Raw genomic sequence first — 54,829 nt, forward strand, 5'->3', positions numbered from 1 at the left:
AAGTACGTTGACGACGCGCTGTTCATCATGATCACGCACGACGTCAACCCGCGGGCGATGAGCCCCAAGGTGAAGGGCTTCGTCCAGGCGCAGAACTGGTTCCAGGACTTCTCGAAGATCACCATCGCGACGGCGGGGCGGTAGCGCCGCATTGTCCCTCCCCCGCGGCGGGGGAAGGTGCCGAGCGGAGCGAGGCGGGAGAGGGGCAGCGCGACGATTCAGAATGGGGCGCCTGTCGCGACTCGTCCGGCACCGTCGCTCCCCTCTCCCGACCCCTGCTGAGGCAGGGGCCACCCTCCCCCGCAGAGGGGGAGGGGGATTTCCGGCCACGACAAGGCAAGTGATGCTGCTCTACACCCTCAAGCGACTGGTCTACGCGACGCCCGTGGCGTTCGGGGTCAGCATCGTGTGCTTCCTCCTCGTCCACCTCGCGCCGGGCGATCCCCTGAGCGCGATCCTGCCGGCCGACGCCACCCAGGCGACCATCGACGAGATGCGCGCCGCCTACGGCTTCGATAAGCCGCTGCCAGTCCAGTACCTGATCTGGCTCTGGCACGTGCTGCACGGGGATCTCGGCATCTCGATCGCCACGGGGCGTCCGGTGCTCGGCGAGGTCAGCCGCGCGGTGGTGAACTCCCTGATCCTCGCCTCCGTGGCGACCGTGATCGGCTTCACCTTCGGCACGCTGTTCGGTTTCGTGGCGGGCTATCACCGCAATTCGCTGGCCGACCGGGCGGCCTCGGCGCTCTCGGTCTTCGGCGTCAGCGTGCCGCATTACTGGCTCGGCATGGTGCTGGTGATCGTCTTCTCGGCGACCCTCGGCTGGCTCCCACCGACCGGCGCTGGCCCGGACGGCTCCGGCAACTGGCGGCCGGACTTCGACCACCTGCGCTACCTGATCCTGCCGGCGGTCACGATGTCGGTGATCCCGATGGGGATCATCGCCCGTACCGTGCGCGCGCTCGTCGCCGACATCCTGTCTCAGGATTTCGTCGAGGCCCTGCGCGCCAAGGGCATGGACGAGCGCGGCGTGTTCCGGCACGTCGTGCGCAACGCCGCCCCGACCGCGCTCGCCATCATGGGCCTGCAGCTCGGCTACCTGCTCGGCGGCTCGATCCTGGTCGAGACCGTGTTCGCGTGGCCGGGCACCGGCTTCCTGCTCAACGCGGCGATCTTCCAGCGCGACCTGCCCCTGCTCCAGGGCTCGATCCTCGTGCTGGCGATGTTCTTCGTGCTCCTCAACCTCTTGGTGGACGTGATGCAGACCGCCCTCGATCCGCGCATCGAGCGCGCCTGAGCCGGAGCCTGACGATGACCGCTCCCATCACCGCGGCTTCCCTCGCCCTCGATGGCGGCGTGCTCGCCGCCGAGGACGCCGCGCCCGAGGTCGCCTTCGTCCCGTCGCGCGGCTTCTGGGGCCATGTCGGCCACCGGCTGGTGCGCGATCCCGTCGCGATGGCGGCCGGCGCCATGATCCTCATCGTGGTGCTGATCGCGCTGTTCGCGCCCTGGATCACCCCGATGGACCCCTACAAGGGCTCGATGCTGCGCCGCCTCCGCCATGTCGGCGACGCCACCTATTGGCTGGGCTCGGACGAGCTCGGCCGCGACATGATCAGCCGGTTGATGCTCGGTTCGCGCCTGTCGCTGTTCATCGGCGTCACGCCGGTGCTGATCGCCTTCGTGATCGGCTCCGGGATCGGGATCCTGGCCGGCTACGTCGGCGGCTGGACCAACACGATTCTGATGCGCACCATCGACGTTTTTTTTGCTTTTCCCTCCGTCCTCCTCGCCATCGCGCTGTCCGGAGCGCTCGGCGCCGGCATCTTCAACTCGATCGTGTCGCTGACCTGCGTGTTCGTCCCCCAGATCGCCCGGGTGGCCGAGAGCGTCACCACGGGCATCCGCCGCCGCGACTACATCGACGCCGCCAAGCTCTCGGGAGCCTCGGCACTGACGATCATGCGCGTGCAGGTGCTGGGCAACGTCGTCGGGCCGATTTTCGTCTACGCGACTAGCCTGATCTCGGTCTCGATGATCCTGGCCTCCGGTCTCTCGTTCCTCGGCCTCGGCGTGCGTCCGCCGGAGCCCGAATGGGGCCTGATGCTCAACACCCTGCGCACCGCGATCTACGTGAACCCGGTCGTCGCCGCGCTGCCGGGCGTGTGCATCTTCGTCGTCTCGATCGCCTTCAACCTGTTCTCGGACGGCCTGCGCGCCGCCATGGAGATCCGCCAGTGAGCGTCATCCCGGACGCCCCCGATCCGTTCGTCCACGACCGCGGCGGACCGGCCCAGCCGCTCCTGTCGGTCTCAGGGTTGATCAAGCACTTCCCGGTCCGCAAGGCCGGGGGCAAGAAACAGGTGGTCCGCGCCGTCGACGGTGTCGACTTCGACGTCCTGAAGGGCGAGACGCTCGGCATCGTCGGCGAATCGGGCTGCGGCAAGTCCACCACCGCCAAGCTGTTGATGGGCCTGATCGAGCGCGATTCCGGACAGATGCTCTACGATGGCCAGGCGATCGGCGAGCGGGCCATGCCGTGGCGGTCCTACCGCCGCCAGGTCCAGATGGTGTTCCAGGACAGCTACGCGTCGCTCAACCCGCGCATGACCGTCGAGCAGTCCATCGCCTTCGGCCCGAAGGTCAACGGCGTGCCGGGCCGCGAGGCGGTGGAGCGCGCTCGTGCTCTGCTCGCCCGGGTCGGCCTGGAGCCGAAGCGCTTCGCCGGCCGCTACCCGCACGAGATCTCGGGCGGCCAGCGCCAGCGGGTCAACATCGCCCGATCCCTCGCCCTGGAGCCGCGGCTGGTGCTCCTCGACGAGGCGGTCTCGGCGCTGGACAAGTCGGTCGAGGCGCAGGTGCTCAACCTCCTCCTCGATCTCAAGGCTGAGTTCGGCCTGACCTACATCTTCATCAGCCACGACCTGAACGTCGTCCGGTTCATCTCCGACCGCGTGATGGTGATGTATCTCGGCCGCGTCTCCGAGATCGGCCCGTCCGACACGGTGCTCGACGCGCCGGCCCATCCCTACACAGAGGCGCTGCTGGCCTCGATGCCGTCCCTCGACCCCGACAACCGCACCGAGGCTGCGCTGCTCGCGGGCGACCCGCCGAACCCGATCGACCCGCCCCCGGGCTGCCGCTTCCACCCGCGCTGCGCCCTCGCGGAGGGCGTGTGCGGCGAGACCGATCCGCCGCTCGACGCCATCCGGCCCTTGCACCGTGTCGCCTGCCTCGCCCGGCAGCCCGGTTCCGGCCATTCTGCGGCGCCCGGGGAGGCGCTGGCGGCATGAATGGCTTGAATCCCAACCCGTCCGCCGAACCCGCTGTCACGCTAAAGGACCTGCGCGTCGCCTTCGGCAAGGTGCAGGTCGTCGACGGTGTCGACCTGACCGTGGAGCGCGGGCAGGCGCTGGCGCTCATCGGCGAATCGGGTTCGGGCAAGAGCGTCACCCTGCGGGCGATCCTGCGCCTGTTCCCGGAAGGGCGCAGCCGGATCGAAGGCAAGATCCTGGCGGCCGGCAAGGACGTGAAGGCGCTCACCAAGCGCCAGCTCGCCGATTTCCGCGGCGGCGACGTCGCGATGATCTTTCAGGAGCCGCTGCTGGCCTTCGACCCGGTCTACACGGTCGGCCGGCAGATCACCGAGGCGATCCTGCGCCACGAGAAGATCTCCAAGGACGAGGCCCGCAGGCGGGCGCTGGCTCTGTTCGAGCGGGTGCGGATCCCGAGCCCGGAACGGCGGCTCGACAACTACCCGCACGAGATGTCGGGTGGTATGCGCCAGCGGGCGATGATCGCGCTCGCGCTCGCCTGCCGGCCGCAGGTTCTGCTCGCCGACGAGCCCACCACGGCGCTGGATGCCACGGTGCAGATCCAGGTTCTGCTGCTGCTCCGCGAGCTGCAGCGCGACCTCGGCCTGTCGATCGTGATCGTCACGCATGATCTGGGCGCCGCCGTCGAGGTCGCCGACCGGATCGCCGTGATGTACGCGGGCAGGATCGTGGAGACCGGCACGGCGCATCAGGTGGTGCTGAACCCGCACCATCCCTACACGATCGGCCTCCTGCGCAGCCGGGCCGAAGGGGCGCTCGCCAAGGGCTCCCGCCTCCAGACCATCCCGGGCAGCCCGCCGGATCTCGCCAACCGGCCGCCCGGCTGTCCCTTCGCGCCGCGCTGCTTCCTGGTCGAGGAGCGCTGCCGCCGGGAGATGCCTCCGGTTGTTGGAATCGCCGCCGGCCACCGCGTGGCCTGCTGGCGGACCGAGGAGGCCTCGGCCGCCTATCGCGCCGGCCCGACGCCGGTGCGCGCCCCGGAGCCGGCCCCGGCCTGACCTCGACGCCCCCGATGCCGCTCGTCCCCAAGGCGGGTCGGCAAAGGTCCGCGCCATCGAGCGGACCCGAACCGCATGCGCGAAGGATCGTGCGGCCTGTTCCCGCCGGGTGCGGGCGCTGGCCGGCGCGCACGTCGTTGAGGTGCGAAGCTCGCTCCAGCGGCAGCGCGATCGCGCCCTGAGACGACCCACACGCCGCGGCGGCCGACGAGGCGCTTCACCGGGTCTGACGCAACGTCTCCGCCATGCGGCGCACCGCTGATGCGATGGCCCGCTCCGGCACGGCGGCGTAGCCGAGCAGCAGCCCGGGCTCCGGCACGCCCGCGTGATAGGCCGAAAGCGCCACCGCGGAGATTCCGGCCCGGCCGAGCGCCGCTGCGGCGTCCGCGTCGGAGAGGGAGGCGGCCCAAGCCGGTCCCGGCCGGGCGATGAGGTGCATCCCGCCCTCCATCGGAACGACCGCGATCACGTCCGCGGCGAGGCCCGCGGCGGCCTCCACCAGCGCCGCCTGGCGCAGGGCGTAGAGGCGGCGGGTCCGACGCAGATGGCCGGCGAGGTGCCCATCCTCGATAAAGCGCGCGAGCGCCCACTGGCCGATCCCGGGCGGGGTGGGGCCGATCTCGGACAGGGCTTGATTCACCGGTGCCACGAGCCCGCGCGGCAGGACGAGGTAGCTGAGGCCGAGGGCCGGTAGCAGCAGCTTGGAGAAGCTGCCGACGTAGATGACCCGGCCGGCGCGGTCGAGGGCGCGCAGCGGCGCGAGCGGACGGCCGGCATAGCGGTAGGCGCCGTCGTAATCGTCCTCGACGATCCAGCCCGCGACCGCGTCCGCCCAGGCCAGGAGGTCGAGGCGGTTCTCCAGGCTCATCGTGTGCCCGAGCGGGTAGTGGTGGGCCGGGGTCACGACGGCGAGGCGTGCGCCGGGCGCCAGGGTGGCGGCGCGGGAGGCGGAGAGACCGCCCGGACCGATCGGAATCGGCACCGGCCGCAGGCCCGCGCTGGCCAGCGCCTGCGCGATTCCTGGGAAGCCCGGTTCCTCGACCAGGGCTGACTCCCCGGGGTCGAGCAGCAGCTCCGCGAGCAGCCGCAGGCTCTGCCGGATCCCGGCGGTGACGATGACGTCTTCGGCCGCGCAGGCGACGCCCCGCACCTGAGCCAGGTATGTCGTGATCGCGCTGCGGAGCGCCAGCGAGCCGCGTGGATCCGGCCGCTCCGCCGGCCCTTGTCGCCACTCAGCCTGGAGCAGGCGCGCCCAGACCGGGTACGGGAAGGCATCCGGCGCCGGTCGACCGAGCGCGAAGGCGTCCGGCGCAGTGGATCCCGCCGTGTACCGCAGCCGCGGCGTCTGGGTGAGGCTGGTACCCCAGCGCGACAGAGCCGGCATCCGCGCAGGCGATGCCCCCTCGGATCGGTCGGCCGCGGGCATGGAATCATCCGGCAGGGTCGCGGCGACGCGCGTGGACGAGCCGGGGCGGGCCGTGAGGTAGCCTTCGGCGACGAGCTGTTCGAGGGCGAGCACCACCGTGCCGCGGGCGCAGGCGAGGTCGGCGGCCAGAACGCGCGAGGCCGGAAGCCGCGCCCCGCGCGGCAGACGGCGATCGAGGATCGCCCGGCGCAGGGCTTCACGGAGCTGCACATGCAGCGGGAGGTGGCTCGTCGGATCGAGGCTGACGGGTAGCGGCGACAGGGCCCTGGCCATATCGAAAGTGGTCCAGTCAGAATTCGGAAACTGGACCTTCCATCTGGTCCACTGAGCGGTCAAGCAGCCTGGGCAATCCATGCGCAACCGCGCCGCCCGACAGGACGAGGCCCGTGTACCAGCCGCCGCACTTCAAGGAGGACGCCCGGGATGCCCAGCACGGGCTGATCCGCGCCTATCCGCTCGGCCTCCTGATCACCGCAGGGCCGGAGGGCCTCACCGCTAACCCGATCCCGTTCCTCCTCGACGCAGGCGGGGAGCACGGCATCCTGCGCGCCCACCTGGCGCGGGCCAATCCGCAGGGGCGGGATCTCTCGGCCGTCGCGGAATGCCTGGTGGTGTTCCAGGGACCGCAGGGCTACGTCACCCCGAGCTGGTACGCGAGCAAGCAGATCCATGGCCGCGTCGTCCCAACGTGGAACTACGCCACCGTCCATGCCTGGGGTCGACCGCGGGTGATCGAGGACGCCGCGTGGCTGCGGCGGCAGATCGCGGATCTCACCGCACTCCGGGAGGGGGCGCGGCCAGAGCCCTGGGCGGTGTCCGACGCGCCGGAGCCCTTCGTTGCGGCGCAGGTTCAGGCGCTGATCGGCGTCGAGATCCCGATCACACGCATCGAGGGGAAGTGGAAGATGAGTCAGAACCGGCCCGAGCCCGACCGGGCCGGCGTGATCGCGGGCTTCCGGGCCGCCGGCGAGGCGGGGCTCGCCGAACTGGTCGCCGAGCGAGGCCAGCCATGAGCGCACGGCTCAACGCATTCGGCCAGCCGATCGGACCGGCGCTGCCGCACTGGACCCCGCGGCCGTCTCCGCCGCGGACACCGATGGAGGGCCGCACCTGCCGGGTCGTGCCCCTGGACGCCGAGGCCCACGCGCCCGGCCTGTACGCGGCCTACAGCGCGGCCCCCGACCAGCGCGGTTGGACCTATCTCCCCGATGAGATGGCCGAGACCGAGGCGGTGTTTCGCGACCGTCTCGTAGCCCGGGCGGCGAGCCGGGATCCCCTGTTCCACGCGATCCTCGACCGCGGAAGCGGCGAACCCCTCGGCATCGCCTCGTATCTCCGGATCGATCCGGGCAACGGCGTGATCGAGGTCGGGCACCTGCATTTCGGGCCGCGCCTGCAGCGCAGGCCGGCCTCGACGGAAGCGATGGCGCTGATGATGGCCCGCGCCTTCGACGAGCTCGGCTACCGCCGCTACGAATGGAAATGCGACGCCCTCAACGCCCCGTCCCGGGCGGCGGCCCAGCGCCTGGGCTTCACCTTCGAGGGCATCTTCCGCAATGCCGTGGTGGTGAAGGGACGCTCGCGCGACACGGCATGGTTCTCGATCACCGACGCGGACTGGCCGCGGATCCGTGCCGGCTTCGAGGCGTGGCTCGATCCGGCGAATTTCGACGCGGAAGGCCGCCAGCGGAAGGCTCTGGTGGATTTGCGTACCAGGGGGACGTGAACGCCCCGGCCAGGGCGATCGGAGGCTGGGCCCGCGATGCTGGAGAAGTCACCAGGTCTGGGAGTGCTGCCGACGGTCTGTCGGCAGCGAGTCGGCTGCGACCGGGTATGACAGCTCCGGAACCGCGTTCGCGGGCTCGGCGTTCGGCAGGTCCAGGGCTGCCCGCATCCGCGCGTCCACCCGTTCCGCGCTGTTCATCGCCGCGATATAGGCCAGCCCGGCCGCAGCACAGGCCCGGTTCAGCCCCTCGTCCTCATGCAGCGCCAGGATCGCCTGCGCCAAGCCGGCCGGTGTATCCGCCACCAGCCCCGCCAGCGGCTCCGGCAGATCCAATCCCTCTGCGGCCACCGGCGTACACACGCAGGGTATTCCCGCGGCCAGGCTATCGAGGACTTTGCCCTTCACGCCCGCTCCGTAGGCCAACGGTGCCACGCTCAGCCGCACGCGGTCGAACAGCGTGGTGAGTTCGGGCACCCGGCCCAGGATCTCGACCCCCGGCCAGGCCGCCGCCTGAGCCGCCAAGCGATCCGGCATGCCGCTGCCGGCCAGCAGACAGGGAAGCTCGGCCGCCGATCCGCCCGCGCGGAGCGCCGCAAGGGCCGGCATCACCGACTCGATCAGGATGAGCGCCGCATCGACATTGGGCCGATGCCCGAATCCCCCGACGAAGGCCATCCCCCGCCGTGCGGCGAACGGCACGACGGTCGGGCACGGCGCAACCGCCCAGGGCACGACATGGATTCGCTCCCGCGGGATGTGCGCGGCCAGCATCTCGGCCTCGTGAGTCGAGTGGGTGATCACCGCGTCCGACACCCGCGCCGTACTCAGTTCCAGGACGCGCACGTGCTCGGCATAGGCCGCGAGGTCCGCACGGCCTTCGACCTTCGCTTGGCGGGCAGTGCGCAGGTGGTGCAGGTCGGCGACGCTGTAGACCAACCGCGCCCCCCGCTGCGTGTCGCGCACGAGCTGGGCATAGCGTCCGGCCGTATCGATCCGGTGCAGGTAAACCAATGCGAACGCCCCGCTGTGCCGGCGCAGCACTTCCTCCACCGTCGCGTACCAGGGCGACAGGCAGCAGCGCACGCCACCGGCCTCCAGCGCCGCGGCATCCCCGGCCATATCGACGGAGGCGAGGGTGACGGCGTAGCCGAGCCGCTGCAGGGAGCGGAGATGCGAGAGGATCGCGTTCGCGCCGGCGTCACGGGCGTCCACCGGCAGCGTGGCATCGATCACCAGGGCCCGCGGCCGGGCGCCGGGCTCGGGGGCGACGCCGGGATCGGCGGCCTCCGCCCGCCGCAGGCGCTGCGCCTCTTCCAGCAGGAAGGCGAGGCGCCGGCCGCGCTCGGCCGCGTCGACCGGCTCGGCGAGGATCAGGGACAGCCATTCCCGCAGATCGGCGTCGAACGTGGTGATTGGGTCGAGGGTCAGGGGCGAGCCGGGCACCGCCGCGCCGTCGCCCTCGCGACGCACGGAGACGGTGCAGGAGGCCAGAGCCGGGAGCGCTCCGTGGGGGAAAGCGAAGGTGAAGCCGTGCCGGCCGTGGCCTTCGCCCGCAGCGACGAGATCGTCCCGGGGCTGCTCGGCGAGGCAGCGGCCGACCGCGTGGCCGTCGACCACCACGACCAGGGCGACGGGACGGTCGGGCGCGGCAGCATCCCGCGCCCAACCGATCACTTGCCGGCGGGACAGGCGATCGACATACCCGCGCAGCGCCACCGCCGCGGCTCGACCCGTCGGATCAGGCCGCGAGTCCGATCGGCGCGGCCGGCCGCGCGGTGCCGAGCGTCGCCCCGTCGGCCGAGCGGCGGACCACCACCAAGGCCTCTTCTGAAATCCCCTGGAGCGTCAGCGTCACGTCGAAGCCGTGGCGACCGTCGCCGATGCCGGACGCAGCGAGGTCCACGCGGTACGCCTCGGCATAGGCCAGCCCGGCAACCGCGCCGTCCACCACCACGTCAAGGCACACCGGCCCATCCGGATGCGCCAGATCCCAGGCCCAGCCCGCCACGCGCAGGGTGCCCTCCGCGCCGACCTCGCACAGGTCGAGCTGTCCGCGCAGCGGCCCGAATACCCGCGCCGGCGCCACCGGCAGCCCAGCGCGCAACGCCAGCCGCCGCCGGATCGCCTCCAAGGCGAAGCCGTCCGTCACCCGCGGGGCGCAATAGGCCGCCTTGCCCGTCCAGGCCGTCGCGTGCGGGTACAGAGCGCGATGCTCGGCGGCGTTGTGGAAGATCGCCCGGCCGCCATCGTCGACGAAGCTCTCGGCCGGCGCGTCCTCGGCGAGCAGCACGTCGTGGCTGTCGAGTTCGACGTGCCAATAGGTGACGGCCTCGACGCGCTCGGCCTTCACGATGCTGGTGCCGTTGACCAGGCATTCGGCTGGCACGAGCACGCCGTCGAGAAAGAGGGCATGATCCGGGGAGACCCACAGGTCGCGGACGGGCACCGCGTCGACCAGCGCGCCGGCCTTGATGCAGACGGGCAGGACGGCGGGGTTGGTGTTGGCGAAACGGCCTCCGTAGCTGCGGGTGCCGATCCAGCGGATCTGGCGATTCGCGCCGGAGGCGGTGACGACCCTGTCGCCGATGGCCAGATCCTCGACCGCAACCAGTCCGCGGTCGGTCAGGATGCGCGTGCCGGTGCAGTAGCACGGGGCGTTGTTGGCCGGGGGGGTCGGGTTCGTGGTGACTGAGTTCGTGGTGACTGGGTTCGTGGGCCGAGCCGGAGCAGCGGCACTGATGTCTGATACCCGGAACACCACGCCGGTGTCGTTCGGGCCACCCTTTTGCGTCGTACCGTAGAAATGTCCGTGGCCATCCGCAGTTAAGTCAGTATTGGGGTGGCTGCCACTAGCATTGCCCTGGGAGGTGACGGGATCGAAGGAGAAAAGGGTCTGCTTGCTGTAGCCGTTCGACCCGTTGATGAGTTCGTACACCGTCCCGCTGCCGTTCGCACCACCAGAGTGCGTCGTGCCGTAGAGGTTGCCTTGGCTGTCGATATTGAGTTGGCCTGGAGCATAAAAGCCCCCGTTGTTGTGTCCGCTCGAGTCAAAGGAATACAGGATCTTATGGCTGTAGCTATGAGAATCGTTGACGAGTTCATAAATCGTCCCCGAACCGTTTGTGCCCCCCTTGCTTGTCGTCCCGTAGAGGTTGCCGTGGGCGTCGGCGATCAGACCGGAGTCGGGTGTGGCACCGGCGGTGCTAGAGTTGGGATTGTCGAAAGAGAACAGGGTCTTCTGGCTGTAGCCATTGGGCCCTTTGACCAGTTCATACGCAGCCCCGTAGCCGCTTCTACCCCCGAGCTGTGTCGTGCCGTAGAGGTTGCCCTGGGCGTCCGCGATCAGATTGCCTTTGGGACCGGAGCCGGTCGTGTTGCCGCTGTAGGCGCCGGATTCGAAGGAAAATAGGGTCTGCTGGCTGTAGCCGTTGGCGCCTTTCGTCAGTTCGTAAACCGCCCCGTTGCCGTTGGCTCCACCACTGAACGTCGTGCCGTAAAGATTGCCCTGGGCGTCGGCAGTCAAGCCTGACCGTGCAGAGATGAAGGTGGCGTTCGCGTTGGGGTCCGCGGCGAAGGAGTACAGGGTCTGCTGCGTGTAGCCGTTGGGACCCTTGACCAGTTCGAAGGCCGTCCCGCCATTGTTCGCGCCACCCTGGATCGTCGTACCGTAGAGGTTGCCCTGGGCGTCCGCCGTGAGGCCGGCAAAGGGTGTGATGCCAGTGGCGTTGCCGGTGCTGGTGTTGGCATCGAACGAGAATAGGGTTCGCTGCGTGTAGCCGTTGGCGCCCTTCACCAGCTCGTAGACCGCCCCGGTCTCGTTCGCCCCGCCCTGTTGTGTCGTACCGTAGAGGTTGCCCGCTGCGTCGGCGATCATGCCGGGAAGCGGATACGCGCCAGTAGCGTTTCCGCTCCGGGTGTTGGCGGCGAAAGAAAACAGGGTGTCGACGGTTGTCATGTCGCCATCTCGAATCGGCCACCCTCAATTCTGCTGAACGGGGTAACCTTGAACCTCCGCCCGGATCGACGATCCCGGCAGACCCGAGGCATCAAGATATCGATCCGAAAAACCCAGTCAATCGGATTGACGCCAAAGATCATGACGCGGTCACATCAAAAAAATGCGTTGCACGTCTGCGACACATGCCCGACACAACCGAAAGTAATCTGCCGGACCTTGAATTTTGACTTAAAAGCAATTATAGGACGCTGCGGAGCGCGACGCTCATAACTTTCCTGACGACGCTTTGACGGACGGAGCACCTGCGACATGGCTATGAGACCCCGAGCCCGGATCGTGGATGATCCGGCCGTGCGTGAGATCGTGGCCACGACCACGGTGACAGGCACGGTCTTCGAGGGCGCGCTGTTCGTGACGCTGGCGGCGCAGCGCGCGCTGCCGGAGACGACCGGGGTGCCGCCGAGCCAGCCCCCGAGCGCACATGTGACCGGGCGTCTCGTCCTGACGCCCACGGCCGCGGTGGAGCTGGTGAACACGCTGAGCGCGCTGCTGGCGACGATACCGGGGGTCAGCGCCCAACGCGGCGGTTCAGCTTGAGACGCCAATTTCTCATAGGCGCCCGACCGGACAATCCGCCTTGGCTCAGCTCCGGTCGCGGCAAGCCGTCCGGTAGGCTGCCTCTCGCGGCGTCCGCGTCACCGGGCGGAGCCGGCGGCGACGCGACGCCGAGACGGGTTTCCAAGCGCCAGGGTCGTCAAGCCCGCCCGGCCGGACCGGCCTCCAGGAACGCCTCCGCGCTCCGCAGACTCAGCGCCATGATGGTCAGCGCCGGATTTGCCGCGAGCGAACTCGGGAAGGTGGAGCCGTCGCAGATCCACAGGTTGTCGATGTTGAAGCTGCGGCCCACCGGGTCCACCACGGCGCTCGACCCGTCGCGTCCCATCCGGCAGGTGCCCAGCGTGTGGGCCACGCGCTCCAGCACCCAGATATCCTCGGCGCCGGCCTCTTCCCAGAGCCCGCGCATCACCTGCGTGGCGTGGGCGTTGAGCCGAGTCTCGTTCGTGCCGTAGCCGAAGTCGATCCGGGCCTTGCGCATCCCGCGCGCGTCGGTCTCGTCCGCGAGCGTGAGCACGTTGGCGTCGCAGGGCAGGGTCTCGCCGTTGATGCCGATGCCCGCGAGGGTATTGTAGCGGTCGAGATAGTCGAGGAGCGGCTTGCCCCACAGGCCGCGCCCGCGGGCCACCGCATTCCCGAAGGTCACCGGCACCACGCCGAGGCTCTGGATCAGGTAGCCGCCGGCGAAATCGGCGCCCGCGCGGATGAAGTCCTCGGTGATCAGCGAGGACGGATAACCGCGGTTCATCCGCACCTCGTGCGGGAAGGTGCCCCAAACCTGCGTCGCCACGTGGCCCATGTAGTTCCGGCCGACCTGATCGCTAGAATTGGCCAAGCCGCAATGCAGAAGCAGCCGCGGCGTCTCGACCGCACCGGCGCAGAGGAAGACATTCGCGCAGCGCTGGCGCCGGTCCTGGCCGTCCTGCCGGTAGACCACAGCGGTGATCCGCCCGGCGCTGCTGCGCTCCAGCCCGTGCACGAAGGCTTCGGCCCGGATCTCCGCGCCGCGGGCCAGGGCGAGCGGCAGGTAGGTGACGTCCATGCTGGCCTTGGCGCCATTGCGGCAGCCCTGGTGGCAGTAGCCGCAATTGATGCAGGCGCCGCGCAAGGGCCCCGCCTCGGACTGAAAATCCTGCGAGACGACCGCGGCGGGGGCGTCGGCCCAGCGGATGCCGCGGGCGTCGCAGGCCCGCGCCATGATCTGCGCGGGGCCGTTGCGCGGAACCGGAGGCAGGGGATACCGCCGATCCGCATCCCAGGGATAGCTCTGCGCCCCCGAGACGCCGAGGAAGCGCTCGACGCGCTCGTAGAACGGCCGCAGATCCGCGTAGGTGAGGGGCCAGTCGACGCCCGCGCCGGTCTCCGTCTGGAGCCGCAGGTCGCGGGCATCGGCCCGGGGCACGAAGGCGCCCCAGTGCAGCGTCGAGCCGCCGACGCCGGTTCCACTGTTGTTGCCGCCGAAGGCTTCCGGCGTCGAGCCGCCGCTGAGGCGCTCCTCGGTCCAGTAGATCTCGTAGGCGAGGGTCTCGTCGAAGGCGAAGCGCTCCGGCGGGAAGTTCGGTCCCGCCTCCAGAGCCACGACCTTCAGGCCCGCCGCGGCGAGACGGGCGAGGAGCGGCGCGCCGCCCGCCCCAGTGCCGACGATCACCGCGTCGACGACCTCGTCCTCGCGGTAAGTGCGCATCCCCGCGAGGTTCATCGTGCCAGCTCCCCGTGCGACGGACGTGGTTCCCAGGGCTCCGGCGTGTCGAGCCCGACCGCGTGGAAGCCGGGCAGGTCCCTGGCGATCTCACCCGGGCGGTCGCCGCCGGCCCCGATCCCCGAGAAGCCGAGCCGCGCCAGGGCCGCGGGATGGCCAAGCCAGAGCCGGGCCGCGTCGGCGCGCAGATCCTCGAACCAGAAGCGCATCCCGTCAGCGTCGAGCCGGCCGCCGAGGGCATCATGGACCTTAAGGTCACCGCGCTGGCAAAGGGTCAGCAACGCATCCTGGTTGTCGGCATCGAGCGGCCCGAATGGGCGTTCTCGCGCCGCGCGGGCCGCGGCGTCGAGGGTGCGCAGGGCGGCGCGGTAGGCGTCCGGGTCAGCCGGCAGGGCCGAGAAGCGCCAGCCATCGCCCTGTCCGGCGGAGAGGCGGCGATCAATCCGGGCGGCGGGATCGAGACCGGGCACGGGCAGCACCCGGGCGAGGACGGCACGGAGGATCGCGAGTTCCACCGGATCGAGGGCCTCCGGCCGGTAGGCGGGATCGTCCGGCTCGGCGCGCGCGTCGAGGGCTTCGCGCAGACGGCCGTTGACCCGCTCGGAGGCGATCAGGGCCGCGTAAGCGGGCGGAACCGCGGGTCGGCTGGGATCAGGGTTCGTCTGCCGATCGGCGACGTACTCGCGCAGCAATCCGGCCAGCAGGTCCGGGCGCTCCAGCGGCAGGAGATGGCCGACGCCGTCGACGGTCACGCGGCGATGCCGCGCGAGGTGAGGCGCCATCAGCGCCTGCTGAGCGTCGGGACCGAGATCGGCGTCTTTCGAGCCCGCAAGGACCAGGGCCGGCGTGCGCAGGACGCTGACGCGGCGGCACCAATCCTCTCGGGCGCCGGATTCGAGCCACGCTTTCCAGGCCGCGGGAGACGCCCGCAACACGTCGGCTACCGCCGCGGCCTCCGTGCCGGGGTCGAGATCCGCCCCGACATTGGCACGGATGAAGTTCAGGGCTTCCCGCCGGCGCGTCTCGGGATCCGCGTCGATCCAGGCGAGCATCTTGGCCCGACGCGCCTCGGGGATCGGTTCGGGGCTCGGCGGCGAACCGGAAATCAGGACGAGATGCGTCAGTCCTGCGAGACCCGGATCGCCGTCCTCGGCGCGGCGCGCCAGGGCGAGCGCCACCTTGGCGCCCATGCTGTGACCGGCGATCGCGAAGGCGGCGGGCGCGCGGGCGCGAATCGCCTCCGCCACATGATCGGCCATCGCGTCGAGCGAGAATCGGGTTCCGCCGGCTTCTTCCCCGAAGCCCGGCAAATCTATGGGCACGCAGGTCAACGCGCCGTCGAGCGCCGCGGCAAGCGGCGCCCAGCTACGGGCACTTCCGCCGAGAAAGTGCAGGCAGAACAGAAGTTCGGGTTCGGACATTGCGGAGACATCGCGCGGGCCGGGAAGGCTTCAAGCGTACGCGACGCCGCACGGCCGCACTCTTGGCCGGGCAGGCGTTGGCGGCATTCCCGCGGCGTGCGATCACCGCCCCAGGAGGATGCCATGATTGGGGATCTCGACCTCGCTTGGCGGGTGGAGGAGGCCTGCCTCAACGCCTGGCCGAGCCCGCGCCAGATCCTGGTGGAGGGCTATCTGCTGCGCGCCGCGGGCGGGCGGTCGAAGCGGCAGAACTCGGTCAATCCGATGCGGCGGAGCGGCGACCCCGAGCCCGCCATCGCGGCGGCCCGCACGCTCTACCGGAGCCTCGGCCAGCGCCCGATCTTCCGGATCCCGGCCATTGCACCGCAGATGGAGCGGTCGCTCGCGTCAGCCGACTTTGCGGTCGCCGACGAGACCTGCACCCTGTTCCACCCCCTCGACGGCGTGTCGGCGGAGCCCGATCCGTCCGTCACCGTCGCGACGGCGCCCGGCGCGGACTGGCTGGCGCTCCGCGACGCCGTGAACCGCGCCGACGCGGCGGCCGCCCGGGTTTTTCGCGATACGGTCGCCGCCCTGATGCTGCCGCGGGCTTTTTCGAGCGCGACGGCGGAGGGCGGCATCGGCGCCATCGCGTTCGGCGTCCTCGACCGCGGGTTGCTGGTGATCGAGTCGGTGGCGACACCCGAGCCCTTGCGCGGGCGCGGCCATGCCCGGCGCGCCGTGGAGGCGCTGCTGCGGTGGAGCCGGTCACAGGGCGCGCAGGCCGCCTGCCTGCAGGTCGTCGCGGAGAATACGCCGGCCCGTGCGCTCTATCGCGGGCTCGGGTTCGAGCGCGAATTGTACCGCTATCATTACCGCGTCGGGCCGGAGCCCGAGTGAAGAGCCGCCGTCTTTAAGAGCGCCGCGAAGCAATCCAGTGACGCGCCATACCGTCCGCGCTCGCGCGGCCCCGGGTCACGTCCGTCGCTCGTCCCGGCAAAGACCATCGCAACGACCGACGGCTTCGAGCGGAAAGGCGTTCAGGCATCGAACAGGGAGCGCTGCCCCGCCGGTGCGGCCGGCTTGGCGCTGCGCCGCTCCGCCGGGCGGCCGGAAGCCGAGGACGGCCGCAGGCCACCCTGGCGCCCGGTTCTGGTGGTCGGGGAAGGATCGAGCCCTCCCTCCGGCACAGCCGCGACGGTCCCATCGGAGAATTGCAGGCTGAGGCGGGCAGCGGCGGCGGCCTCGGAGGCGCGGCGCACCGGCAGGCCGGCGGCGTCGCGCACCAGCACGTAGCCGCGTTCGAGAACGGCGTGGTAGCTGAGCGAGCCCAGCAGCCCGGCCAATCCGGCGAGGCGGTCGTACCGCCGCTCGATCCCGCGGGCGCCGGCCTGGGCCAGGCGGTCGGACAGGGCGAGCAGCCGGTCGGTTCGGCGCGCCTGCAGGGCCCGGGCCCGCTCCAGGCTCGCCTCGCGGGCGACGACGAGGCGGCGCCCGAGCTGGACCAGGGCCTCACCCTTGCGCTGCACGTCGTTGCGCAGGGCGTGGAGCGGCCGGTGATCGATCCGCCCCAGCCGCGCGCGGGCATTGGCCAGCGCCACGTCGGGCGAGCGCCGCGCCATCCGGTCGAGGAGCAGTTGCAGCCGCGCCCGGTGGCGGCTGGCGCCTGCGGCGAGCGCCGGGGCGAGGCGGGCCTCGGCGAGGTCGAGCCGCTGGCGCTTGGCCGCCAGCAGGGCATCGGCGCCGGGCATCGCCCGTCCCAGCGCCCGCAGATCCGCCCGGTCGCGCTCGATCCGCCGCCCGACCGCGCCGATCGTCCGGGCCGAGAGATCCGCCACGGTGGCGATCAGGTCGGCGCGGACCGGCACCGCCATCTCGGCGGCGCCCGTGGGGGTCGGGGCGCGGCGGTCGGAGACGTAGTCGATCAAAGTGGTATCGGTCTCGTGCCCCACCGCCGAGATCAGCGGGATCGCGCTCTCGAAGGCGGCCCGGACCACGCATTCCTCGTTGAACGCCCAGAGATCTTCGATCGAGCCGCCGCCGCGGGCGACGATCAGCACGTCCGGCCGCGGGATCGGGCCACCGGGCCTCAGGGCGTTGAAGCCGCGGATCGCGGCGGCGACTTCCTCCGCCGCGCCATCCCCCTGAACCCGCACCGGCCAGACCAGAACGGGACGCGGGAACCGATCCTCCAGCCGGTGCAGGATGTCGCGGATCACCGCCCCGGTGGGCGAGGTGACGACGCCGACGACCCGCGGCAGGTAGGGGATCGACCGCTTGTGCTCGGGGGCGAACAGCCCCTCGGCGGCCAGTTGCTTCTTGCGCTCGTCGAGCAGAGCCATCCAGGCGCCGAGGCCCGCCGGCTCCAGGCTCTCGACCACGATCTGGTACGAGGACTTGCCCGCGAAGGTGGTGATGCGGCCGGTGGCGATCACCTCCAGCCCCTCCTGGGGCCGCTGGCGCAGGCGCCCGAACACGCCCTTCCAGACCACCGCGTCGATGCGTGCCTGCCCGTCCTTCAGGGAGAAGTAGGCGTGGCCCGAGCCGTGCTGGCCGCGATAGCCCGAGATCTCGCCGCGCAGACGCACATGGCCGAACGCGTCCTCCAGGGTGCGCTTCAGCGCGCCCGCAAGGTCGCCCACCGTCCATTCCGGCTGGTTGGCGGTCAGCACGCTGGTCGGCGGGATGTCCGCCGCTGGCGGGGCGGCGGGGCGCGGGGGCGGAACGAGGGGCATGGCCGGAGGCTAAAGCATGAGGTCGTTCCGCGGAAGCAGCTACCGCAGCATCCTATTCTACCGCGAGTTCGCGCGGCCCCTCCGAAATCGCCACGCGCGGCACGAGCAGCGACAGGAGCAGCGTCAGCAGGGCCACCGCGAACACCGTCCAGAAGGTGCCGTGGAGCGCGTGCTGAAGCCCGGCCCGGATCGCATCGCCGCCGGCGCCGAGGCTCGCCGGATCGTCGAGCAGGCGCCGGAGCTCGTCGGAACTGACCGTGGGCCCGCTCGACGGGTGGGCCAGCCGATAGTTCAGCACGGCGCCGAGCGCGGTGGCGCCCAGCGTCGAGCCGAGATTGCGCGAAAAGATGTTCGAGGCGGTGGCCGCCCCGCGCTGGGCCCAGGCGACGCTGTCCTGGATGATCACGATGGCGGCGGTCGACAGGAAGCCCATGCCGAGGCCCATCACGATCGAGCCGACGGCCGCCACGGCGGGCGAGGTCGACGGCCCCAGGGCCACGAAGGCGGTGGCGCCGAGCGGCAGCAGGATCGCGCCGACCAGCAGGATCGGGCGCAGCCCGAAGCGGACGAAAGTGCGCGCCGCCGTAGTGGCGCCGATCGGCCAGCCGAGCACCATCAGGGTCAGAGTCAGACCGGCGATCAGCGGCGATTGCTGCAGCACGCCCTGGACGTACATCGGCAGGAAGGCCGTGAGCCCGATCACCGTCATGCCGGACAGCAGCGTCGCGGTGTTGGCGGTGGCGATCGGGCGCTGCATCCACAGGCGGATGTCGAGCATCGGGTCGGGCGCGCGGCGCTCCTGCAGCACGAACAGAACCGTGGCGATCAAGAAGGCCATGCCGGGCCAGAGCGCCGCCGCGGCCGAGTCCCCGGCTTCCGTCAGCGCGATCATCAGCGCCGCGATGGCCGCGGTGAACAGGGCCGCGCCGATCACGTCGATCCGCCGGCTGCGACGCTCCACGCCCTCGTTCAGGTACCGGAAGAACAAGCCGGCCGCGACGACGCCGATCGGCAGGTTGATCCAGAAGATCCAGGGCCAGCTCAGATGGCCGATGATCAGGCCGCCGACCAGCGGGCCGGCCACCGACGAGATGCCCCAGACGCTGGCGAGATAGCCCTGGACCCGGCCGCGCTCCCGGGCCGAATAGAGGTCTCCGACCACCGTCAGGCTCACCGGCTGGATCGCCCCGGCGCCGATACCCTGCACGAGGCGGAACAGGACGAGCGAGGGCATCGACCACGCGAGGCCGCAGAGCAGCGAGCCGAGCAGGAACACCGCGATACCGAACAGAAGCACCGGCCGCCGCCCGTAGAGGTCGGACAGCTTGCCGAACACCACCGTGGTGGCGGTCTGCGTCAGCAGGAAGGACGCGAACACCCAGGCGTAAAGGTGAAGATCGCCGAGCTGCCCGGCGATCTGCGGCATCGCGGTCGAGACGATCGTCGCCTCGATGGCGATCATGAACATCGCCGCCATCACCGCGGCGAGGACCAGCGGGCGGCGCGTCGTATCGGGGTTCGGCATGGAGTCGATCTAGGCCGCGCGGAGGCCGCGACATAGCGGTGCGGAACGGACTGAAGACCCCCACCGCGAGGTCCGTGCGCGAGCGCACATCGGCAGCAGGCTCGACCCGCCTCGGACGCATGGTGCGCCCATAGCGTTGCTTGGCCCGCATGGGTCGGCACAGGGGCTTCGACCTTCAGGCTTCGCTGTTCGCGTCGAGGTCGCGCCCGCGGGTCTCCGGCAGCAGGAAGGCCGCCACCGTCCCGACCAGGCTGAAGGCCGCGAGGTAGTAGGCGGGCGCGAGCCGGTCGCCGGTCTCGGCGATCAGCCAGTTCACCACGTAGTTGGTGCTGCCGCCGAACACCGAGACGGCGACCGCGTAGACGATCGACAGGCCGGCGCTGCGCACCGCCCGGGGCAGCGCCTCCGGGATGCCGACGATCACCGCGGCCGCGTTGATCGACGACAGCGCCGAGAGCAGGAAGGTCACCGCGTAGACGCTTGCCGCGCTCGGCGCCTTCACCACCCAGGCGAAGGCCGGGACCGCCAGGATCAGGATCAGCGCCCGCGGCCAGATCATCACGGGGCGCCGCCCGACCCGGTCGGCCACCCAGCCGCCGAGCAGCGGGAAGACCACCGAGGCGAGGCCCAGCGCGATCGGCACCGCGGTCGCGGCGGTCTCGCTGAGGCCGAGCGTGGCGCCGGCATAGACCGGCATGTTGGTGCCGACCGCGTTCGAGACGGTCGAGGCGGAGATCACCAGGAAGGTCAGGCCCAGCAGCCGGCCATGCTCGCGCAGGAGCCGGCCCACCACGGCGAGGGTGGAGCCCGCGGCATTCGGATCTTCCTCGGCGCCGGCCGTCTCGGGCAGGTGGCTTCGGATGATGAGACCCATCGGCACGACGCCGAGGCCGAGCAGGAACATCAGCCGCCAGCCCCACGCATTCATCGCCTGATCGCCGACGACGAGCGCCAGGGTTGTGGCCACGATCCCGGCGAACAGGGCCGCGCAGCCCTGGCTGGCGATCTGCCAGCTTGTGACGAATCCACGCCGGTCCGGAGGCGCAGCCTCCAGCAGGTAGGCGGTGGACGGGCCGACCTCGCCGCCGAGCGCCAGCCCCTGGATGAGCCGCCCGGCGATGACGATCACCTGCGCCCAGCCGCCGATCGCCGCGTAGGGCGGGCAGACGGCCAGCATCAGCATGCCCAGCGCCATGAGCCCGATCGTGATCAGCATCGCGGGCTTGCGCCCGGCCCGGTCCGCGAAAGCGCCGATCAGGACGCCGCCGATCGGCCGCATCACGTAGCCGATGCCGAACAGCGCCAGCGAGGCAAGCAGGCTGTGGGTCGGGTCGGTGGCTGGGAAGAACGCCGCGCCGATCGGCTTCGCGAAGAAGGCGTAGACCGTGAAATCGTAGAACTCGAGGGCGTTGCCCAGCACGACGGCGCCGACCGCCTTGCGGTTCAGGGCCGGATTCGCGGCTGCGCCGGCGTGGGCTCCGGTCCGGGCGTCCATCAGCGCGCCCCGTCGACCGGGTGCTGGGCGATGCCGCCGGTGACGGGCTCGGCACCGTCCGCCACCGCAGCATCGTAGCCGGCGAGCCAGAGCACCCGGGCCTGCGTGCCCTCGGCATAGGGGCAGGCCTCGCGGGCGAGGCCTTTTCCGGGCGCGGCATGGCCGAGCGCTTGGGCGTCGAGGTCGTTCGGGGGTGAGTCCATCGTGGCGCAGATCCTGATCGCTCGCGTTCGCCGCGATGTAGGGCGCGTCCCGGGACGCGCCGCACTCAATGGAGCATCGTATCGTCGGGTGTCGGCGTCGCGACGGCTTCGCTGAACGGGAATTCCAGCACCACCTCGCCCGCCGCATCGGCAACGATCAGGCAGGCTGTCATGAGGTGACCCCGATCCAGGCTTTCGCGCAGGGCATCACGGATCGTTTGACGCGCCTTATCCCAGGCCTCGTCCGGATCACGAAGCTCCGTTCCGGTCGGGTCGCCGATCAGGTCGTCGCCGATCTGTGTGTGGAAGAAATAGCGCGGCATGATCGCGTCACCTCCGAGAACCGGCCCCCGAGGGGACACCGCACTCAGATGGTGATCCAGTCGAGCCGGCACACGCCCGGGGCGGCTCAGCCGTTGGCCGACCGCACCTCCGAGGGCGTCGGGACCGGGCGGAGGGTGCGCACCTGGGCGGACCCGGCGCCGGCGCGATGATGCTTCTCCATCGTCATCAGCGGCCGCAATTCGGGCTCCGCGAAATCGAGCAATCGGGCGTTGCGCCAGCGCGGCTTTCCGGCGCCGCGGCCGAACCACCGGGGGCGCTCTTCCTCGACCAGCAGCACGAGCCGGCCCGTCCAGGATTTCCGAAACCAGAAGCGCCCGGTCAGCGACATGTTCCAGTCCCCTCGCTCAAAGCGCGCGCGGCACCGGCCAATAGCGGTCATCGCCACAGCGTGTCCGTTCAATACCGGATTTGACCGAGGAAGTCTTGGAGGATCGGCATGATGTGCGAGCGGGCGGTCGGTTTCCACAGGCCCGTGCCGCAGATCTGCGCGGCGGTCGTCCGGCCATCCTACCGCACGAAATGGCGGGCGATGAACAGCATCACCACGATCCAGACCAGACCCGAGACGCCGTACACGAACCCGCGCAGGAGCGCGAATTCCAGGGCGGCATGCACGGAGGCGCGATCGTCTCGCGGCAGGGGGCGCTCCGCCGGCGACGGGCGCGCGGATGGGATCGCGGCGAGCAGGCGCGTCAGGCTTTCCGGGAGCGGTCGTTCATCGGTCTGCACAGCGCGGCAAAGTCTACAGGGCCCGCAGCGCAGGCGACAAGGCCGCCGGTGATCACGGGGCTGTCAGACGCCGAAAGCCCGGCATCCCCGAGCCGTTGCGCTGCGATCGACCCGCCGTCTCGGCGCCCGGCTTCCAAGTGCCGCAGGGAGCCAACACCTTGACGGTGGGTTGTGGCTTACGCGGCGGCGAGCCTCGCGAGGCTGGGCCGTTGCGCCCTGGCTGTAAATTCAATTAGACCTATTCCAGGCAGGCGCATTCTGCCGACAGTGCTGCCGCCGCGGCGGCCAATAGGAGGAAATCCATGCGTTCACTCGTTCTCGGCGCCGTCCTTGCCGCCCTGATCCCGCTCTCGGCGCAGGCCCAGGAGGCCGGAGACGCGGCCGCAGGCGAGAAGGCGTTCGCCCCCTGCAAGGCTTGCCACAACTTCCAAAAGAACGGCGTCGGCCCGGACCTGAAGGGCGTCGTCGGCCGCAAGGCCGGCACCTACGAGGGCTACAACTATTCGGCAGCGATGAAGAATTCCGGCATCACCTGGGATGAGGCCAACCTGCACGAGTGGCTGAAGAACCCGAAGGCGAAGGTGCCGGGCACCAAGATGATCTTCCAGGGCTACCCGGACGACAAGAAGGTCAGCGACGTGATCGCCTACCTCAAGACGCAGTCCTGAGTTTCCCGCGGAGCAAGCAAATCCCGGGGGTGGCCCAAGGGCTGCCTCCGGCCCCGTCCCGAAGCAGCCTATTCCGCGATGAGGCCGGCCTGCAGGCCCATCCGCAGCGTCACGAGGTCGTGGAGCAGGGTTTTCCGGCTCTCGACATCCAGGCCGGTCAGGTCGCCGGCATCGTCCGGGACGCAGGCGAGGACATCGCGCAGCTTCCCGCCCGCCGGCGTGAGAAAGATGCTGACCTGGCGCTCATCGACCCGATCCCGGGCCCGCCGCACGCGTCCCGACGCTTCCAGGCGCTTCAGCAGGGGCGTCAGCGTGCCGGAATCGAGGAAGAGGCGGTTGCCGATCTCCTTGACCGAGAGGCCGTCCTGCTCCCAGAGCACCAGCAGCACGAGATATTGCGGGTAGGTCAGTTCGTAACGGCCGAGCAGATTGCGGTACGCGCGCCCGAACGCATGCGCTGCGGCATAAACCGCGAAGCACAATTGATTGTCGAGACGCTGCCCGTCCTGCTGCTTCGGTAGGTCGGCGGCCGCGTGGTTCGCCTCATTCGGCGCAGCGCCGCTCTGCAGAGCAGTCGGGCCTGGCATGGGATGATCTCTCTCTGGAAGAAGCGGACTCGCGTATCGGTATGGTGATCGGTCACATTTAGGCAGTTCGGCATACAAGAACAATCGTCGCGAACGGCAGAGCACAAACCACGGCGCTTCGGCTTGGCGTCACAGCCTGCCCAAAACGCCCGACGCGCCGTCGCCACCGCCTCGTAGGCGGTGGCGGCCGGTCGTCCTGCAAGAGACCCTCAACCGTCCATCAAGGGGTGCAGATCCCGTACCATCGCCTTCAGGCGCTCATCGAGCACGTGGGTGTAGATCTGCGTGGTCGAGATGTCGGCGTGGCCGAGCAAGACCTGAACGATGCGCAGATCGGCTCCGTTCTGCAGCAGATGACTGGCGAAGGCATGGCGCAGCACGTGGGGGCTCACCCTGTCCGGCCGCAACCCGGCCTCCAGCGCCACGGCCTTCAGGTCGCGGGCGAAGGCCTGCCGCGTCAGGTGGCCACTCTCGCTCTCGGCCGGGAACAGCCACGCGCTCTCCTCCGGAACCGCGGCGAGATGCGCCGCCATGGCGGCCCGGGCCGCCTCGGTCAGCGGCACGAGGCGCTCGCGCCCGCCCTTGCCCTTGACGAACAGGTATCGTTCCCGGGTGGCGCCCGCGGCCCGGGGAAGGGCGACGAGTTCCGACACGCGCAGGCCCGTCGCGTAGAGGAGTTCGAGCAGGCAGATCATGCGACGCGCCCGCCGGGCCGGTCCCGGCGCCTGCTCGGCGCCGGCCGCCGCCTGCGCGACGGCCAGCAGGCGGTCGACCTCCGCCACCGACAGGATCTTGGGCAGCACCCGGCCCCGGCGCGGCCCCGAGACCGCCACGCTCGGATCGGCCTCGGCGAGGCCCTCGGCGTAGAGGAACTTGTGGAAGCCGCGCACGCAGGACAGCCGCCGCGCCGCCGAGGAGGCCTTCAGACCGCGCGTCTCCAGATCGGCCAGGAAGGCGCGCAGCGTCCCGGCCTCCACATCATCGAGGGCGAGGCCGGCACGGGCGAGATAGGCGCGGTAATCGTCGAGGTCGCGCCGGTAGGCGGCCAGGGTATTGGCGCCGGCCCCGCGTTCGGCGGCCAGCATGTCGAGATAGTCGGCGACGTCCGTGTCGGCCCCCCGAGAGCTGTCGTCGCCCGCCGTCACGCTCAACGGCTGCCGGGCTGCAGCTTCGAGGCGGGGATGGTCACGCTCATCTCCCGCGGCACCGGCTGGACGAAATTCGCCAGCGCGAACATCGCCGCGAAGACGAGACCCGCCAGGATCGCGAGGATGGCGAAGAAACGGAACAGGGTCGGCACGTCGGTCGAACCTCGGGCGGACGGTACGGGCGTCGGGGAGGGTAGCAGGCGGCGGCTTTCACCCAACCGACGCGGGTGCGCGGTTTCGATCACGCGAACAAGGCGCTGACAAGGCCCGCAACGACACAGCGATGCGTTTCGCTGGCCGCTTGAATCGCGCTAAGAGCCTGCCGCAGGATGGAAGAACGCCCGGCGCCGTGCGCCCGGCGCGGCGGCGCGATCGTCGAGGGCGCCGGATGGATGCGGTTCACGGGGCGATGCAGGGTTCGTTGAGCGAGGCCGAAGGTAGCGAACCGATCGAGGCGCGGCTGCGCCGGGCGCTCGGCCTGCGCTCGATCGTGCTCGTGGGGCTGATGGGCGCCGGCAAGAGCACCGTGGGCCGGCGCCTGGCGAGCCGTCTCGGGCTGATCTTCAAGGACGCCGACATCGAGATCGAGGCGGCGGCCGGCCTGACGATCCCCGACATCTTCGCGATCTACGGCGAGTCGAGTTTTCGCGATGGCGAGGAGCGCGTGATCTCGCGCCTGCTGCGGGCCGGCCCCCTGGTGCTGGCCACCGGCGGCGGCGCCTACCTGCGCGAGGCCACGCGCCAGCGCATCGCGGAATCCGCGATCTCGGTCTGGCTGAAGGCGGATCTCGACGTCCTGATGCGGCGGGTGCGCAAGCGCGGCAACCGGCCGCTGCTCCAGACCGACGACCCCGAGGCGACGATGCGCGACCTGATGGCGCTGCGCCATCCGGTCTACGCCGCCGCCGACGTGATGGTGATCTCCCGGGAGGTCTCGCACGATCGGGTCGTGCAGGACGTGCTGGAGGCGCTGGACGCCCATCTCAACGGCGAGCGGCCCATCTCGGTCGCCGCGCAGTAGACATCGAATGAGCCCGTCCGTGACCGAACCGCTGACCGTCCATGTCCCCCTCGACGGCGGCCGTGCCTACGACATCCGGATCGGACGCGGCCTGATCGACGGGGCGGGCGCGGCGGTGGCCGCGCTCGGCGGCCGCCGGGCCGCGATCGTCACGGACGAGACCGTCGGGGCGCTCTATGCCGATCGCCTGAAGGCAAGCCTGGAACGGGCCGGCCTGCAATCGGGCGTGGTGACGGTGGCGCCCGGCGAGGGCTCGAAATCCTACGCGGGCTACGCCGCGGTCTGCGACGGGCTGCTCGGCCTCAAGGTCGAGCGCGGGGATCTCGTCGTGGCGCTCGGCGGCGGCGTGGTCGGGGACCTCGCGGGCTTCGCGGCCGCGACCCTGCGGCGCGGTGTGCGCTTCGTGCAGGTGCCGACCAGCCTGCTCGCGCAGGTCGATTCCTCGGTCGGCGGCAAGACCGGCATCAACGCGCCGCTCGGCAAGAACCTGATCGGTGCCTTCCATCAGCCCCGCCTCGTCCTGGCCGATACCGCAGCCCTCGACACGCTGTCCGAGCGCGAGATGCGCGCCGGCTACGCCGAGGTCGCCAAGTACGGGCTGATCGCCGATGCCGGATTCTTCGACTGGTGCGAGGCCCACTGGCGTGGGATCTTTTCCGGCGGTCCGGAGCGCGAGGCGGCGGTGGCGTCCTGCTGCCGGGCCAAGGCGGCGGTCGTGACTCGCGACGAGCGGGAGGATGGCGAGCGGGCGCTCCTCAACCTCGGCCACACCTTCGGCCACGCCCTGGAACGCCTGACGGGCTACAACCCGGCACGGCTGGTCCACGGGGAGGGCGTGGCGATCGGCCTCGCGCTGGCGTTCCGCTTCTCGGCGCGGCTCGGCCTGTGCGCGGGCCAGGAGGCGGGCCGCGTGGCCAACCATCTGGCGCTTGCCGGCCTGCCGACCCGCCTGCAGGCGGTCCCGGGCGGATGCGGCGGCGCAGAGGCGATCGTGGATGCGATGGCCCAGGACAAGAAGGTCCGCGACGGCGCGTTGACCTTCATCCTCGCCCGAGGGATCGGCCAGAGCTTCATCGCGCCGGGCGTGGATCGGGACGCGGTCGCGGCCTTCCTGCGCGACGAACTGGCGTCCGACGCGTCCGTCTGACGCCGATCGGCCCCGGCTTCGGCCTTGCCTAAAACGGGTCGGACCGCTAAGAGCCTGCCACGTCCGACGCGGCCGATCTGCGCCGGGCATGGCCCTCATCGGGGCCCGGGCCGCAATAGCTCAGCTGGTAGAGCACCTCATTCGTAATGAGGGGGTCGGGGGTTCGAATCCCTCTTGCGGCACCACTTCGTCCACCGCACGCCACTCCGCCCGGATACGCCGCCCCTCCGCGATGCGGAGCGTGAGGCCCTGCCCGTCGAAGAATTCGAGCAGCGGCATCGTCAGGTTGCGCCGGATGCCGGCCGCCACGCGGAACCGCCCCACCGTGAGCAGACCCTCTGGATGCTCCGCCGCCACTGCCCGGGCGATTCCGGCGAGATCGGCAAGGATCGCAGGCGGGACGTAATAGCTCTTCGAGATCCGGTGCAGCCAGCCGATGCGGCCGACCTTGTCGAGGAGCGGGCGCAACGCCTCCGGATCGCGCCCGAGGTGCTCGGCGAGGAGGGCGAGGCGCGGCTGGTCGCGCCCGGCCGCCTCCAGCACGGCGCGGATCGCGGCGTAGAGCGCGGCGTCGGCCGCGCACAGACGGGCGACATGGCCGGGCCGATGGAAGAGGCGGCCGCTGCGCACGACCATGCCGTCCTGATGGAGCCGGTCCAAGACGGCGGGTAGGACCGGGCGGTCCCGCTCTGGGATCAGCGCCGCGATCTCCTCGGATAGCAGCCCGGGATTGTCGGGCGCGTCGGCATGCGCCCGGTCGAGGTCGGCCAGCACCCGCCCGGTCAGCGCCGCGACGCGAGCCCCCGCGAAGGCTTGGCGCCCCACGACAATGACCGCCCCGAGATCCGCTGCCAGGGTTTCGACATCCTCTGTCGGGAGACTACGAAGGCGGGCGAAGCGCGGGAGATCGATGCCTGCCTCCGAGACAGCCAGCAGACGATCCAGCGCGCGACGATCGTCCGGCGTGTCGAGGGCGTCGAGGACGGCCCGGCGTCCCGGAGCCCAGGCGCCGCGGCGGGGGCCGTCGATGTCGACGACCCGGCCGCCGCCGAGCGTCCGCGTCGCCGAGATGTCGCGCAGGATGAAGCGGTCGCCCGCCAGGGCGCCGAGCCCGGCATCCAGGGCGAGGATCGCGGGGGCGGACGCGCCGGGCGGCAGCGCGCCGTTCGCGTCCAGCAGCACCCGGCCCGTCACCGTGGCGGCGCCGAGATGCACCTGGACCGGCGTACGGTGCCGCAGAGGCCGCGCCTCGCCGGGCAGGAGACGCAGCGCGACGTCGAGGCGGTCCGTGGCCCCATGGAGATCCGGCGCCAGGATCCAATCCCCCCGACCGACCGCCTCCGTCGTGATCCGCGGACCTGTGAGGTTGAGGGCGCAGCGTTCCCCGGCCCGCGCCACGTCGGCGGCGGCATCGTGGACGCGGATGGCGCGGACCCGCGCCTCCTGCCCCCCGGGGGAGACCAGCAGCCGGTCGCCCGGCCGCACCGTGCCGGCATGCACGGCGCCGGTCACCACGAGGCCCGCCCCCGGAACCGTGAACCGGCGATCGACCGCGAGGCGGAACAAGCGGGCCGGGGCCGGAGGCACCACTTCCCGGCCGAGGGCTTCGAGATGGCGAGCGAGGTCGGGGATCCCGGCGCCCGTCAGGGCCGAGCAGGGGAGAATCGGCGCAGCGGCGAGTCCGGTGCCGGCCAGCAACGCACCGATCTCCGCGGTGACGGCGGCGATGCGCGCGGGATCGGCCCGGTCGGCCTTGGTGATCGCCACGATGCCCTGGGCGAGTCCGAGGAGGTCGAGAATCGCGACATGCTCGCGGGTCTGCGGCATGACGCCATCGTCGGCCGCTACCGCGAGCAGCGCGCAGGCGACGCCGGTGACGCCCGCCACCATGGTACGCACCAGCCGCTCGTGACCCGGTACGTCGACGAAACCGAATGGCCCCTCGAGCAGGCCGCCCGCCGGCGCGTAGGCGAAGCCGAGGTCGAGGGTGATGCCCCGGGCCTTCTCCTCCGGCAGCCGGTCGGCGTCGATCCCGGTCAGCGCCTTCACCAGCGCGGTCTTGCCGTGGTCGATATGGCCCGCTGTGGCGACGATCATGCGGTCGATGCTACCCTGGGACCGGCGCGGATCACTCCGCGCCGGCCGGTTGCGGCCTCAGCCCTTGATGCGGGTCTCGGCCAATTCCGACATACAGGTGTCGTAGGGCGTGAACGCCACCCGGTCGGACACCGCGAACAGCGTGAACGGCGAATACAGGAACAGGGCCTTGGACCTGTCCTGGATGTACCGCTCCACCTCACGGACGACCGCTTCCGTCTGCGGCTCGGGCGTGTGCAGGAGCTTGTCGTAGAGGGCGTCGAACTCCGGATCCTCCGGACCCTGGCGCAGGGTCGCGTCCTTGCCGAAGAACTCCCGGTGCACGCAGGCCACCGGGTATTGCGGCGTCCAGTCGAAGTACCATTCGAGCTTGATGTCGAAGTCCTCCGGCGGGTCGCCGCGGTCGCTGACGAAGCGGGCCGAGAGGCCGATCCTCGACAGGCACTGACCGATCGCCGCGACCACACCCTGCCAGCTCGGCGAGGCGACGATCACGACTTCCCGACCGCCGAGACCCGCCCTCTCCAGCACCGCGCGGGCGGCCTCCGGATCATGCGGGAGCGGGCTCATGCCAGGATCGGCCCCGTAGCGGCCGGGCTGGATGAAGGCGGGGATCACCGTGCCGTAGCCGTGCGCGCCCTGGTCGAGCACGAAGTGGCGGTCGACCGCGAGGTTGAGCGCCCGCCGCACGGCTGGATCGCGCCAGACCGAATCGGGCTTGTTCTCGTTGAAGACGCCCGTGAGGATCGTCTTGGCCTTCTTCGTCTGGATCTTGCCCTTGTCGCTCTGCGGAAAGGCCTTCGCCTCCGCGGGCGTCAGGTCGAACACCACGTCCACGCGGCCGTCACCGGACGCCACGGACTCGATGCCCGCGTCCTTGCCGATGACGTTGTCGTAGACGATCCGGACCGTCGGCTTGCGGGCCGGGTTCCAGTAGGTCGCGTTGGGCTCCATCACGACACGGTCGGAGCGGGAGTCGATCAGCGAGACACCCTCGGTGAGCACGAACGGGCCGGTCCCCCACGGACCGGGCGCGTCGATGACTCACCAATGGCCTTCGGCCGATCCCGTCTTCGGGTCGACAAAACCCCACTCGTTCCAGAAGCGCGTCGACGGCAGGTGCATGCCGCGCAGCTTCATCAAGGCCGCGGAATCGCCGCCCGGGAAGCGCATGCGGATGGTGCGCTCATCCACCGCCTCGCAGGTGACGTCGCGGGCGAAGTTCAGAAACGCGCCCGGCGGGTGCGGGTTGGTCCATTCCTGGACCTTGTCGAATCCTAGCTTGAACATCGCGGCGTCGAACGGCTCGCCATCCTGATAGACGGCGTCCCGCATCTTGAGCTCGAGGGTCTCGCCGTCGAGCCACTGCCACGATTCCGCGAGGCTCGGCTGGCCGATCCCGTCGTGGTCGACGCGGTTGGCCTCCTCCATCGTGTTCCAGGTGATCGACAGCCAGTTGACCGGCGACGGATCGACCACCGTCACCGTGTTGTGGGGCCCCCAGGCTTTGCCGCCTCCGGGATCCCCGGTCGCTTGCGCGTCCATGTCTCCTCCTTGATCTGCCGTCCGCTGAGGTGCGGACGCCGTCCGGCTCCGGTTGAGCCGGATGTGGAGAAAGCTAGTGCGCTATGGCATCGCCCTCAATCGAACTCGCCTCGGCAATTGGGCGGGGGTGATCACAGTGTGTCGACGGATCGACACGGAGGCCGATTGGGCGGGAGCAACTTGGCCGTTCACACCATCGCCAGGACCGCCGCGATGACCGCCACGCCGACGGCGAGCCATGCCGCGTAGTCGCCGATCAGTCCGCTGTGCAGGATCTCCAGCGCGCGCGTCGGCGCCGATTGGGTCACGTGGACCGGACGGACCAAGACGGGCGGCAGTCGCTTCCGGAACAGCCCGTAGCCGGCGCCCGCCAGAGCGGCCGCCACGGAGAACCACGGCAGCCAGCCCGGCCCCTCCCCGAGGGGACCGGTTTCCGGCCGGTGCGTGAAGGCCGATACGGCCCGGGGGAGGGCGTGCGCGATCAGGTCCGGCGGAAGCACGATATCGACGGCGAGCAGGATGCAGCAGGGCGCCAGCATCAGCCAGAGCGGCCGGTTGGCCTTCTCGCGCTCGTCCGCGCTCGGCGCCCCGGCCTCGTCGCCGGGATCCGGCCCGAGCCCGAGGAAGATCCGGCCCGCCGCCCGCAGCACCGCCGCCCCGGTCAGCGCGGCACCGATCGCGGTGGCGGCGAGCGCAATGCCGTGCCCCTGCTGCGACAGCGCCCCCTGGACGAGGCGCGTGCCCTGGTCGAGGGCGCCGAGCGGCAGGCCGCAGAGGAGGAAGCCGGCGAGCGCCATGGCGATTCCGGCCGGCCAGATCCTCCGCCCCAGGCCGCGCAGGGCGATCTCGTCGATGCTCGCCTGGGTGGCGAGCAGGATGCCGGCGATCATGAACAGGGCGCCCTTCACCAGCCCGTGGCCGACCACGTAGACCAGCATCCCGCCGGTACCGCCCGCCGAGAGCGCGCCGAGGCCGGTCAGCATGATCCCGGCATGCGAGATCGTCGAGAAGGCGAGCATACGCTTCAGATGACGCTGCAGCAGCGCCATCCAGCCGCCCAGCAGCGCCGTCACGCTGCCGAGGCCGATCAGCAGCGCCGGCAGGGCGCCCTGGACCTGATCGGAACCGCCGAACACGACGGCGCTCACCTTGGCAAGGCCGAACAGCCCGAGGGAGACCATCGATCCGGAGAAGATCACCGAGACGGGGCTCGGCGCCACCGCATGGGCGTCGGCCAGCCAGAACTGGAACGGCACGATCGCGCCCTTGATCATCAGCGCCGCCGCCACGAGGCAGAAGGCCCCGGCCACCACGGGGCTCCGGCCGCCCTGGGCGACGGCGGCCGCGATCCCGTCGAAGTCGAGCGTCCCGGTCTGCGCGTAGATCAACCCGATGCCGCCGAGCATCAGGAAGCCCGCGAGACTGTTGACCACCGTGAAGTTGATGGCCCCGGCGAGCGACGATTCCGCGAGGTGATAGGCGGTGAGGGCGAAGGCCGCGACGCTCATCACCTCGAACCACACGAACAGGTTGAACATGTCCCGGGTGAAGCAGAACCCGACCATGGCGGCGAGGAACAGCAGCATCAGGATGTGGAAGTGGCCGTGGGTGCGGTCGAAGAAGCCCCAGGCGAACACGAAGGTCAGGGCGTAGAGCAGGCCGATGAAGGCCGCGATCCAGCCGCTCGCCGCATCGACCGAGAAGCCGATCCCGAGGTGGACGCCGTCGCGCGGCTCCCAGCCGCCGAACCAGTAGACGAGGGGCTTGTCGGCAGCCTGCACGGCGATCACCGCCGAGAGGATCGCGACCGCGAGCGCCGCGAGCAGAGCCAGGATGTCGGGGACGCGGCTCGGCAGCAGGTGGGCGGTCGCCAGCAGAACCGCGCAGAACACCATCGGAATGGCGACCGTGAGCGGGAGGAGGGTGGCTGGAACGAACGTCACGCGGCTGGTCGCCCACGATCGGAGGACCGGTCCCGGTCGGTTTGGCCGCCCGCCCGCATCGGCCGGAGCTTTCCCGGGTCCAGGCTGCCACCGCGCTTATAGGCCTGGACCGTCAGGACGAGGAGCAGCGCGGTCAGCGTCGCGCCCACCACGATGTCGGTAAGCACCAGGGCCTGCATCACGGGATCGACCGCGGGCGTGCCCGGCGGGTGATCGTAGAAGATCGGCGCGATGCTGCCCCAGCGGTAGCCGAGGCCGAGCAGCAGCACGTAGGTCGCCGACTGGCAGACCCCGAGGCAGCCGACCAAGTGGATGAAGTTGCGGCTCGTGGCGATGCCATACAGGCCGACGCCGAAGAGCCACGCGGCGACCGCATAGGGCAAGACGTTCGTGACCGCACTCACGCGGATTCCTCCCCGGGCTCGTCGGGCTCCTCGGCCTCGCGGGTCTCCTCCATGAATTCCAGGAAGAGCTGCGTGAACCCGCCCGTCACCGCCATCGCCACGCCGAGGTTCTCGACCAGCATCAGGCCGCCGGAGAACAGGTCGCGGAAGGTGCCGAGCGGCAGGACGTTCTGCATGAAGGCGGCGCCGGTGAGCATCGGCACCAGCCCGCACAGGGCGAAGAGCAGTGCGCCCCCGCCCTCCAGCACGTCGAGCCAGTGGCTGCGGATGGCGTCCCGCCAGCCAGTATAGCCCTCGCCGAGGTAGATCAGCAGCGTCCCGGAGGCGAGGATCACGCCGCCCTGGAAGCCGCCGCCGGGGGTGACGGTGGCGTGGACCACCACGTAGAGGCCGAACACGGCGGTGAGCGGCCCGGCGATCCGGCAGGCCAGCACCGTCGCCTCCGAGCGCGGGATTACGGCGCGGCCGGGGCGGTGCATCGCGCGCCCCGTCATGCCCTCCCCCCGGCGTCCGCGCAGCAGCACCACCGTGCCGGTGATGGCGGCGAGCAGCATGAACTCCTCGCCCAAAGTGTCGAGGCCGCGCAGGTCGAAGTTGATTGCGCTCACCATGTTGGCGACGTGCCGCGCCTCCGGGGTGATCGCGTTGATGCGCGCGCCGTACTGGGCGATGGTGGAGCCGAAGGCCGGCAGCCCCGCGATCACCTGTGCGGCGCAGGGCAGGAGGATCAGTGCCGACAGGGCAAGCAGCGCGACGCGGATGCGCGGGCTCACGCGTCCTCCCCGGGGGCTTGCGTGCGCACCGCCATCAGCGCCACGAGGAAGAGAAGCGGCACCGCGGCGGAGCCCACCGCCAGCTCCGACAGGGCGACGTCGGGGGCCTGGAGGGCATCGAACAGGATCGTCAGGACGAGCCCATTGATCGCGATGGCGAAGACCTGGCGGGTGGGGTCGCGCACCAGCACCACGGCAGTGCCGGAGGTCGCCGTGAACAGGAACAGCAGCGGGAGGATGACGGTCATGCCGAGCGTCCCTCGCGCATCAGCACGGCCCGGCCCGACACGTGCGACAGCACCGCGGCCCAGCCTAAGAACACCACCATCATCACCAGGATCTTGAGCGAGCGCCCCGAGATCCCGTCGGCCAGGAAGGCCGCCACGGTCACGAGGCCGGAGGCCGCGACGTTGAGGAAGGCCAGCGCGTGCAGCCGGTCGAGCGCCCGGGGCAGCCGCCATAGGGCCAGCGCGGCGAGCCACGTCACCGCCACCACGAGGCCGAGCAGGATCCCGATCGCGACGCTCATATCCAGCGCTCCAGGAAGACCGCGAGCAGCATCGTGCCCGGCAGATTGAGCAGGACCAGGGTGAGGGCGAGGTCGGTGATCGAGGCTTGATCCGTGGCGAACGCCATCAGTGTCAGGATGAGCACCGTCACGCTGCCGGCGAGCTGGTAGGCGGCGAAGCGCTGGCCCGGCCGCCCGCGCCACGCCAGGACGCCCGCGAGGATCAGCGGCGGCAGCAGCGCCAGGATAGCGGCCGTCCAGATGGTCATGACTCCTCGCCTTCGAGGGCGTGCGTCATCACCGTCCCGTGCGCGCGATCGACGGTCAGCACGTAGCTGTCCGGGGCGAGGGAAGCGGATAGCAGCCCGACGGCCCGCGTCGCCGAAGCCGTCTCGCCGTCCGGCCGCGCCCAGGCGACGCCGGCCGCGCTCTGCTCCCGAACGGCGCCGCCCTCCGCGCGCCCGACCACAGCCCGCGCCAGACGGAGCCCGACCCGCGAGGTCTGCCGGGCCATGCCGAGGACGGCCCGACCGAGGGGCCGGAGCGCCGCACGGTCGAACCGGAAGCGGATCCCGCCGCGCCGGCCCACGGCCCACCACCAGACCGTTCCGAAGGTCGCGCAGACGACCATGGCGAGGCCCTCGGTCACGCTCAGCGAGCCCGCGAAGACCATGTAGGTGAGGGCGAGCAGCACCCAGATCGCGACGGCATCGCGCGTCGACCGCTCCTTGATCCCGCTGATCGGTCCTAGCCGCATCGATCCTGACCGGAAGACGCCGTGAAAGCGTGGCCATATGTCTGAACCACCCAAACGGGTTCGACGCAGGGACGTTCCCGGAACCGACGGACACGCCTTCGTGTAAGCACAGCGGGACACCGGACGGTTTGCGGGCAGGGGCGCATCATGAAGGCTGAGATCCTGTCCATCCGCTTCCTCCACGAGGGCTGGAACCGGTTCGGGCTGGCACAGGTGCGGCTGCACGATGGCTCCGTCGCGGAACGGGCGCTCGAGGACCACGGCCATTCGGTCGGGATCCTGCCCTACGATCCGGAGCGTCGGGTTGCGACGCTGGTGCGCGAGCTGCGGGTGCCGGCCCTGTTCGCGGACGGCGCGCAGATGCAGCTCGAAGCGCCGGCCGGTCTGATCGATGACGGAAGCCCGGAGGAGAATGCCCGCCGGGAGGTTCTGGAAGAGGTCGGCCTCAACCTGCACGGCCTGGATTTCATCGGCGCCGCCTATTCCTGCGCGAGCCTGTCCACCGAGAAGATCCACCTCTACCTCGCCGCCTACACCCGGCCGGATCGGGCCGAGGCCGGCGGCGGGGCCGAAGGCGAGCACGAGAATATCCGGATCGTCGAGATGCCGCTGGCCGACCTCGCCGCCCTGGCCGACCGGGGCGAGATCACCGACCTGAAGACGCTGACCCTCGTGCTGGCGCTGCGCGTCCGCCGGCCGGAGCTTTTTCCGGCGTGAGAATGCGCTATCGGGTATTCGCGCGGTGGTTGCTAACCGCCATCGTGCTCGCCGGGGTGGCGTGGATCACCGTCCACCTGCGCTGATTGCCGGCGCGCCTGCGTTTCAGGGATCGAGACCATGAGCGACGACGGACAGACCGGGCCGCACGGCCTGGACCGCGGACTGACCAATTACGGCGACCGCGACTTCGCCCGCTACCTGCGCCGGTCCTTCGCCCGCTCGATGGGCATCTCGCCGGGCCTGCTGGACAAGCCGGTCGTCGGCATCGCCATGACGCCCTCGGGCTTCAACAACTGCCACCGGGGCATGCCCGAGCTGGTCGAAGCGGTCTCCCGCGGCGTGCTGGCCGCCGGCGCCCTGCCACGGCCATTCCCGACCGTGTCGCTCGGCGAGGTTTTCCTCAACCCGACCAGCATGATGTACCGCAACCTGATGGCCATGGATACGGAGGAGATGATCCAGGCCCAGCCGATGGATGCCGTCGTGCTGATCGGCGGCTGCGACAAGACCGTGCCGGCCCAGCTCATGGGCGCGGCCTCGGCGGGGCTTCCCGCGATCCAGCTCGTGACCGGCCCGATGTCCACCGGCCGCCACCGGGGCCAGCGGCTCGGCGCCTGCACGGATTGCCGCGGCTTCTGGGCGAAGTACCGGGCCGGCACCGTCGACGCGGAGGAGATCGCCGAGGTCGAGGGGCGGCTCTCGGTCACCGCCGGCACCTGCGCGGTGATGGGCACGGCCTCCACCATGGCGTGCATCGCGGAAGCACTGGGCATGTCGCTGCCCGGTACGGCCGCGATCCCGGCGGTGCATTCCGACAGGCTGGTCGCCGCCGAGGAGACCGGCCGCGCGGCGGTCCGGCTGATCCAGTCGAGGATCGCGCCGTCGCAGGTCATTACCGAGAGGTCGGTAGAGAACGCCATCCGGGTGCTGATGGCGGTCTCGGGCTCAACCAACGCCATCGTCCACCTGACGGCGATCGCGGGGCGGCTCGGGATCCGCATCCCCTATGCGCGCTTCAACCAGATCTCGGACGAGACGCCGGTGCTGGTCGATCTGAAGCCCGTGGGCGAGGGCTACATGGAGGATTTCCACGCGGCCGGCGGCATGGGCGCGCTGCTGCGCGAGCTGCGTCCGCTCCTCCACCTCGACACCGTCGACGTGGAGGGCCGCACCCTGGCCGAGCGGCTCGACGAGCCGGCCGGCTGGGTCGACCGCGCGGTGATCCGCGCCTTCGACAACCCGGTCTCGCCGCTCGGCGGGCTGGTGGCGCTGACCGGCAACCTCGCGCCCGAAGGCGCGATCTTCAAGCGCGCGGCCGCGACCCCGGAGCTGTTCGAGTCCGAGGGGCGGGCGGTGGTGTTCACCGGCCTGGAGGACCTGAGCCGGCGGATCGACGATCCGGACCTCGATGTCGCGCCCGGCGACGTGCTGGTCCTTCAGAACGCCGGCCCGCACGCCGCCGGGATGCCGGAAGCGGGCTACCTGCCGATCCCCAAAAAGCTCGCCCGGGCGGGGGTGAAGGACATGGTCCGCATCTCCGACGCGCGGATGTCCGGCACGGCCTTCGGCTCGATCGTACTGCACATCGCCCCCGAATCGGCGATCGGCGGGCCCCTGGCCGCGGTGCGCGACGGCGACCGGATCAAGCTCTCGATCCGGGACAAGCGGATCGACCTGCTGGTCGAGCCCGACGAGATCGCCCGCCGCCTGGCCGATCACCGGCCGCCGCCGGCCCCGGCCCGGGGCTACAAGGCCCTCTACCGCCGCACCGTCACGCAGGCGCCCGAGGGCTGCGACTTCGATTTCCTGATGGGGCAGGGGACCGGGAGCTGATCGCTCGGCTTGATCGCCGGCCACGCCGGGCCCATCGTCGGGCAAGGATTCGGGAGGTCACCGGATGACGCGTGCCTGCATCGTGGGCTGGGCCCACACCCCCTTCGGCAAGCTGGAGGAACCGGATGTCGAGGGGCTGATCGCCCGGGTCTCCGGCGAGGCCCTGGCGCATGCCGGCGTCGAGGACGCGCGGGTCGACGGCATCTATGTGGGCTCGATGAATACCGGCTTCTCGAAGCAGGGTTTCGAGGGATCGCTGGTGGCGGTGAATCGGCCGGGGCTCGCCCACGTGCCGGCGACCCATCTGGAGAATGCCTGCGCCACGGGCTCGGCGGCGCTCTACGCGGCCCTCGATTTCGTCGACAGCGGCCGGGGCTGCATCGCCCTGGTGATCGGCGCCGAGAAGATGACCGCCAAGACCGTGGCCGAGACCGGCGACATCCTGCTCGGCGCCTCCTACCGGAAAGAGGAGGCCGAGATCGAGGGCGGCTTCGCGGGGGTGTTCGGACGGATCGCGGCGGGCTACTTCCAGCGCTACGGCGATCGCAGCGAGGAGCTGGCCCGGATCGCCGCCAAGAACCACCGCAACGGCGTCGCCAACCCCTACGCGCAATTGCGAAAAGATCTGGGCTTCGACTTCTGCAACCGGGTTTCGGACAAGAACCCCTACGTGGCGGCGCCGCTCCGGCGGACCGATTGCTCGCTGATCTCCGATGGGGCGGCGGCCCTCGTGGTGGCGGATGCGGAGACCGCCGAGGGGCTGGAGCGGGCGATCGGTTTCCGAGCTCGGGCGCACGTCAACGACATCCTGCCGCTCTCTCGCCGGGACCCGACTGCGTTCCAGGGCGCCCGGATGGCGTGGGACAAGGCGCGGGCCGAGGCCGGGATCGGCAACGACGATCTGTCGTTCGTGGAGACCCACGACTGCTTCACCATCGCCGAGCTGATCGAGTACGAGGCGATGGGCCTCGCCGCCCCGGGCGAGGGGTTTCGCGTGGTCCGCGAGGGGCTCGCCGAGAAGGGCGGGCGGCTGCCGATCAACCCGTCCGGCGGCCTGAAGGCAAAAGGGCATCCGGTCGGCGCCACCGGCGTGTCGATGCACGTGATGGCCTGCCTCCAGCTCATGGGCGAAGCCGGCGAGATGCAGGTGCCCCAGGCGGAACTCGCCGGGATCTTCAACATGGGCGGGGCCGCGGTGGCGAATTACGTGTCGATTTTGGAGCGGCGGCGCTGAGCGGGGGGCCATCCTTCGCGTGGACCCGTTTCTCCCTCCCCCCTCTGCGGGGGAGGGAGGAGTTTCGCGCGCCTCTACCTACACTGAAAGCGCTGCAGGCACCCCTCAGCCCAACCGATCCAGCGCCTGCTTAAGATCCGCAATCAAATCCGCCGCGTTCTCCAGCCCGATCGACAGCCGCACCGTCTCCGGCCCCACCAGCGCGGCGGCCTTCTCGTGCTCGGGCAACTGCCGGTGGGTGGTCGAGGACGGGTGGATCGCCAGCGACTTGATCTCGCCGATATTCACGAGGTGCGAGATCAGCTCCAACCCGGCGATGAATTCGAGCGCCGCCGGCTCGCCGCCCTTGAGCGCGACGGTGAAGATCGAGCCCGGCCCGCCCGGCGTGTAGCGCCGCGCCAGGTCCTCCCCGGGCTGGCCGGGCAGCATCGGGTAGCTGACCCAATCCACCGCCGGATGCCCCTTCAGGAAGGCCGCCACGGTCCGCGCATTGGCGCAGTGCCGCTCCATGCGCAGCGGTAGGGTCTCGATTCCCATCAGCGTCAGGAACGCGTTCATCGGCGACAGGCCGGGGCCGAGGTCGCGCAGGCCGAAGAACCGGCAGGCCGCCGCGAACGGCGTCTCGGGAAACGCTTGGGTCAGCACCAGTCCGTCGTAGTCCGGCCAGGGCTCGGTGATCAGGTTGTAGCCGCCGGCCTTCTCCCAATCGAACGTGCCGGCATCGCAGATCACGCCGCCGATGGTCTGGCCGGAACCGCTCAAGAACTTCGAGGTCGAGTGCCAGACGATGTCGGCGCCGTGCTCGATCGGCCGGATCAGGGCCGGCGAGGCCAGGGTGTTGTCGACCACGAGCGGCAGGCCGTGGCGGCGGGCCACCGCGGCGATGCCGTCGAGGTCCACGACCGAGGCGCAGGGATTGACGATCGACTCGCAGAAGATCGCCCGGCAGTCCGGAGTGATGGCTGCCTCGAAATCCTCCGGGGCCATGCCGCGGGCGAAGCGCGGCTTCAGGTCGTAGCGCCCGTCCAAGCGCCGCATCAGGCCGAGTGACCCGCCGAACAGGCGTGGGGACGCGACATAGGCGTCACCGCTCTTCAGCAGCGTCATCAAGATCAGCTGCATGGCCGATTGTCCGGAGGACACCGCCACGCCCGCCTTGGCGCCTTCCAGATCGGCGATCCGGCGCTCCAGCGCGGCGACCGTCGGGTTCGAGCCGCGGGAATACGAGAAGCCGGTGCGGCGGCCGGCGAAGATGTCGGCTGCTTGCTCGGTGGAATCGAACACGAAGCCGTTCGTGAAGTAGATCGGCTGGACCCGCGCGCCCGTGGCGGGGTCGGGCGCGGCGCCCGCGTGAATGGCCCGCGTTGCGAAGCGGTGCTGTCGAGGCGTGTCGGTCATGGCTCTCGGTCGGCGGTTCGGGACACGGATCCTCGGTGGGCCCGGTCGGACCGACGCGTCAAGCGGCGCGCTGAACGAAGGCGCGCAGTGTCCGGACCAGGGTCGTCGGCTCGTAGGGCTTCGGGATGAACCGGGCGCCCTCCGGCATGTCGTTCGGGCCGGGCGTACCCATGCCGGAGACGACGAGCACCGGGATCGACGGCCAGCGATGCGCCACCAGCCGGGCGAGGGCGAAGCCGTCCATCGAGCCCTGCGGCATGTCGACATCCGTCATCAGGACGCCGACATCGTCGCGGTTCTCCAGCACCTTGAGGGCCTTGTCGGCGTGGCTCGCCTCCACGACGGTGAAACCCGCATCCGCCAGGGTGTCGGCGGCCTCCATCAGCAGGAGGCCATCATCCTCGACCAGGAGCACCACGGGTTGGTCGGACGGGCTTTCTGACATCAGACCTGCAGAGGTGCGTCGTGGATTGCGATGTCCGCGCCGTATTCCCCGTGCCTCCCCCCGTCAAGGCGCGAGGCCTATAGCCTCAGGCCGCCTCCTCGCGCTTGCCCAGGCGCTTGTCGAGGTAGGTGTCCACCGTTTGAGTCAGTTCGTCGACCTTGCCGTCGAAGAAGTGGTTGGCGCCCTCGACCATCTGGTGCTCGATGATGACGCCCTTCTGGGTCTTCACCTTCTCGATCACCGGCATGACCTCCCGGGCCGGCGCGACCCGGTCCTCGGAGCCGTGCACGAACAGGCCGGAGGACGGGCAGGGGGCCAGGAAGGTGAAGTCGTAGCGGTTGGCCATGGCGGCGATCGAGATGAAGCCCTCGATCTCGGGCCGGCGCATCAGCAGCTGCATGCCGATCCACGAGCCGAACGACACGCCGGCGATCCAGCAGGACTTCGCCTCCGGGTTGACCGACTGCACCCAGTCGAGCGCCGCGGCGGCGTCCGACAACTCGCCCGAGCCATGATCGAACGCACCCTGGCTGCGGCCGACCCCGCGGAAATTGAAGCGTAAGGCCGCGAAGCCGCGATTGGCGAACGTATAGAACAGGTTATACACGATCTGATTGTTCATCGTGCCCCCGAATTGCGGGTGCGGGTGCAGGATGATGGCGATCGGCGCGCCGCGCTTCTTGGGGGCCTGATAACGGCCTTCGAGGCGGCCGGCGGGGCCGGTGAAGATGACTTCGGGCATCGGTCGATACTCACTCTCGCGTTCGCCCGCCGCGCGCGTTGCGCCAAGCTCAAGCAGCCTTGACTCAATGCGGGAGCACCATAAAAGCACTCTTAGAACAGTTCTAGTCGATTAGAATCGTTCTAAAAAGGCCGCTCGATGCGTCGCACGGGCTGCCTGAGCCGATCCTGCCGGTCGGCGGGCCTCGATTGATCGGCGGCCCTTAGCACGTCGGACCGGTCGGAAGGCAAGGAATTGTGACGCGCGGCAGACAAGGATTGCACGGAACGCCGATGAGCCGGGCCCGCGCCTATCTCGATTACAACGCCACCGCCCCGGTCCGTCCGGCCGTCGCGGAGGCCGTCGCGCGCGCGCTGATGCTTCCCGGCAACCCGTCCTCGGTCCACACCGAGGGACGCGCCGCCCGGGCCGCGTTGGAGGCCGCCCGCGCCGAGGTTGCGGCCCTGGTGGGTGCACGGCCCGAGCAGGTGATCTTCACCAGCGGCGGGACCGAGGCGGCGAACGCGGTCCTGTCGGGGGACCTGCGCGGCCGTGGGCTGCCAGCCCCGACCCGGCTGATGCACACCGCGACCGAGCATCCCTGCGTCGCCGCGGGCCACCGGTTCCCGGACGGAGCGGTTGACCGCCTGCCGGTCACGGACGATGGCGTCATCGACCTCGCCGCCCTGGAGAGCCGCCTCACCGCGCTGGCGGGCGAGACCGTGCTGCTGTCGGTCCATGCCGCCAACAACGAGACCGGCGCGGTACAGCCGCTGGCCGCAATCGTCGCTCTGGCGCGGACGCATGGCCGCACCCTGGTCCACAGCGACGCCGTACAGGCGGTCGGGAAAATCCCGATCGCCATGGGGGCCCTCGGCCTCGACGCGCTGACCCTGTCGGGCCACAAGTTCGCGGCGCCGAAGGGCGTTGGCGCCCTGGTGCTGGCCGACGGCGTCAGCCTCGACAGCGCCTTCCTACGCGGCGGCGGTCAGGAGCGTCGGCAGCGCTGCGGCACCGAGTGCCTGCCGGCCATCGTCGGCATGGGCGCGGCGGCCCGCGCCGCCCGCGAGGCGCTCGAACCGGAGATGGCGCGGCTATCCACCCTGCGTGACCGGATCGAGGCCGGTGTGCGGGCGTTGGCGCCGGATGTCGTGGTGTTCGCCGCCGACGCCCCGCGCCTCCCCAACACCCTGCATGTCTCGGTCCCGGGGCTCGACGCCCCCGCGGCCGTGATCGCCCTCGATCTCGCCGGCGTGGCGTTGTCCTCCGGCTCGGCCTGCTCGTCGGGCAAGGCCGCGCGCTCGGCGACGCTTGCCGCGATGGGGGTGGATGCGGATCTCGCCGGGGGGGCGCTGCGCGTCAGCCTCGGCTGGAACACGGTGGATGAGGATGTGGCATGCTTCCTCAGCGCCTTCGAACGGGCCTTGCAGCCCCTATATAAGCGGCGAGGACAAGCGGCCTGAACGCCGCCGCCCCCGCCTTCCGACAGTCGCTTCCCGGCCCTTGACGCCGGAGATGCCCAGGAGACGCTGAATGCCTGCCGTGCAGGAAACCATCGACCGGGTCCGCTCGATCGACCTCGACCAGTACAAGTACGGGTTCGAGACCACCATCGAGATGGAGAAGTCCGAGAAGGGCATCTCCGAGGATGTCGTGCGCTTCATCTCGGCCAAGAAGAACGAGCCGGCGTGGCTGCTGGAGTGGCGCCTCGACGCCTATCGCCGCTGGCTGACCATGAAGGAGCCGGAATGGGCCCGCGTCTCCTACGATAAGGTCGACTACGACGACATCTACTACTACGCGGCGCCCAAGCGCCCGGCCGCGATGTCGCTCGACGAGATCGACCCGGAGATCCTGAAGACCTACGAGAAGCTCGGCATCCCGCTGCGTGAGGTCGAGGTGCTGGAAGGCATCGCGCCGGAGCGCCGCGTCGCGGTCGACGCCGTGTTCGACTCGGTCTCGGTGGCCACCACCTTCAAGAAGGAGCTCTCGAAGGCCGGCGTGATCTTCATGCCGATCTCCGAGGCGGTTCAGGAATATCCGGAGCTCGTGAAGAAGTACCTGGGCACGGTGGTGCCCGCGACCGACAACTTCTTCGCGACGCTGAACTCGGCCGTCTTCTCCGACGGGTCGTTCGTCTACATCCCGCCGGGCGTGCGCTGCCCGATGGAGCTGTCGACCTACTTCCGCATCAACGAGCGCGACACCGGCCAGTTCGAGCGCACCCTGATCATCGCCGACAAGGGTAGCTACGTCTCGTACCTGGAGGGCTGCACCGCCCCGAAGCGCGACGACAACCAGCTCCACGCCGCCGTGGTCGAGCTCGTCGCTCTGGATGACGCCGAGATCAAGTACTCCACGGTCCAGAACTGGTACCCGGGGGACAACGACGGCAAGGGCGGGATCTACAACTTCGTGACCAAGCGCGGCGATTGCCGCGGCGATCGCTCAAAGATCTCGTGGACCCAGGTCGAGACCGGCTCGGCGATCACCTGGAAGTACCCGTCCTGCATCCTGCGCGGCGACGAGTCCCGCGGCGAGTTCTACTCGATCGCGGTGTCGAACGGCATGCAGCAGGTCGATTCCGGCACGAAGATGATCCATCTCGGCAAGAACACGACGAGCCGGATCATCTCGAAGGGCATCTCGGCCGGCCGTTCGCAGAACACCTACCGGGGCCTCGTCTCGGCGCACAAGAAGGCCAAGGGCGCGCGCAACTTCACGAACTGCGATTCCCTGCTGATCGGCGACCAGTGCGGGGCGCACACCGTGCCCTACATCGAGTCGAAGAACGCCTCGGCAGTGTTCGAGCACGAGGCGACCACCTCGAAGATCTCCGAGGAGCAGATGTTCTACTGCCAGCAGCGCGGCCTTTCCGGGGAGGAGGCGACCGCGCTGATCGTCAACGGCTTCGTCCGGGACGTGCTGCAGCAGCTGCCGATGGAGTTCGCCGTCGAGGCCCAGAAGCTGATCTCGATCAGCCTTGAGGGGAGCGTCGGCTAGCCATGCTCGGCTTCTGGGAGGCCCTCGAAAGCGCGACGGCGGCCAATCCGGCTGCCTTCGACGCGAGTCGATCGGCGGCCGACCGCAAGGCGGTCGCCGACGCCGGGGCCTTTTACGAAGAGATGATGCTGGATCGGGATCGGTTGTCCGGGCTGGGCGTCGAGGTCACGCGCCTCGACAGCACAGTCAGCTTCAGGCGGAACGGCTACGGCGTCGTCTCCGTGCATTTCGGCGCCGGCGATGCGGATGGGAACCGCGTTGTCAGCGCCGTAGCGGCGCATCTCAAGCTCGAACCGTCCTATGAGGATGTTCCGAGCGACCGCAGCGTTGGGCCGGTGGCCGGGCGCTGGCTCGGGCGGTCGATGGATCTGATCGCGAAGAACCCGGAGGTCTTCGCGCGCTTCGGACTGGTCTGATGCCGGTCCGGTTCGACACGCTGGAATTCGCGCAGCATCTGCGCGCTTCCGGCATCGCGCAGGACCACGCAGAGGGTCACGCCGCGGCCGTCCAGAAGATCCTGCTGCTGGACGTCGCCTCTCGCGGCGATCTATCGCCGGATCTGGCCCAGCTTCGCGCCGAGCTGAAGGCTTTTGAAGAATCGCTGATCAATCGCGTGACGAAACTCGTCGTCGCGATCTTGGTCGGAACCCTGAGTGCGGTCGGCCTGCTCGTCGCGCTCTTCGCCAATGTCGGCAAACTATTCGGACACTAGACCTATGCTGGAAATCAAGAACCTCGTCGTGCAGATCGAGGACAACCGCATCCTCAACGGCCTCAACTTGACCGTGAAGGACGGCGAGGTCGCCGCCATCATGGGCCCGAACGGCTCGGGCAAGTCGACGCTGTCCTACGTCATCGCCGGCAAGGCGGATTACGAGGTGCTCGACGGTGAGATCCTCCTCGACGGCCATAATCTTCTGGAGATGGAGCCGGACGAGCGCGCCGCGGCCGGCGTGTTCCTGGCCTTCCAGTACCCGCTGGAGATCCCCGGCGTCGGAACGATGACGTTCCTCAAGGCCTGCCTGAACGCGCAGCGCAAGGCCCGCGGCGAGGGCGAGATCTCGACCCCCGACTTCATCCGCGCGGTCAACGCCGCCGCGGACCGGCTGGAGATCAACAAGGACATGCTCAAGCGCGCCCTCAACGTCGGGTTCTCCGGCGGCGAGAAGAAGCGCATGGAGATCCTGCAGATGGCGCTGCTGCAGCCGAAGTTCTGCGTCCTCGACGAGACCGATTCCGGCCTCGACATCGATGCGCTGCGCATCGTCTCCGAGGGGGTGAACGCGCTGCGCGGCCAGGGCCGCTCGTTCCTGGTCATCACCCACTACCAGCGGCTTCTGAACCACATCGTGCCGGACGTGGTGCACGTCATGTCGAAGGGGCTGATCGTGAAGACCGGCGGCAAGGAACTGGCCCTGGAGCTCGAAGCCTCTGGCTACGCCGAGTACCGCACCAACGAGGCCGCCTGAGCCATGGCCGACATCACCAACCTCCGCTCCCCCGCCGAGGCCGGCCTGTCGAAGCTGTTCGAGACGGCCCGCCAGAGCTTCGCCAGCGAGACCACGATCGCCCGTGAGGAAGCGTTCCGCTTCTTCGAGGCGACCGGCCTGCCGAGTCGCCGGGTCGAGGCCTTCAAGTACACCGACCTGCGCACCGCGATCGCCGAGGCCGCGCCGCCCGCCGAGGCACCGAGCCTGGACGCCGCCAAGGCGGCCGTCGCGCAGGCGAAGGGCTTTTCCGGCATCGAGGCCGCGAGCCTGACCTTCGTGAACGGCCATCTCGTCCGCGAGCTGTCCGATCTCGACCGGATCCCAGCGGGCGTCACGGTCGTGCCGATGGCCGAGGCCCTCTCCCAGGGCCATGCCGGCCTGAAGCAGCTCGCCCCGGTGGCCCAGGTTCGCGAGAACCCGATCTACCAGCTCAACACCGCCTTCCTGGCGGATGGCGCAGTGATCACGGTGGCCCCCGGCGCGAAGCCGGCGCAGCCGCTGCACCTGCGCTTCGTCGGCACCGGCACCACGCCGTTCTCGACGGCGACCCGCGTGCTCGTCGTCCTCGGCGAGGGCGCGGAGGTCAGCCTGCTGGAGAGCCACGAGGGTCCGGACGGCCTCACCTGCCAGCCGAACGACGCCCTCGACGTGGTGGTCGGTCCGAAGGCTGCGTTCCGGCATACACGCCTGAACACGGAGGGCGATGCCACTATCGCCCTCTCGACCCTGTCGCTGAAGGTCGAGGCCGAGGGTCGGGTCGAGACCGTGAACCTCGTGACCGGGGCGGTGCTGTCGCGCCACCAGATCTACGTCCACGTGGCGGGCGAGGATACGAACGTCGTGGTCAACGGCGCCGCCATGCTGCGCAAGGGCCAGCTCGCCGATTCGACGCTGCTCGCCGACCACGCCGCCGTCGGGGGCGTCGGACGCGAACAGTTCAAGTGGATCATCGACGGCGACGCCACCGGCGTGTTCCAGGGCAAGATCATCGTCCGTCAGGCGGCTCAGAAGACCGACGGCAAGATGAAGTCCGACTGCCTCCTCCTCACCGACGAGGGACAGATGATGAACAAGCCGGAGCTGGAGATCTTCGCCGACGACGTCGCCTGCGGCCACGGGGCCACCTGCGGCGCGCCGGACGAGGATCTGCTGTTCTACCTGATGGCCCGCGGCCTGCCGCGTCCCATCGCGGAGAGCCTGCTGGTTCAGGCCTTCGTCGGCGAGGCGGTGGAAGCGGTCACGCACGAGGGCGCCCGGGAGGCGCTGATCGGCGCGATCGAGGCCTGGTTGAAGGCGCGCGGCTGACGTCCGCAACCCACGCCGCCCGAAACACGACGCGCTCTCCTCCCCCTTGTGGGGCGGAGCCGGAGGTGGAGGCGGTGCAGAAGGCACCGGGACGCTCGATCCTGCACCACCCCCACCCCTAACCCCTCCCCACAAGGGGGAGGGGCCTCCGTCCTTCCGCAAGGAGGGCGTCCAGTGAGTGAAAAGCGATGAACGCACCCGTCCTCACCCCCACCTACGACGTCGCGGCGGTCCGGAAGGATTTCCCGATCCTGGGCCAGCAGGTCTATGGCAAGCCCCTGGTCTACCTCGACAACGCCGCCTCGGCGCAGAAGCCGCGTCAGGTGATCGACGCGATGGTCTCCTGCATGGAGACCGGATACGCCAACGTCCACCGCGGCCTGCACTACATGGCGAACGCCGCGACCGAAGGCTTCGAGGGCGCCCGCGAGACCACGCGTCAGTTCCTCAACGCGGCCTCGACCGACGAGATCATCTTCACCCGCAACGCCACCGAGGCCTACAACCTCGTGGCGTCGTCGATGGGCTGGGGCGGGCTGATCGGGGAGGGGGACGAGATCATCCTCTCGATCATGGAGCACCATTCCAACATCGTGCCCTGGCACTTCCTGCGCGAGCGCCGCGGCGCCGTGATCAAGTGGGCGCCGGTGGACGAGGAGGGCAACTTCCTCGTCGAGGAATACGAGAAGTTGTTCTCAGCCCGCACCAAGATGGTGGCAATCACCCACATGTCGAACGTGCTCGGCACGGTGACGCCCGCCGCCGAGATCGTGCGCATCGCCCACGCCCACGGCGTGCCCGTGCTGCTCGACGGCGCCCAGAGCGCGGTGCACATGCCCATCGACGTCCGGGCGCTCGATTGCGACTTCTTCGTCTTCACCGGCCACAAGGTCTACGGGCCGACCGGCATCGGCGTGCTCTACGCCAAGAGGGAGTGGCTGGACCGCCTGCCCCCCTATCAGGGCGGCGGCGAGATGATCCGCACCGTGAGCGAGGACGCGATCACCTACAATGATCCGCCGCACAAGTTCGAGGCCGGGACCCCGGCGATCATCGAGGCGGTCGGCTTCGGCGCGGCGCTCGAATACATGATGACGCTGGGGCGTGACGCGATCGCCGCCCACGAGGCGAAGCTCACCGCCTACGCGCAGGACCGGCTCGGCGCGATGAATGCCCTGCGCCTGATCGGCACGGCGCAGGGCAAGGGCGGGGTCATCGCCTTCGAGATGAAGGGGGCGCATGCCCACGACATCGCGACCGTGATCGACCGCCAGGGCGTGGCGGTGCGGGCCGGGACACACTGCGCCATGCCGCTGCTCAACCGCTTCGGCGTGACCTCGACCTGCCGCGCCTCGTTCGGCCTGTACAACACCACGGGCGAGATCGATGCCCTTGCCGAGGCGCTCGCCAAGGCAGAGATGCTGTTCACTTAATACGAAGGCGCGCTTTGCCGAAGCCGATACCGGTTCGGCGTGAGAGCGGGCGTGCCAACAAAAGCCTGGGGCCGTTCCCGATTGCAACGCGATCGGCAACGGCTCTAGGGTTCGAGGCTGGTCCCGTCCGGACGGGTCCGGGGAGAGTGTAACGATGACCACCGACGCCACCATCACGGGCGGCATGAACGCACCCGCAGTCGCCGGCGACTCCGCGATCCCGCAGGCGGAGCTGGACCGCCTGACCGACGATATCGTCGCGGCGCTGAAAAGCGTCTACGACCCCGAGATCCCGGCCGACATCTACGAGCTTGGCCTGATCTACAAGGTCGATATCGGCGACGACCGGAAGGTTGCGATCGATATGACGCTCACGGCCCCGGGCTGCCCGGTGGCGGGCGAGATGCCGGGCTGGGTCGAGAACGCCGTGGGCGCCGTGCCGGGCGTCCAGTCCTGCGCGGTGACGATGGTGTTCGACCCGCCGTGGGATCAGAGCCGCATGTCGGACGAGGCCCGGGTTGCCCTCGACATGTGGTAGCTCAGGACGCGACAGGCCAGGAAACGCGGTCAGGGATCGCGGTCAGGAATCGCGGCCACGGACGCGCGGTCTGGTGATCATCGTGCCGCTGCGGGCGGACAAACAGCGACGGCGCCGCGATGAGGACCGAGCCATTAAGGGTGCGCTAACCATGCGGGCGCAGATCGGGATAGGCCGCTGCCAGAGCGGTCCCCCCATCAGCGTGCGCGGTAAGGTTGGATGGCTTCGGGCTACGTGATTGCAGCCTTGCTGGAGGCTTCAGGGCTGATCGGCCTCGCGCTCGCCCTCATCAAGATCCGGGCGGAACGGGAGGCGAGGGCCGCCGAATTGCGAAGCTTCCTCCGTTCCGGCCAAAGCGCTTCAGCGCCCTTCGATATCGGCGGCTCGCGCCGTCGGATCATCATCGGGATCGGCGGGAACGCAATTCCCTATGCGGCAGAGGCTGGCCGCTCTGAGCCAACCTGCGACTCGACGGCCCGATCCGCACTGCGGCGCGCCATCGTGCCCGACAACCCGCAGTTCCAGCCCGCGCGCGCGACCCCGGTCAGCGCAGGATGATATCGAGGCCGCTGCCGAACAGCACGACGGCGCTGAGCGTCAGCATGAACTTCAGATCTTCAAGACGGGCGCTCATGGTCGATCCTCTTCGAAGGGCGGCGGCACCGCGGCTTCACCACCGCATTATCATCGCATTAACGGAAATTCCGCGAGTCTCTTCAGCTTCTGTTAGGCATTTACGAGCGCTTTCCATTCGGTAACGTTATCGATCCGTTAAGATCACGCTCGATCCGTTAAAAGGGTTCTATGCCCGCCGTCGCGAGCCGGCCGTGCGACAGAGCACCGGCGCATGCGCCAGAAAGACCGTGACCATGGAGCAGGGAAGGATCGGCGCGTTCGCCAGGGTGGTCGATTGGCTGTTTCGGAACCGCAGCACCGGTGATCTGACGGTCGCACAATGGCCCAATCTGCCGCTCTGGTTGTTCGGTGGGCTCTCGCTATGTGCCTGGGCGGCACAGGACAGGCAGCCCCTGGCGCAATGGCTATCGGCCGGTGCGGACCTCGCCCTCGCGTGGTGGGCACTCGACGAGCTGCTGCGCGGGGTAAACCCCTGGCGTCGGTTCCTCGGGGGCGGGACGCTGTTAGGGCTCATCGCGCTCATCACGCTTCGGCGAGCAGGTTGAGCTGAGCTCGACTGGCCAGAGACGCGCGCGCAAGGGCGAAGACTGAATTGGCCGGCGTCGGAGCGCGGGCAGATCCGGCTTGCCGCTCCCGCCGACCACGGCTCGGCTGTCTGCCACATGGCTCGCAACCTAACGGTAGGTTGCACCGATCGAGAATATGTGGATGTTCGCGCCGGGCGACGGCAGAGGCGTCCCATCGAGGATTGGTGTTGAAGGCATCATGACGGACGCAGGGGGATTGCATCCCAGGAGCGCCGCGTCCCCCGCCGACGAGCGGGCACGGCTGCTCGAGCAGATTGCAGAGGCGTTGAAGATTCCCGTTTCGACCTTTCACGGACGGGCAGGGGCCCACGCGCCGCCGCGTGGGCCGGCCGCCTCGGAATGCACGGCCCTGCTGGCGGCCTTCGCTCGAATCGACGATCCGGATCGGCGCAGGGAATGCTTGGCGATCGTCGAGCGCTTCAGCAGCGAGTGATGGCGCCACCTGCTCGACCGTGCGCCGGCGCACATGGGATCGGTCCGGACCCGGGATGCAGCGTGCTATAGCGCCGGCCGTCTCAGAGGCGGCGTCCGTCGGCTCGGGGCTCGCCTCGCTCCATCCAGGCACCGATGCCGATCATCTCCATTTCGCAGCTATCGAAGACCTACGCCACCGGCTTCACGGCCCTGCGCGACGTCAGTCTTGCCATCGAGCCCGGGGAGATCTTTGCGCTGCTCGGCCCGAACGGGGCCGGCAAGTCGACCCTGATCAACATCGTCTGCGGCATCGTTACGCCGAGTTCAGGAACGGTGCGGGTCGACGGCCACGACATCGCCATCGACTACCGCACCGCGCGCCGCACCATCGGCCTCGTGCCGCAGGAACTCACCACCGACGCCTTCGAGACGGTACTCAACACAGTGAGCTTCTCCCGCGGCCTGTTCGGCCTTCGGCCGGATCCCGGCCATATCGAGCGGATCCTGCGGGCGCTATCTCTCTGGGACAAGCGTGACAGCCGGCTGATGACCCTCTCGGGCGGGATGAAGCGCCGGGTGCTGATCGCCAAGGCCCTGTCGCACGAGCCCCGGGTGCTGTTCCTCGACGAGCCGACCGCGGGCGTCGACGTGGAGCTGCGCCAGGACATGTGGCGCCTTGTGCGCGAGCTGCGCCAGCAGGGTGTCACCGTGATCCTCACCACCCACTACATCGAGGAGGCCGAGGAGATGGCCGACCGCATCGGCGTCATCCGCCGGGGCGAGATCATTCTGGTGGAGGAGAAGGCGGCGCTGATGCGCAAGCTCGGGCGCAAGCGGCTCACGCTGCATCTCCAGCAGCCGATCGAGGCGGTCCCGCCGGAGCTGGCCGACTACGAACTGGCGCTCGCCGGCGGCGGACGCGAGCTCGTCTACACCTACGATACGCGGGCCGAGCGCACCGGCATCACCGGGCTGCTCACCGGGCTTGCCGCGGCGGGCATCCGCTTCAACGACCTCCACACCGAGCAGAGTTCGCTGGAAGACATTTTCGTGGGCCTCGTCCGCGAGGAAGGAGGCCGGGCATGAACAGGGTTACGGGTATGAACTGGCCGGCGGTCCGGGCGATCTACCGGTTCGAGATGGGCCGGTTCTGGCGCACGGCCGGGCAGAGCATCCTGGCCCCGGTGATCTCGACGACGCTGTACTTCGTCGTGTTCGGCGCCGCGATCGGCTCGCGGGTCTCGGCGGTCGACGGCGTGCCCTACGGGCTGTTCATCGTGCCGGGCCTGATCATGCTCTCGCTGCTGACGCAGAGCATCGCCAACGCCTCGTTCGGCATCTACTTCCCGCGCTTCGCCGGCACGATCTACGAGATCCTGTCGGCGCCGATCTCGCCGCTGGAGGTGGTGCTGGGCTTCGTGGGCGCGGCGGCCTCGAAGTCGATCCTGATCGGCCTGATCATCCTGGCGACCTCGGCTTTGTTCGTGCCGCTGCGGATCGACCACCCGCTCTGGATGATCGCCTTCCTGCTGCTCACAGCGGTGACGTTCAGTCTGTTCGGTTTCGTGATCGGCCTCTGGGCGGACGGGTTCGAGAAGCTGCAGCTCGTCCCGCTCCTCGTGGTGACGCCGCTGACCTTCCTGGGCGGCAGCTTCTACGCCATCGGCATGCTGCCGCCGTTCTGGCACGCGGTCAGCCTGCTCAACCCGGTCGTGTACCTGATCAGCGGCTTCCGCTGGGCCTTCTTCGGCAAGGGGGATGTGAGCATCGCGATCAGCCTCGGCATGACCGCGCTGTTCCTCGTGATCTGCCTCGGCCTCGTCGCCTACATCTTCCGGACGGGGTACCGGCTGAAGAGCTGAAGGCTCAAGGCTGCGCCGCCAGGAACGCCAGCACGCCATCCCGATGCGGCTTAGCGCCGACCGCGGTGGAGTGGTCCTTGCCCTCGATCTCCAGCGCCCGCGCATCCGGGATCAGCGCGGCGAGACCCGGCCCGGAGCCCGCCACCGTGTCGAGGGTGCCGACCGAGACGAGTACCGGAACCTCGATCTGGCCGAGTTCCGCCCGGCTCAGCGTCTGGCGCGAGCCGCGCATGCAGGCGGCGAGCGCTCGCAGATCGCTCCGGGTCTGCTCGGCGAACATGCGGAAGGCGGCGGCCGTGGGATTCGGGGCCGGAGTCCCGGCGGGTGCCTCCAAGGCCTCGGCGATGCCCGAGGGCAGCCCCTTGCCCTCGACAAGGTGCATCCCGAGCCCGCCGATCAGCGCCGAGCGGACCCGGTCGGCGTGATCCAGGGCGATATGCGCCGTGATCCGCCCGCCCATCGAGTAACCCATCACGTGGGCGCGCGTGATCCCGAGATGGTCCAGCAGCCGGATCGCGTCGCCCGCCATCGCCTCGGAGCTGTAGGCGGCCGAATCGTAGAGCTTCTCGCTCTCGCCGTGGCCGCGATTGTCCAGGGCGATCGCCCGGTAGCCGGACTGGGTGAGCGCCTTCACCCACTGCGTGTTGACCCAGTTGACCGCGTGGTTCGACGCGAAGCCGTGGATCAGCAGGATCGGCGTGCCGGCCCCATCCGCGGGCGGGACATCGATATAGGCGATCCGCACGCCGTCGGAATTGAAGGATTCCATGCCGGGCAACCCATGCTCCTCACGCTCGGTCACCGCTTAGACCACGCGGGCTTGCCGGGGCAACGCATCGCGATCGGCTTGCGGGGCTGTGCGCCGGCTGGCAAACCGCGCCGGTCATGACGGACTCGCAGCCCTACGGCACCTATGAACCGACCGGTCTCGTGGCGGCGATCACCCGCCGCACGAACCGGATTCCGGCCGGATCCTGGTACGGCCGGCGCCTCGCGCTGTTCCTGCGCCGGATCGCGATCTCGCGGCTCAGCGGCAAGCCCCTCGACGTCACCCGCTACGGCGCGCGGATGCGGCTGCACCCCTACAACAACAATTGCGAGAAGAAGGTGCTGTTCACGCCGCAGTTCTTCGATCCCGAAGAGCGTGCGCTGTTGCAGGAGCGCCTGCCGAACGACTGCGTCTTCCTCGATATCGGTGCGAATATCGGTGCCTACGCCCTATGCGTGGCCGCCTTCTCGGGGCCGGAGGCTCGGATAATCGCCGTGGAACCGCAGCCCGACATCTTCAACCGCTTGACCTACAACATCGCCCAGAATCCGTTCCACACCGTCAAGGCGGTCGCCTGCGCGGTCGCCGACAAGGCCGGCGAGCTGACCCTGTTCATCGATCCGCGCAACCGGGGCGAGTCGAGCCTGCGGATCGTCGGCACCAACGAGGGCGCGCGGATCACGGTGCCGGCGGTGACGCTCCTCGACCTTCTCCGCAGCGAGGGCCTGACCCGGGTGGATGCCGTCAAGCTCGACGTGGAGGGCGCCGAGGATCTGATCCTGGAGCCGTTCCTGCGCGAGGCGCCGGACACGCTTCTGCCGCGCATGTTGCTGATCGAGAACGGCACCGGGCAGTGGCAGATCGATCTGCCGAAGCACCTTGACGGCTACGGCTATCGGGAAATCTCGCGCTCCCGGCTGAACCTGATGTTCGAGCGCACGGCCGTCATGCCGGCGTGACCACCGGAATCTCTCCCACGATCGCGACACCCGCCGGCTCGACCGCGCAGCGATAGGCGCGGACCTCCACACCCGCGGCCCGCGCCGCGCGAAACGCCCGGTCGAAGGCCGGATCGATGTCACGGGCGACATCGAACGCCTCCGCGTCCATCTGCACGACGATGACGACCAGCGCCCGTCCGCCGTCCGCCACCACCTGGGCGAGGTCGCGCATGTGCCGGGCGCTGCGGGCGGCCGTGCAGTCCGGGAACTCCGCGAGGCCGGCCCGGCGCATCAGGTGGCAGTTCTTCACCTCGACGTGGCACGGCCCGTCACCGCCGCCGCTCGCGACGAAATCGACCCGGCTCGCCTGCGCGTAGCGCACCTCCGGCTTCAGCACGTCGTATCCGCTGAGCGCCGGGATCACCCCGGCGCGAAAAGCCTCGGCCACCAGGGCGTTCGGGCGCAGGGTGTTGAGGCCGACCCATTGCGGGCCGCCCGGCAGATCCGCCTCGACCAGTTCCCAGGTCAGCGGCAGCTTGCGCGCCGGATTCGCCGAGCGGGACAGCAGCACCCGCGCCCCGGGCGTATTGAGGCCGAGCATCGCCCCCGGATTGGGGCAATGCGCGGTCACGAGCCCCTCATCGGTCTCGATATCGGCCAGGAATCGCTTGTAGCGCTGGACCAGCCGTCCCGGCAGGAGCGGCGCGGCGAAC

General features: G+C 69.9%; 55 protein-coding genes, 1 tRNA gene and 2 pseudogenes (2 of these 58 only partly in view). 30 read left to right on the plus strand and 28 right to left on the minus strand.

Annotated elements, in window-relative coordinates; genetic code table 11:
* The 5 genes from MKK75_RS18210 to MKK75_RS18230 all read left to right on the plus strand — a co-directional run.
* On the plus strand, positions 1-144 hold the final stretch of the coding sequence (locus MKK75_RS18210) for an ABC transporter substrate-binding protein (protein WP_244043940.1). It extends 1,479 nt beyond the left edge of the window; the window shows 144 of its 1,623 coding nt (coding positions 1,480-1,623); its start codon lies beyond the left edge, outside the window; its stop codon occupies positions 142-144.
* Between the two features lie 199 nt (positions 145-343).
* The gene (locus MKK75_RS18215; protein WP_244043941.1) at positions 344-1,297 is read left to right on the plus strand and encodes an ABC transporter permease; all 954 of its coding nucleotides are present in this window, start codon (positions 344-346) and stop codon (positions 1,295-1,297) included.
* Positions 1,298-1,311: 14 nt separating this feature from the next.
* Positions 1,312-2,241, plus strand: a complete 930-nt coding sequence (locus MKK75_RS18220; protein WP_244043942.1) for an ABC transporter permease — start codon at positions 1,312-1,314, stop codon at positions 2,239-2,241.
* Positions 2,238-3,293, plus strand: coding sequence for an ABC transporter ATP-binding protein (locus MKK75_RS18225; protein ID WP_244043943.1), 1,056 nt, complete (start codon positions 2,238-2,240; stop codon positions 3,291-3,293). The genes MKK75_RS18220 and MKK75_RS18225 overlap by 4 nt, the downstream gene beginning before the upstream one ends.
* Complete coding sequence (locus tag MKK75_RS18230; protein ID WP_244043944.1) at positions 3,290-4,333, plus strand: ABC transporter ATP-binding protein; 1,044 nt, start codon at positions 3,290-3,292, stop codon at positions 4,331-4,333. Before MKK75_RS18225 ends, MKK75_RS18230 begins: the two co-directional genes overlap by 4 nt.
* A gap of 217 nt (positions 4,334-4,550) precedes the next feature.
* On the opposite strand, the gene MKK75_RS18235 is transcribed toward MKK75_RS18230, so the two are convergent.
* The gene (locus MKK75_RS18235) at positions 4,551-6,032 is read right to left on the minus strand and encodes a PLP-dependent aminotransferase family protein (protein WP_244043945.1); all 1,482 of its coding nucleotides are present in this window, start codon (positions 6,030-6,032) and stop codon (positions 4,551-4,553) included.
* Between the two features lie 113 nt (positions 6,033-6,145).
* Here MKK75_RS18235 and MKK75_RS18240 point away from each other — a divergent pair, with 113 nt between their 5' ends.
* Both MKK75_RS18240 and MKK75_RS18245 read left to right on the plus strand, forming a co-directional pair.
* Positions 6,146-6,772 carry an FMN-binding negative transcriptional regulator gene (locus MKK75_RS18240; RefSeq protein WP_244043946.1) on the plus strand — a complete coding sequence of 209 codons (627 nt, stop codon included), beginning with the start codon at positions 6,146-6,148 and terminating at the stop codon, positions 6,770-6,772.
* Positions 6,769-7,485, plus strand: coding sequence for a GNAT family N-acetyltransferase (locus MKK75_RS18245; protein WP_244043947.1), 717 nt, complete (start codon positions 6,769-6,771; stop codon positions 7,483-7,485). Before MKK75_RS18240 ends, MKK75_RS18245 begins: the two co-directional genes overlap by 4 nt.
* A 48-nt stretch (positions 7,486-7,533) precedes the next feature.
* On the opposite strand, the gene MKK75_RS18250 is transcribed toward MKK75_RS18245, so the two are convergent.
* Positions 7,534-9,201, minus strand: coding sequence for a glycosyltransferase (locus MKK75_RS18250; RefSeq protein WP_244043948.1), 1,668 nt, complete (start codon positions 9,199-9,201; stop codon positions 7,534-7,536).
* Positions 9,202-9,223: 22 nt separating this feature from the next.
* Positions 9,224-11,440, minus strand: a complete 2,217-nt coding sequence (locus MKK75_RS18255; protein WP_244043949.1) for a Hint domain-containing protein — start codon at positions 11,438-11,440, stop codon at positions 9,224-9,226.
* 312 nt (positions 11,441-11,752) lie between these two features.
* Between MKK75_RS18255 and MKK75_RS18260 the strand changes: the two genes are divergently transcribed.
* Entirely contained in the window at positions 11,753-12,040 is a 288-nt protein-coding gene (locus MKK75_RS18260; RefSeq protein WP_244043950.1) for a hypothetical protein, read from the plus strand.
* A 157-nt stretch (positions 12,041-12,197) separates the two neighbouring features.
* On the opposite strand, the gene MKK75_RS18265 is transcribed toward MKK75_RS18260, so the two are convergent.
* Both MKK75_RS18265 and MKK75_RS18270 read right to left on the minus strand, forming a co-directional pair.
* The gene (locus MKK75_RS18265; RefSeq protein WP_244043951.1) at positions 12,198-13,757 is read right to left on the minus strand and encodes a GMC family oxidoreductase; all 1,560 of its coding nucleotides are present in this window, start codon (positions 13,755-13,757) and stop codon (positions 12,198-12,200) included.
* Complete coding sequence (locus MKK75_RS18270) at positions 13,754-15,178, minus strand: alpha/beta hydrolase (RefSeq protein ID WP_244043952.1); 1,425 nt, start codon at positions 15,176-15,178, stop codon at positions 13,754-13,756. The genes MKK75_RS18265 and MKK75_RS18270 overlap by 4 nt, the downstream gene beginning before the upstream one ends.
* A 123-nt stretch (positions 15,179-15,301) precedes the next feature.
* Here MKK75_RS18270 and MKK75_RS18275 point away from each other — a divergent pair, with 123 nt between their 5' ends.
* Positions 15,302-16,057, plus strand: coding sequence for a GNAT family N-acetyltransferase (locus MKK75_RS18275; protein ID WP_244043953.1), 756 nt, complete (start codon positions 15,302-15,304; stop codon positions 16,055-16,057).
* A gap of 140 nt (positions 16,058-16,197) precedes the next feature.
* Here MKK75_RS18275 and xseA read toward each other — a convergent pair whose 3' ends face one another.
* From xseA to MKK75_RS18305, 6 genes are all read right to left on the minus strand, one after another.
* A complete protein-coding gene (xseA, locus tag MKK75_RS18280; RefSeq protein WP_244043954.1) occupies positions 16,198-17,892 on the minus strand; it encodes an exodeoxyribonuclease VII large subunit in 1,695 nt (564 codons plus the stop codon).
* Positions 17,893-17,944: 52 nt separating this feature from the next.
* Positions 17,945-19,417 carry an MDR family MFS transporter gene (locus MKK75_RS18285; protein WP_244043955.1) on the minus strand — a complete coding sequence of 491 codons (1,473 nt, stop codon included), beginning with the start codon at positions 19,415-19,417 and terminating at the stop codon, positions 17,945-17,947.
* A 175-nt stretch (positions 19,418-19,592) separates the two neighbouring features.
* The gene (locus MKK75_RS18290) at positions 19,593-20,912 is read right to left on the minus strand and encodes an MFS transporter (protein ID WP_244043956.1); all 1,320 of its coding nucleotides are present in this window, start codon (positions 20,910-20,912) and stop codon (positions 19,593-19,595) included.
* Entirely contained in the window at positions 20,912-21,115 is a 204-nt protein-coding gene (locus MKK75_RS18295; RefSeq protein WP_244043957.1) for a ribosome modulation factor, read from the minus strand. The genes MKK75_RS18290 and MKK75_RS18295 overlap by 1 nt, the downstream gene beginning before the upstream one ends.
* Positions 21,116-21,180: 65 nt before the next feature.
* Complete coding sequence (locus MKK75_RS18300) at positions 21,181-21,438, minus strand: DUF6894 family protein (protein ID WP_244043958.1); 258 nt, start codon at positions 21,436-21,438, stop codon at positions 21,181-21,183.
* An 86-nt stretch (positions 21,439-21,524) separates the two neighbouring features.
* A complete protein-coding gene (locus tag MKK75_RS18305) occupies positions 21,525-21,788 on the minus strand; it encodes a hypothetical protein (protein ID WP_244044007.1) in 264 nt (87 codons plus the stop codon).
* 703 nt (positions 21,789-22,491) lie between these two features.
* Between MKK75_RS18305 and MKK75_RS18310 the strand changes: the two genes are divergently transcribed.
* Positions 22,492-22,857: a c-type cytochrome gene (locus MKK75_RS18310; protein WP_244043959.1), complete on the plus strand. Its 366-nt coding sequence runs from the start codon at positions 22,492-22,494 to the stop codon at positions 22,855-22,857.
* A gap of 68 nt (positions 22,858-22,925) precedes the next feature.
* Here the strand turns inward: MKK75_RS18310 and MKK75_RS18315 are convergent, their stop codons facing one another.
* From MKK75_RS18315 to MKK75_RS18325, 3 genes are all read right to left on the minus strand, one after another.
* Positions 22,926-23,444, minus strand: coding sequence for a MarR family winged helix-turn-helix transcriptional regulator (locus MKK75_RS18315; protein ID WP_244043960.1), 519 nt, complete (start codon positions 23,442-23,444; stop codon positions 22,926-22,928).
* A gap of 209 nt (positions 23,445-23,653) precedes the next feature.
* The gene (locus MKK75_RS18320; RefSeq protein ID WP_313901870.1) at positions 23,654-24,589 is read right to left on the minus strand and encodes a site-specific tyrosine recombinase XerD; all 936 of its coding nucleotides are present in this window, start codon (positions 24,587-24,589) and stop codon (positions 23,654-23,656) included.
* Positions 24,590-24,591: 2 nt separating this feature from the next.
* The gene (locus tag MKK75_RS18325) at positions 24,592-24,744 is read right to left on the minus strand and encodes a histidine kinase (RefSeq protein WP_244043961.1); all 153 of its coding nucleotides are present in this window, start codon (positions 24,742-24,744) and stop codon (positions 24,592-24,594) included.
* A 236-nt stretch (positions 24,745-24,980) separates the two neighbouring features.
* On the opposite strand from MKK75_RS18325, the gene MKK75_RS18330 reads away from it, so the two are divergent.
* From MKK75_RS18330 to MKK75_RS18340, 3 genes are all read left to right on the plus strand, one after another.
* Positions 24,981-25,613 carry a shikimate kinase gene (locus MKK75_RS18330; RefSeq protein ID WP_409567589.1) on the plus strand — a complete coding sequence of 211 codons (633 nt, stop codon included), beginning with the start codon at positions 24,981-24,983 and terminating at the stop codon, positions 25,611-25,613.
* 19 nt (positions 25,614-25,632) lie between these two features.
* On the plus strand, positions 25,633-26,760 hold the full coding sequence (aroB, locus tag MKK75_RS18335; protein WP_244043962.1) for a 3-dehydroquinate synthase: 1,128 nt from the start codon (positions 25,633-25,635) through the stop codon (positions 26,758-26,760).
* A gap of 109 nt (positions 26,761-26,869) precedes the next feature.
* Positions 26,870-26,945, plus strand: a tRNA-Thr gene (locus MKK75_RS18340).
* An 85-nt stretch (positions 26,946-27,030) separates the two neighbouring features.
* Here MKK75_RS18340 and selB read toward each other — a convergent pair.
* The 9 genes and pseudogenes from selB to MKK75_RS18385 all read right to left on the minus strand — a co-directional run.
* A pseudogene (gene selB / locus MKK75_RS18345) lies at positions 27,031-28,857 on the minus strand (selenocysteine-specific translation elongation factor); the annotation flags it as partial.
* A gap of 57 nt (positions 28,858-28,914) precedes the next feature.
* A pseudogene (locus MKK75_RS18350) lies at positions 28,915-30,402 on the minus strand (ABC transporter substrate-binding protein).
* Between the two features lie 188 nt (positions 30,403-30,590).
* Entirely contained in the window at positions 30,591-32,345 is a 1,755-nt protein-coding gene (locus MKK75_RS18355; RefSeq protein WP_244043963.1) for a complex I subunit 5 family protein, read from the minus strand.
* Positions 32,342-32,749 carry a sodium:proton antiporter gene (locus MKK75_RS18360; RefSeq protein WP_244043964.1) on the minus strand — a complete coding sequence of 136 codons (408 nt, stop codon included), beginning with the start codon at positions 32,747-32,749 and terminating at the stop codon, positions 32,342-32,344. Before MKK75_RS18360 ends, MKK75_RS18355 begins: the two co-directional genes overlap by 4 nt.
* Positions 32,746-33,522: an MnhB domain-containing protein gene (locus MKK75_RS18365; RefSeq protein WP_244043965.1), complete on the minus strand. Its 777-nt coding sequence runs from the start codon at positions 33,520-33,522 to the stop codon at positions 32,746-32,748. The genes MKK75_RS18360 and MKK75_RS18365 overlap by 4 nt, the downstream gene beginning before the upstream one ends.
* A complete protein-coding gene (locus MKK75_RS18370; RefSeq protein WP_244043966.1) occupies positions 33,519-33,770 on the minus strand; it encodes a Na(+)/H(+) antiporter subunit B in 252 nt (83 codons plus the stop codon). The genes MKK75_RS18365 and MKK75_RS18370 overlap by 4 nt, the downstream gene beginning before the upstream one ends.
* The gene (locus tag MKK75_RS18375) at positions 33,767-34,051 is read right to left on the minus strand and encodes a monovalent cation/H(+) antiporter subunit G (RefSeq protein ID WP_244043967.1); all 285 of its coding nucleotides are present in this window, start codon (positions 34,049-34,051) and stop codon (positions 33,767-33,769) included. The genes MKK75_RS18370 and MKK75_RS18375 overlap by 4 nt, the downstream gene beginning before the upstream one ends.
* A complete protein-coding gene (locus MKK75_RS18380; protein ID WP_244043968.1) occupies positions 34,048-34,299 on the minus strand; it encodes a monovalent cation/H+ antiporter complex subunit F in 252 nt (83 codons plus the stop codon). The genes MKK75_RS18375 and MKK75_RS18380 overlap by 4 nt, the downstream gene beginning before the upstream one ends.
* Positions 34,296-34,787 (minus strand): hypothetical protein, encoded by a 492-nt coding sequence (locus MKK75_RS18385; protein WP_244043969.1) that lies wholly within the window; start codon positions 34,785-34,787, stop codon positions 34,296-34,298. Before MKK75_RS18385 ends, MKK75_RS18380 begins: the two co-directional genes overlap by 4 nt.
* A 147-nt stretch (positions 34,788-34,934) precedes the next feature.
* Between MKK75_RS18385 and MKK75_RS18390 the strand changes: the two genes are divergently transcribed.
* The 3 genes from MKK75_RS18390 (at position 34,935) to MKK75_RS18400 (ending at position 38,574) form a co-directional block, all read left to right on the plus strand.
* Positions 34,935-35,504 (plus strand): NUDIX domain-containing protein, encoded by a 570-nt coding sequence (locus MKK75_RS18390; protein WP_244043970.1) that lies wholly within the window; start codon positions 34,935-34,937, stop codon positions 35,502-35,504.
* A gap of 120 nt (positions 35,505-35,624) precedes the next feature.
* A complete protein-coding gene (locus tag MKK75_RS18395) occupies positions 35,625-37,340 on the plus strand; it encodes an IlvD/Edd family dehydratase (protein WP_244043971.1) in 1,716 nt (571 codons plus the stop codon).
* Between the two features lie 64 nt (positions 37,341-37,404).
* Positions 37,405-38,574 carry an acetyl-CoA acetyltransferase gene (locus tag MKK75_RS18400; protein ID WP_244043972.1) on the plus strand — a complete coding sequence of 390 codons (1,170 nt, stop codon included), beginning with the start codon at positions 37,405-37,407 and terminating at the stop codon, positions 38,572-38,574.
* A gap of 105 nt (positions 38,575-38,679) precedes the next feature.
* Here the strand turns inward: MKK75_RS18400 and MKK75_RS18405 are convergent, their stop codons facing one another.
* The 3 genes from MKK75_RS18405 to MKK75_RS18415 form a co-directional block, all read right to left on the minus strand.
* The gene (locus tag MKK75_RS18405; protein ID WP_244043973.1) at positions 38,680-39,972 is read right to left on the minus strand and encodes an O-acetylhomoserine aminocarboxypropyltransferase/cysteine synthase family protein; all 1,293 of its coding nucleotides are present in this window, start codon (positions 39,970-39,972) and stop codon (positions 38,680-38,682) included.
* Between the two features lie 58 nt (positions 39,973-40,030).
* Entirely contained in the window at positions 40,031-40,417 is a 387-nt protein-coding gene (locus MKK75_RS18410; protein WP_244043974.1) for a response regulator, read from the minus strand.
* 85 nt (positions 40,418-40,502) lie between these two features.
* Entirely contained in the window at positions 40,503-41,159 is a 657-nt protein-coding gene (locus tag MKK75_RS18415; RefSeq protein WP_244043975.1) for an alpha/beta hydrolase, read from the minus strand.
* 272 nt (positions 41,160-41,431) lie between these two features.
* Here MKK75_RS18415 and MKK75_RS18420 point away from each other — a divergent pair, with 272 nt between their 5' ends.
* The 13 genes from MKK75_RS18420 to MKK75_RS18480 all read left to right on the plus strand — a co-directional run bounded on the left by MKK75_RS18420 (position 41,432) and on the right by MKK75_RS18480 (position 52,406).
* A complete protein-coding gene (locus MKK75_RS18420) occupies positions 41,432-42,601 on the plus strand; it encodes a cysteine desulfurase family protein (protein WP_244043976.1) in 1,170 nt (389 codons plus the stop codon).
* 70 nt (positions 42,602-42,671) lie between these two features.
* On the plus strand, positions 42,672-44,141 hold the full coding sequence (sufB, locus tag MKK75_RS18425; protein ID WP_244043977.1) for a Fe-S cluster assembly protein SufB: 1,470 nt from the start codon (positions 42,672-42,674) through the stop codon (positions 44,139-44,141).
* Between the two features lie 2 nt (positions 44,142-44,143).
* A complete protein-coding gene (locus tag MKK75_RS18430; RefSeq protein WP_244043978.1) occupies positions 44,144-44,557 on the plus strand; it encodes a hypothetical protein in 414 nt (137 codons plus the stop codon).
* Positions 44,557-44,853, plus strand: coding sequence for a hypothetical protein (locus MKK75_RS18435; RefSeq protein ID WP_244043979.1), 297 nt, complete (start codon positions 44,557-44,559; stop codon positions 44,851-44,853). The genes MKK75_RS18430 and MKK75_RS18435 overlap by 1 nt, the downstream gene beginning before the upstream one ends.
* A 4-nt stretch (positions 44,854-44,857) precedes the next feature.
* Positions 44,858-45,610, plus strand: coding sequence for a Fe-S cluster assembly ATPase SufC (sufC, locus tag MKK75_RS18440; protein ID WP_244043980.1), 753 nt, complete (start codon positions 44,858-44,860; stop codon positions 45,608-45,610).
* 3 nt (positions 45,611-45,613) lie between these two features.
* A complete protein-coding gene (locus tag MKK75_RS18445) occupies positions 45,614-46,936 on the plus strand; it encodes a SufB/SufD family protein (RefSeq protein ID WP_244043981.1) in 1,323 nt (440 codons plus the stop codon).
* Between the two features lie 188 nt (positions 46,937-47,124).
* On the plus strand, positions 47,125-48,369 hold the full coding sequence (locus tag MKK75_RS18450; protein ID WP_244043982.1) for a cysteine desulfurase: 1,245 nt from the start codon (positions 47,125-47,127) through the stop codon (positions 48,367-48,369).
* Between the two features lie 154 nt (positions 48,370-48,523).
* A complete protein-coding gene (locus MKK75_RS18455) occupies positions 48,524-48,907 on the plus strand; it encodes an SUF system Fe-S cluster assembly protein (protein ID WP_244043983.1) in 384 nt (127 codons plus the stop codon).
* Between the two features lie 219 nt (positions 48,908-49,126).
* Entirely contained in the window at positions 49,127-49,465 is a 339-nt protein-coding gene (locus MKK75_RS18460; RefSeq protein ID WP_244043984.1) for a hypothetical protein, read from the plus strand.
* A 269-nt stretch (positions 49,466-49,734) separates the two neighbouring features.
* Complete coding sequence (locus MKK75_RS18465; RefSeq protein WP_244043985.1) at positions 49,735-50,088, plus strand: hypothetical protein; 354 nt, start codon at positions 49,735-49,737, stop codon at positions 50,086-50,088.
* Positions 50,089-50,251: 163 nt separating this feature from the next.
* On the plus strand, positions 50,252-50,563 hold the full coding sequence (locus tag MKK75_RS18470; protein ID WP_244043986.1) for a hypothetical protein: 312 nt from the start codon (positions 50,252-50,254) through the stop codon (positions 50,561-50,563).
* A gap of 134 nt (positions 50,564-50,697) precedes the next feature.
* Entirely contained in the window at positions 50,698-51,630 is a 933-nt protein-coding gene (locus tag MKK75_RS18475; RefSeq protein WP_244043987.1) for an ABC transporter ATP-binding protein, read from the plus strand.
* A gap of 14 nt (positions 51,631-51,644) precedes the next feature.
* Positions 51,645-52,406 carry an ABC transporter permease gene (locus tag MKK75_RS18480; protein ID WP_244044010.1) on the plus strand — a complete coding sequence of 254 codons (762 nt, stop codon included), beginning with the start codon at positions 51,645-51,647 and terminating at the stop codon, positions 52,404-52,406.
* A gap of 4 nt (positions 52,407-52,410) precedes the next feature.
* Here MKK75_RS18480 and MKK75_RS18485 read toward each other — a convergent pair whose 3' ends face one another.
* A complete protein-coding gene (locus MKK75_RS18485) occupies positions 52,411-53,175 on the minus strand; it encodes an alpha/beta fold hydrolase (protein ID WP_244043988.1) in 765 nt (254 codons plus the stop codon).
* A 116-nt stretch (positions 53,176-53,291) separates the two neighbouring features.
* Here MKK75_RS18485 and MKK75_RS18490 point away from each other — a divergent pair, with 116 nt between their 5' ends.
* Positions 53,292-54,134: an FkbM family methyltransferase gene (locus MKK75_RS18490; protein WP_244043989.1), complete on the plus strand. Its 843-nt coding sequence runs from the start codon at positions 53,292-53,294 to the stop codon at positions 54,132-54,134.
* On the opposite strand, the gene sfsA is transcribed toward MKK75_RS18490, so the two are convergent.
* Positions 54,121-54,829, minus strand: partial view of a DNA/RNA nuclease SfsA gene (gene sfsA / locus MKK75_RS18495; protein ID WP_244043990.1) — the 3' portion only. 5 nt of this gene lie beyond the right edge of the window; the window shows 709 of its 714 coding nt (coding positions 6-714); its start codon lies off the right edge, out of view; its stop codon occupies positions 54,121-54,123. The two genes, MKK75_RS18490 and sfsA, sit on opposite strands and share 14 nt — an antisense overlap.

This window comes from Methylobacterium sp. J-030 (assembly GCF_022829545.1).
In the GTDB taxonomy this organism is placed as follows: Bacteria; Pseudomonadota; Alphaproteobacteria; order Rhizobiales; family Beijerinckiaceae; genus Methylobacterium.

What these genes read in the sequence shown, in the direction of transcription:
- MKK75_RS18390 (WP_244043970.1), top strand. Translation starts at nt 34,935, where the DNA reads ATGAAGGCTGAGATCCTGTCCATCCGCTTCCTCCACGAGGGCTGGAAC.
- MKK75_RS18395 (WP_244043971.1), top strand. Translation starts at nt 35,625, where the DNA reads ATGAGCGACGACGGACAGACCGGGCCGCACGGCCTGGACCGCGGACTG.
- MKK75_RS18470 (WP_244043986.1), top strand. Translation starts at nt 50,252, where the DNA reads ATGTTCGCGCCGGGCGACGGCAGAGGCGTCCCATCGAGGATTGGTGTT.
- MKK75_RS18310 (WP_244043959.1), top strand. Translation starts at nt 22,492, where the DNA reads ATGCGTTCACTCGTTCTCGGCGCCGTCCTTGCCGCCCTGATCCCGCTC.
- MKK75_RS18445 (WP_244043981.1), top strand. Translation starts at nt 45,614, where the DNA reads ATGGCCGACATCACCAACCTCCGCTCCCCCGCCGAGGCCGGCCTGTCG.
- MKK75_RS18375 (WP_244043967.1), bottom strand. Translation starts at nt 34,051, where the DNA reads ATGAGCGTCGCGATCGGGATCCTGCTCGGCCTCGTGGTGGCGGTGACG.
- MKK75_RS18290 (WP_244043956.1), bottom strand. Translation starts at nt 20,912, where the DNA reads ATGGACGCCCGGACCGGAGCCCACGCCGGCGCAGCCGCGAATCCGGCC.
- MKK75_RS18405 (WP_244043973.1), bottom strand. Translation starts at nt 39,972, where the DNA reads ATGACCGACACGCCTCGACAGCACCGCTTCGCAACGCGGGCCATTCAC.
- MKK75_RS18455 (WP_244043983.1), top strand. Translation starts at nt 48,524, where the DNA reads ATGACCACCGACGCCACCATCACGGGCGGCATGAACGCACCCGCAGTC.
- sufC (WP_244043980.1), top strand. Translation starts at nt 44,858, where the DNA reads ATGCTGGAAATCAAGAACCTCGTCGTGCAGATCGAGGACAACCGCATC.
- MKK75_RS18215 (WP_244043941.1), top strand. Translation starts at nt 344, where the DNA reads ATGCTGCTCTACACCCTCAAGCGACTGGTCTACGCGACGCCCGTGGCG.
- MKK75_RS18485 (WP_244043988.1), bottom strand. Translation starts at nt 53,175, where the DNA reads ATGGAATCCTTCAATTCCGACGGCGTGCGGATCGCCTATATCGATGTC.
- MKK75_RS18460 (WP_244043984.1), top strand. Translation starts at nt 49,127, where the DNA reads ATGGCTTCGGGCTACGTGATTGCAGCCTTGCTGGAGGCTTCAGGGCTG.
- MKK75_RS18435 (WP_244043979.1), top strand. Translation starts at nt 44,557, where the DNA reads ATGCCGGTCCGGTTCGACACGCTGGAATTCGCGCAGCATCTGCGCGCT.
- MKK75_RS18275 (WP_244043953.1), top strand. Translation starts at nt 15,302, where the DNA reads ATGATTGGGGATCTCGACCTCGCTTGGCGGGTGGAGGAGGCCTGCCTC.
- MKK75_RS18315 (WP_244043960.1), bottom strand. Translation starts at nt 23,444, where the DNA reads ATGCCAGGCCCGACTGCTCTGCAGAGCGGCGCTGCGCCGAATGAGGCG.
- MKK75_RS18450 (WP_244043982.1), top strand. Translation starts at nt 47,125, where the DNA reads ATGAACGCACCCGTCCTCACCCCCACCTACGACGTCGCGGCGGTCCGG.
- MKK75_RS18245 (WP_244043947.1), top strand. Translation starts at nt 6,769, where the DNA reads ATGAGCGCACGGCTCAACGCATTCGGCCAGCCGATCGGACCGGCGCTG.
- MKK75_RS18285 (WP_244043955.1), bottom strand. Translation starts at nt 19,417, where the DNA reads ATGCCGAACCCCGATACGACGCGCCGCCCGCTGGTCCTCGCCGCGGTG.
- MKK75_RS18370 (WP_244043966.1), bottom strand. Translation starts at nt 33,770, where the DNA reads ATGACCGTCATCCTCCCGCTGCTGTTCCTGTTCACGGCGACCTCCGGC.
- MKK75_RS18420 (WP_244043976.1), top strand. Translation starts at nt 41,432, where the DNA reads ATGAGCCGGGCCCGCGCCTATCTCGATTACAACGCCACCGCCCCGGTC.
- MKK75_RS18295 (WP_244043957.1), bottom strand. Translation starts at nt 21,115, where the DNA reads ATGGACTCACCCCCGAACGACCTCGACGCCCAAGCGCTCGGCCATGCC.
- MKK75_RS18255 (WP_244043949.1), bottom strand. Translation starts at nt 11,440, where the DNA reads ATGACAACCGTCGACACCCTGTTTTCTTTCGCCGCCAACACCCGGAGC.
- MKK75_RS18270 (WP_244043952.1), bottom strand. Translation starts at nt 15,178, where the DNA reads ATGTCCGAACCCGAACTTCTGTTCTGCCTGCACTTTCTCGGCGGAAGT.
- MKK75_RS18475 (WP_244043987.1), top strand. Translation starts at nt 50,698, where the DNA reads ATGCCGATCATCTCCATTTCGCAGCTATCGAAGACCTACGCCACCGGC.
- MKK75_RS18480 (WP_244044010.1), top strand. Translation starts at nt 51,645, where the DNA reads ATGAACTGGCCGGCGGTCCGGGCGATCTACCGGTTCGAGATGGGCCGG.
- MKK75_RS18330 (WP_409567589.1), top strand. Translation starts at nt 24,981, where the DNA reads ATGGATGCGGTTCACGGGGCGATGCAGGGTTCGTTGAGCGAGGCCGAA.
- MKK75_RS18260 (WP_244043950.1), top strand. Translation starts at nt 11,753, where the DNA reads ATGGCTATGAGACCCCGAGCCCGGATCGTGGATGATCCGGCCGTGCGT.
- MKK75_RS18265 (WP_244043951.1), bottom strand. Translation starts at nt 13,757, where the DNA reads ATGAACCTCGCGGGGATGCGCACTTACCGCGAGGACGAGGTCGTCGAC.
- MKK75_RS18300 (WP_244043958.1), bottom strand. Translation starts at nt 21,438, where the DNA reads ATGCCGCGCTATTTCTTCCACACACAGATCGGCGACGACCTGATCGGC.
- sufB (WP_244043977.1), top strand. Translation starts at nt 42,672, where the DNA reads ATGCCTGCCGTGCAGGAAACCATCGACCGGGTCCGCTCGATCGACCTC.
- MKK75_RS18430 (WP_244043978.1), top strand. Translation starts at nt 44,144, where the DNA reads ATGCTCGGCTTCTGGGAGGCCCTCGAAAGCGCGACGGCGGCCAATCCG.
- MKK75_RS18220 (WP_244043942.1), top strand. Translation starts at nt 1,312, where the DNA reads ATGACCGCTCCCATCACCGCGGCTTCCCTCGCCCTCGATGGCGGCGTG.
- MKK75_RS18305 (WP_244044007.1), bottom strand. Translation starts at nt 21,788, where the DNA reads ATGTCGCTGACCGGGCGCTTCTGGTTTCGGAAATCCTGGACGGGCCGG.
- MKK75_RS18230 (WP_244043944.1), top strand. Translation starts at nt 3,290, where the DNA reads ATGAATGGCTTGAATCCCAACCCGTCCGCCGAACCCGCTGTCACGCTA.
- MKK75_RS18415 (WP_244043975.1), bottom strand. Translation starts at nt 41,159, where the DNA reads ATGCCCGAAGTCATCTTCACCGGCCCCGCCGGCCGCCTCGAAGGCCGT.
- MKK75_RS18490 (WP_244043989.1), top strand. Translation starts at nt 53,292, where the DNA reads ATGACGGACTCGCAGCCCTACGGCACCTATGAACCGACCGGTCTCGTG.
- MKK75_RS18400 (WP_244043972.1), top strand. Translation starts at nt 37,405, where the DNA reads ATGACGCGTGCCTGCATCGTGGGCTGGGCCCACACCCCCTTCGGCAAG.
- MKK75_RS18235 (WP_244043945.1), bottom strand. Translation starts at nt 6,032, where the DNA reads ATGGCCAGGGCCCTGTCGCCGCTACCCGTCAGCCTCGATCCGACGAGC.
- MKK75_RS18385 (WP_244043969.1), bottom strand. Translation starts at nt 34,787, where the DNA reads ATGCGGCTAGGACCGATCAGCGGGATCAAGGAGCGGTCGACGCGCGAT.
- MKK75_RS18380 (WP_244043968.1), bottom strand. Translation starts at nt 34,299, where the DNA reads ATGACCATCTGGACGGCCGCTATCCTGGCGCTGCTGCCGCCGCTGATC.
- MKK75_RS18410 (WP_244043974.1), bottom strand. Translation starts at nt 40,417, where the DNA reads ATGTCAGAAAGCCCGTCCGACCAACCCGTGGTGCTCCTGGTCGAGGAT.
- xseA (WP_244043954.1), bottom strand. Translation starts at nt 17,892, where the DNA reads ATGCCCCTCGTTCCGCCCCCGCGCCCCGCCGCCCCGCCAGCGGCGGAC.